Annotated in this window: 34 protein-coding genes, 1 pseudogene and 1 riboswitch (1 of these 36 cut by a window edge); of the genes and pseudogenes, 20 read left to right on the top strand and 15 right to left on the bottom strand. The window is 72.0% G+C overall.

Going from position 1 to position 45,460, the window contains the following annotated elements; genetic code table 11:
- Nucleotides 1-155 precede the first annotated feature (155 nt).
- The 6 genes and pseudogenes from I4J89_RS51385 to I4J89_RS02700 form a co-directional block, all read right to left on the bottom strand.
- Nucleotides 156-4,247 carry an NACHT and WD repeat domain-containing protein gene (locus I4J89_RS51385; RefSeq protein WP_196412170.1) on the bottom strand — a complete coding sequence of 1,364 codons (4,092 nt, stop codon included), beginning with the start codon at nt 4,245-4,247 and terminating at the stop codon, nt 156-158.
- Nucleotides 4,248-4,444: 197 nt separating this feature from the next.
- Nucleotides 4,445-5,221 carry a class I SAM-dependent methyltransferase gene (locus tag I4J89_RS02720; RefSeq protein ID WP_196412169.1) on the bottom strand — a complete coding sequence of 259 codons (777 nt, stop codon included), beginning with the start codon at nt 5,219-5,221 and terminating at the stop codon, nt 4,445-4,447.
- 42 nt (nt 5,222-5,263) lie between these two features.
- The gene (locus I4J89_RS02715; RefSeq protein ID WP_196412168.1) at nt 5,264-6,451 is read right to left on the bottom strand and encodes a CynX/NimT family MFS transporter; all 1,188 of its coding nucleotides are present in this window, start codon (nt 6,449-6,451) and stop codon (nt 5,264-5,266) included.
- Between the two features lie 71 nt (nt 6,452-6,522).
- On the bottom strand, nt 6,523-7,362 hold the full coding sequence (locus I4J89_RS02710; protein ID WP_196412167.1) for a siderophore-interacting protein: 840 nt from the start codon (nt 7,360-7,362) through the stop codon (nt 6,523-6,525).
- An 863-nt stretch (nt 7,363-8,225) separates the two neighbouring features.
- Nucleotides 8,226-8,771: pseudogene (locus I4J89_RS49225) on the bottom strand (hypothetical protein); the annotation flags it as partial.
- A gap of 413 nt (nt 8,772-9,184) precedes the next feature.
- Nucleotides 9,185-9,946: a glycerophosphodiester phosphodiesterase family protein gene (locus I4J89_RS02700; protein WP_196412165.1), complete on the bottom strand. Its 762-nt coding sequence runs from the start codon at nt 9,944-9,946 to the stop codon at nt 9,185-9,187.
- A gap of 176 nt (nt 9,947-10,122) precedes the next feature.
- On the opposite strand from I4J89_RS02700, the gene I4J89_RS02695 reads away from it, so the two are divergent.
- The 15 genes from I4J89_RS02695 (at nt 10,123) to I4J89_RS51380 (ending at nt 29,637) form a co-directional block, all read left to right on the top strand.
- Nucleotides 10,123-11,604, top strand: coding sequence for a GMC family oxidoreductase (locus tag I4J89_RS02695; protein WP_196412164.1), 1,482 nt, complete (start codon nt 10,123-10,125; stop codon nt 11,602-11,604).
- A gap of 4 nt (nt 11,605-11,608) precedes the next feature.
- The gene (locus I4J89_RS02690) at nt 11,609-12,643 is read left to right on the top strand and encodes a quaternary amine ABC transporter ATP-binding protein (RefSeq protein ID WP_196412163.1); all 1,035 of its coding nucleotides are present in this window, start codon (nt 11,609-11,611) and stop codon (nt 12,641-12,643) included.
- A 116-nt stretch (nt 12,644-12,759) separates the two neighbouring features.
- Nucleotides 12,760-14,568 carry an ABC transporter permease gene (locus I4J89_RS02685; RefSeq protein ID WP_230858183.1) on the top strand — a complete coding sequence of 603 codons (1,809 nt, stop codon included), beginning with the start codon at nt 12,760-12,762 and terminating at the stop codon, nt 14,566-14,568.
- Complete coding sequence (locus tag I4J89_RS02680; protein WP_196412162.1) at nt 14,565-15,515, top strand: ABC transporter substrate-binding protein; 951 nt, start codon at nt 14,565-14,567, stop codon at nt 15,513-15,515. Before I4J89_RS02685 ends, I4J89_RS02680 begins: the two co-directional genes overlap by 4 nt.
- A 3-nt stretch (nt 15,516-15,518) precedes the next feature.
- On the top strand, nt 15,519-17,855 hold the full coding sequence (locus tag I4J89_RS02675; RefSeq protein WP_196412161.1) for a GcvT family protein: 2,337 nt from the start codon (nt 15,519-15,521) through the stop codon (nt 17,853-17,855).
- A 14-nt stretch (nt 17,856-17,869) separates the two neighbouring features.
- A complete protein-coding gene (solA, locus tag I4J89_RS02670) occupies nt 17,870-19,051 on the top strand; it encodes an N-methyl-L-tryptophan oxidase (RefSeq protein WP_196412160.1) in 1,182 nt (393 codons plus the stop codon).
- Between the two features lie 6 nt (nt 19,052-19,057).
- A complete protein-coding gene (locus I4J89_RS02665) occupies nt 19,058-20,167 on the top strand; it encodes an aromatic ring-hydroxylating oxygenase subunit alpha (protein WP_196412159.1) in 1,110 nt (369 codons plus the stop codon).
- An 83-nt stretch (nt 20,168-20,250) separates the two neighbouring features.
- The gene (locus I4J89_RS02660) at nt 20,251-21,015 is read left to right on the top strand and encodes an L-type lectin-domain containing protein (RefSeq protein WP_196412158.1); all 765 of its coding nucleotides are present in this window, start codon (nt 20,251-20,253) and stop codon (nt 21,013-21,015) included.
- A 130-nt stretch (nt 21,016-21,145) separates the two neighbouring features.
- Entirely contained in the window at nt 21,146-21,973 is an 828-nt protein-coding gene (locus I4J89_RS02655) for a glycosyltransferase family 2 protein (RefSeq protein WP_196412157.1), read from the top strand.
- Nucleotides 21,970-23,061, top strand: coding sequence for a glycosyltransferase family 4 protein (locus I4J89_RS02650; protein WP_196412156.1), 1,092 nt, complete (start codon nt 21,970-21,972; stop codon nt 23,059-23,061). Before I4J89_RS02655 ends, I4J89_RS02650 begins: the two co-directional genes overlap by 4 nt.
- Nucleotides 23,058-25,004: a hypothetical protein gene (locus I4J89_RS02645; RefSeq protein WP_196412155.1), complete on the top strand. Its 1,947-nt coding sequence runs from the start codon at nt 23,058-23,060 to the stop codon at nt 25,002-25,004. The genes I4J89_RS02650 and I4J89_RS02645 overlap by 4 nt, the downstream gene beginning before the upstream one ends.
- A complete protein-coding gene (locus tag I4J89_RS02640) occupies nt 25,004-25,861 on the top strand; it encodes a hypothetical protein (RefSeq protein ID WP_196412154.1) in 858 nt (285 codons plus the stop codon). The genes I4J89_RS02645 and I4J89_RS02640 overlap by 1 nt, the downstream gene beginning before the upstream one ends.
- Complete coding sequence (locus I4J89_RS02635; RefSeq protein WP_196412153.1) at nt 25,855-27,213, top strand: lipopolysaccharide biosynthesis protein; 1,359 nt, start codon at nt 25,855-25,857, stop codon at nt 27,211-27,213. Before I4J89_RS02640 ends, I4J89_RS02635 begins: the two co-directional genes overlap by 7 nt.
- Nucleotides 27,210-28,454 carry a glycosyltransferase family 4 protein gene (locus tag I4J89_RS02630; protein ID WP_196412152.1) on the top strand — a complete coding sequence of 415 codons (1,245 nt, stop codon included), beginning with the start codon at nt 27,210-27,212 and terminating at the stop codon, nt 28,452-28,454. Before I4J89_RS02635 ends, I4J89_RS02630 begins: the two co-directional genes overlap by 4 nt.
- On the top strand, nt 28,426-29,637 hold the full coding sequence (locus I4J89_RS51380) for a glycosyltransferase (RefSeq protein WP_309238159.1): 1,212 nt from the start codon (nt 28,426-28,428) through the stop codon (nt 29,635-29,637). Before I4J89_RS02630 ends, I4J89_RS51380 begins: the two co-directional genes overlap by 29 nt.
- Here the strand turns inward: I4J89_RS51380 and I4J89_RS02620 are convergent.
- From I4J89_RS02620 to I4J89_RS02605, 4 genes are all read right to left on the bottom strand, one after another.
- Nucleotides 29,577-31,082 carry a cellulase family glycosylhydrolase gene (locus I4J89_RS02620; RefSeq protein ID WP_309238158.1) on the bottom strand — a complete coding sequence of 502 codons (1,506 nt, stop codon included), beginning with the start codon at nt 31,080-31,082 and terminating at the stop codon, nt 29,577-29,579. The two genes, I4J89_RS51380 and I4J89_RS02620, sit on opposite strands and share 61 nt — an antisense overlap.
- A 198-nt stretch (nt 31,083-31,280) precedes the next feature.
- The gene (locus I4J89_RS02615) at nt 31,281-32,933 is read right to left on the bottom strand and encodes a precorrin-2 C(20)-methyltransferase (protein WP_196412149.1); all 1,653 of its coding nucleotides are present in this window, start codon (nt 32,931-32,933) and stop codon (nt 31,281-31,283) included.
- Nucleotides 32,934-32,936: 3 nt separating this feature from the next.
- Nucleotides 32,937-33,554, bottom strand: a complete 618-nt coding sequence (locus I4J89_RS02610; RefSeq protein WP_196412148.1) for a precorrin-8X methylmutase — start codon at nt 33,552-33,554, stop codon at nt 32,937-32,939.
- Nucleotides 33,554-34,819: a ferredoxin-like domain-containing protein gene (locus I4J89_RS02605; protein ID WP_196412147.1), complete on the bottom strand. Its 1,266-nt coding sequence runs from the start codon at nt 34,817-34,819 to the stop codon at nt 33,554-33,556. The genes I4J89_RS02610 and I4J89_RS02605 overlap by 1 nt, the downstream gene beginning before the upstream one ends.
- Before the next feature lie 78 nt (nt 34,820-34,897).
- A riboswitch (cobalamin riboswitch) is annotated at nt 34,898-35,038 on the top strand.
- A 74-nt stretch (nt 35,039-35,112) separates the two neighbouring features.
- Here I4J89_RS02605 and cobN point away from each other — a divergent pair.
- Nucleotides 35,113-38,742: a cobaltochelatase subunit CobN gene (gene cobN, locus I4J89_RS02600; protein ID WP_196412146.1), complete on the top strand. Its 3,630-nt coding sequence runs from the start codon at nt 35,113-35,115 to the stop codon at nt 38,740-38,742.
- Between the two features lie 3 nt (nt 38,743-38,745).
- On the opposite strand, the gene I4J89_RS02595 is transcribed toward cobN, so the two are convergent.
- The gene (locus I4J89_RS02595) at nt 38,746-39,198 is read right to left on the bottom strand and encodes a carboxymuconolactone decarboxylase family protein (RefSeq protein ID WP_196412145.1); all 453 of its coding nucleotides are present in this window, start codon (nt 39,196-39,198) and stop codon (nt 38,746-38,748) included.
- 93 nt (nt 39,199-39,291) lie between these two features.
- On the opposite strand from I4J89_RS02595, the gene I4J89_RS02590 reads away from it, so the two are divergent.
- Entirely contained in the window at nt 39,292-40,158 is an 867-nt protein-coding gene (locus tag I4J89_RS02590) for a sigma-70 family RNA polymerase sigma factor (protein WP_196412144.1), read from the top strand.
- Between the two features lie 42 nt (nt 40,159-40,200).
- A complete protein-coding gene (locus I4J89_RS02585) occupies nt 40,201-40,698 on the top strand; it encodes a GNAT family N-acetyltransferase (protein ID WP_196412143.1) in 498 nt (165 codons plus the stop codon).
- Here I4J89_RS02585 and cobF read toward each other — a convergent pair.
- Both cobF and dinB read right to left on the bottom strand, forming a co-directional pair.
- Nucleotides 40,671-41,441 carry a precorrin-6A synthase (deacetylating) gene (cobF, locus tag I4J89_RS02580; protein WP_196412142.1) on the bottom strand — a complete coding sequence of 257 codons (771 nt, stop codon included), beginning with the start codon at nt 41,439-41,441 and terminating at the stop codon, nt 40,671-40,673. The genes I4J89_RS02585 and cobF overlap by 28 nt on opposite strands.
- 50 nt (nt 41,442-41,491) lie before the next feature.
- Nucleotides 41,492-42,667, bottom strand: coding sequence for a DNA polymerase IV (dinB, locus tag I4J89_RS02575; protein WP_196412141.1), 1,176 nt, complete (start codon nt 42,665-42,667; stop codon nt 41,492-41,494).
- Between the two features lie 119 nt (nt 42,668-42,786).
- Here dinB and I4J89_RS02570 point away from each other — a divergent pair, with 119 nt between their 5' ends.
- The gene (locus I4J89_RS02570; RefSeq protein ID WP_196412140.1) at nt 42,787-43,152 is read left to right on the top strand and encodes an Hsp20/alpha crystallin family protein; all 366 of its coding nucleotides are present in this window, start codon (nt 42,787-42,789) and stop codon (nt 43,150-43,152) included.
- Between the two features lie 172 nt (nt 43,153-43,324).
- Here the strand turns inward: I4J89_RS02570 and I4J89_RS51375 are convergent, their stop codons facing one another.
- Both I4J89_RS51375 and I4J89_RS02560 read right to left on the bottom strand, forming a co-directional pair.
- Nucleotides 43,325-43,954 carry a carbohydrate-binding protein gene (locus tag I4J89_RS51375; RefSeq protein WP_196412139.1) on the bottom strand — a complete coding sequence of 210 codons (630 nt, stop codon included), beginning with the start codon at nt 43,952-43,954 and terminating at the stop codon, nt 43,325-43,327.
- 13 nt (nt 43,955-43,967) lie between these two features.
- Entirely contained in the window at nt 43,968-44,885 is a 918-nt protein-coding gene (locus I4J89_RS02560; RefSeq protein ID WP_196412138.1) for a TIGR03619 family F420-dependent LLM class oxidoreductase, read from the bottom strand.
- Nucleotides 44,886-45,039: 154 nt separating this feature from the next.
- On the opposite strand from I4J89_RS02560, the gene I4J89_RS02555 reads away from it, so the two are divergent.
- Nucleotides 45,040-45,460 carry the 5' portion of a TIGR03618 family F420-dependent PPOX class oxidoreductase gene (locus I4J89_RS02555; RefSeq protein ID WP_196412137.1) on the top strand. The gene runs 17 nt beyond the window's last position, so 421 of the gene's 438 nt are visible here — the first part of the coding sequence; it begins with the start codon at nt 45,040-45,042; the stop codon falls past the right edge of the window.

Raw genomic sequence — 45,460 nt, 5'->3', positions numbered from 1 at the left:
CCCCCCGCCCCCCGCCCGGCCCCCCCCCCCCCCGCCCCCCCCCCCCCCGGGGGGCCCCCCCCCGGCACCCGGCTCGACGGCGGACCGCCGCTCACCGCCCTGCACGGTCGCTACCTGGTCGAAGGAGGCCTGGTGGTGACGGCGGTGTGGGTGGTTCAGCGGCACAGCGGTGAGACCGGGCCGCCGTCGGTACGGCTGAGCGGCACCGCGATCGCGCAGAGCCGGCGTACCGCCACCGCGGGATCCAGCGACCACACCCCGACCTGAGTATCGGTCCCACCGCTCGCCAGAAGCGCGCTGTCCGGCGAGAAGGCGAGCGAGGCCACCGTGGCGGCATGTCCCTGGAGGATCGCCGTCATCTCGTGGCCGCGGGCGTCCCACAGGCGGATCGGGCCGCCGATGGTGGTGGCCGCCAGGGTCCCGCCGTCCGGGGAGAAGGCCACTCGATCGACCTGGCTCGGCTGGGCCTGCGACCGCCAGCGGGACCCGGCACCGTCGCCGGTGCGGACGTCGATCACCCGGCCGGTCCCGGCGATCGCCATCGATTGCCCGTCCGGTGTCACGGCGAGGTCCAGAACCTGCTGGCCGCCGAGAGCGTGCACGCCGGTCGAGCCCAGATCCGTCGTTCGCCAGGACCGCAGTTCGGAACGGACGCTCTTCTCCTCAGGGTCGCCGATGGTGACCGCGGTGTGCACGGTGGCCCCGTCGGCGGAGAAGGTGACCGCATACGCGGTGTCCTCGCCGAGCGCGATGCTGCCGCGGAAGCGCCGTTCCCGGACGTCGTAGAGCTCCACACTGGACGCCACGGTGCCCGGATCGTCGCCGGTGTCCGGCCCGATCGAGACCGCGAGGAGTTCGCCGTCGCGCGAGACGGCCAGGTCCTTCGGCTCGGCGCCGAGCTTCGCCGAAGCCTGACGCCGGCCCTGCTCGTCCCAGATCTCCAGGGTGCCGGCCAGGGTCGCCACGCCGAGCACACCACCGCCCGCGTAGACCAGCCCGCTGATCATCCCGGCCGGCCGGAACGAGATGACCGATTCCCGGGTGGTGGTGTCCCAGACGCGTACCTTGCCGTCCGTGCCGCCCGCGGCGAATCGCCGGCCGTCCGGGGAGAACGCGACGTCGTAGACCGAGCCGTCGGTGTTCAGGGTGTTCGTCACCCGCCGGTAGACCACGGTCGGAGCGTCCGGCGCGGTGACCACGACGACCTGGCCGTTCCCCGAAGCCGCGCCGGTGCCGAAGGCCGCCTGTCCGGTGCTCAGTGAACCCGTGACGTCACTGGTGAGCGACAACAACCGGGCGGTGCGCCGGATCCCGCCGGTGATCACCATGCCATCCGGCGTGACGGTGATCGGCCGTGGTGGGGGCGTCGCGGCCGTCTCCGCCGTGAGCTCCCGGATCCGCCGGCCGGAGGGCACTTCCCAGTGGAACAGCCGCCCTTCGTTGCCGGCCGTGAGCTCGTTGGTGACCAGTGTCCCGTCCGGCGCGAACGCCGCATGCAGCGCACCGGGGGCGGTCATCGCCAGGCCGCCGTCGCCGAGCCGCCAGACCTGTGCGTCCCCGTCGTGCCCGGTCTCCGCGACGAACCGTCCGTCGGGACTCACCGCGACGTCGTAACCGCTTGTCGGCCCGGCCGGGATCGCCTTGGTCCGCTCGCCGGTCTCCGCGTCCCAGACACCCAGCTGCGCCCTGTCCACGGCCCAGGTGGCCACCAGGGTGGTCGTGCCCGGAATCCAGGCGGCCGCACCGTACGCCGGGAGGTCGCGCAGCAGCCGTCCGGTGCCGGCGTCCCACACCTTCACGCCCGGGTTCATCAGCGCGCCGGTGGCCAGGAACCGGCCGTCCGTCGAGAACGCCACGGTGTTCACCGACAGCCGCTTCGGATAGGCCAGCGGCTTCCCAATCGGGGTGAAGGTGGTCGCGTCCCAGAGCTGAGTGGTCCCGTCGCTGCCGCCCACCGCGATCCGCGTCCCGTCCGGGCTGACCGCCGCGGACCAGCCGCCCGGTCCGGTGCCGAGGCGACCCGCGAAACGCGCCTGCTGGGCGGAGAGCAGGGCACCGCGTGCCTCCACGGTCTGCCCGGCCTGCCACGCGTCGAGTGCTTTGCGCACCGCGGTGCTCTCGTCGTCCTCGAGCACGCCCAGCGCCTCGGCCGCCAGCTGCCGGGAGACCGCCGCCCGCCGGTTCGCCTCCGCGTCCTCGCGCTGGTCCAGCGCGAACACCCCGCCACCCACCGCCAGCAGTAACGCCACGGCCAGCCCGGCGGCCAGCCGCCGCAACCGCCGGGTGCTCCGGCGCCGGGTCTCCTCCTCGTGCTCCGCCGCCGCCCACCCCGCCGCCAGGTACTCACCGACCACCGGCGGTACGCCGTCCCCGCCCGGCACCCGCTCCCGGGCCGCGAGCAGCCGTGAGCCACGAGGCAGCAGGTCCGGGTCCCGGCCGGAACGCTCCCAGTCCCGGGCCGCCTCGGTCACCTGCTGCCGCAGGAGCAGATCCTCGCGGGCCTCGGCCAGCCAGCCCGCCAGCCGGGGCCAGCTGGTCAGCAGCGCCTCGTGGCTGATCTCCACGGTCTCCGCGCCGACCGTGACCAGCCGGGCCTTCACCAGGCGGCGCAGCACCCGCGAGTCGGTGGCGGCCCGCTCGCCCCGGCGGCGCACGACCGTACCGCTGGCCGTCACGGTGACCAGCGCGAGCAGGGCCTGCCGCAGCCGGTCCCGATCCTCGTCCGGGAGCTCCAGATAGATCCGCTCGGCGGTCTCCGCGACGGCGTGCCGGATCCCGCCGGTCGCCCGGTACGCCTCGACCGTGAGCCGGGCACCTTCCCGCCGATCCCAGGTGGCTCGCAGGGCGTGGGCCAGCAGCGGCAGCGCTCCCGGCTCGTAACCGTCCCGGCCGCCGGCGTCCAGGTCTCGCAGCAGCAGGTCGGGCAGGCCCGGCTCGACGCTGAGGCCGGTCTGTTCGGCGGGCTCCACGACGGCCCGGCGGATCGCCTCGGCGTCCAGCGGCCCGAGGACGACGTGCCCGGCGGCCAGCACCTTGGCCAGCGGGGGCAGCTCGGCGCAGGCCGGGTAGAAGTCCGAGCGGACCGCGATCACCACGAGCGCCGGTGCCAGGTCGGTCAGCGCGGCCGCGTAGGCGAGCCGCTCGGCCGGGTCCGGGCACTGGGTGAAGAGCTCCTCGAACTGGTCGACGACGATCACCGGGCGGCGGCCCTCGGCGGTGGCCTTCGCGGCCAGTTCGGTCAGCCGCCGCCGCCCGCCGCCGTCCACTTCGGCCACCGACCGCAACCGCTGTTCCAGGTCCGCGAGTGGGCGTACCCCCGGGGTGGTCAGAACCCACGGCCAGGCCGCCGCCTCGGTGCCCAGCGTGCCCCCGGCGATGCCGGGTAGCAGACCCGCCCGGACCAGCGAGGACTTCCCGGCGCCGGAAACCCCGGTGATCACCAGCGGCGGCCCGCCGACGGCCTGCTCGGCCAGCCGCCCGAGCAACTCGGCCACCTGTTGCTCGCGACCCCGGAACCAGGGCGCGTCCTCGGGCTGGAAGCTGGCCAGCCCCGGGTACGGCGGAACCGCGCCCGGCGGCACGTCGGCCGGCATCAGGTCACCGGGCGGCAGCTGTTCCCGGGCGAGAGCGATCAGGTGGCGCCGGACCTCGGCCAGCTGCTGATGCAGGGACCGGCTCTGCGTGGCGAGCTGCTGCCGCAGGCCGTCCACGCTCTGCCGCACGTCGGCGAGCATCCAGTGCAGCTCGCCGACATCCGTGCCCAGCTCCTGGAACGCCGCCTCCAGGATGTGCCGCAACTCCTCGTCGGTGATCGCGGCCTCGGAGATCGCCGTGCCGACCGCGTCCACCTCGCGCAGCACCCGCGAGATCTCCTCGTGCAGGGCACGCCCTTGCTCGTCGGCGGCGGCCAGCCGGGGGAGCAGATCGGCCGCGATCGCTTCGCGCCACTGTTCCTCGGTCGCGTCCGGTTGGCTCTCCCGCAGCTTGCGGGCGGCGCCGGCCAGGGTGTCGGAGAGGAAGTTGCTGCCCACCCCGCCGAGCTGGTCCAGCGCGGAGGAGAACTCCGCGGGCGCGCCGAGCCCGGCGCCGGCGATCGGCGCGACGACCGAGGCGGTGAGAAAGGCGAAGATCGCGTACGGGCCGGCCGACCGCACCCGTGTCCGGGTGCGCCGGCCGGCGTCCCGTACCCAGGCGCGCACGCCCGCGCGGGCTCGTTCGGCCGCGGGGCTGGTGTCCGGTTCGCGCACGGTCGCCATCCTTCATGGACATCGATACGCTTCGGCGTCCCATGATGGCACTGCGGTGCGAGCCGGCGATTCAATTCATCGGTACGCCGAATCGGCAGTCCCGCCGAGCCGCGCGAGGTGAGCACCGGTCCGGGCCCCAGCGCGCCCGCCGGGCCCATGCAGGTGGTCGCGCCCGACCCTCCGAGCCCCGCGCCGGGTCAGCGGGTGCCGCGGACGGCCCAGGCGGCGGCGGTCAGCGCGATGGAGCCGTCGGTGCGGGCCGGGAGGCGGCAACGCAGCAGCTCACGGAGGGCTTCGCGGTCCGGGCCGGTACGGGTGGCGACGTAGCCGGGAGCGGGACCCTGACCGCCCAGGAACGGCTCCCAGTAGTCGTCGAAGTCGGCGAACACGGTGGGGATCACGATCCGGTGGGTCGATACGGCGTGCAGTCCCGCCGCGGACCAGAGCTCCGTCAGCGCATCATCCCGGCACAGGTCGAAGCGGAGACTCTCGGCGAGCTCGGCGGCGGCCGGGTCGAGTTCGGCGGCCGCCGACCAGAAGTGGCCCATCATTTCCATCCCGCCCGCGTAGTCCCAGACGTAGGCGGCCACCACCCCACCCGGAGCGGCGACCCGGGCGAACTCCCGGACCGCCACCTCCGGCCGGTTGACGAAGTTGAGCGCCAGACCGCTGACCACCGCGTCGAAGCCGCCTCCGGCCAGCGGCAGCGCGGCGGCGTCGCCCGCGCAACACCGCAGCCCGCCCGCGCGGGCGGAGGCGAGGAAACCGGTGGAGCGGTCGACACCGACCAGCCGGGCCGGCTGGGCGGTGCCGGCGATCCGGGCGCTCAGGGCTCCGGTCCCGCATCCGACGTCGAGCCAGCGCCGGTCCGGCGGCACGTCAAGCCAGGACACGAAGGCCTCGGCGACCCGCCGGCTCCACCTTCCGACATACGCCTCGTACGCGTTGCCGGACTCCCAGACCGTCCGCACCATTGCCGCACCCTACGCCGCGAGCGGAGAGATCGGCCGGCGGAATCAGACCTGGCGGTCCCGGCCGGCGGCCACGCCGGCGATGATCTGCGGGACCATCAGCACGGTCATCAGCGCGAGCGGCACGCGCCACCCGCCGGTCGCGTCGTGCAGCGCGCCGATCAGGATGAGACCCGGGATGGCGATCAGGTAGCCGACGCCCTGGGCGAACCCGGAGAGCCGGACCACCGTCGCCGGATTGCGGCCGCGCAGCGTGATCATCGTCAGGACCAGCGGGAACGCTGTGTTGGCGACACCCAGGAAGATCGCCCAGAGCCAGGGGGCGGCGGCCGGCGCGGCCCATAGGCCGGCCCATCCGGCGATGCCGAACAGGCCCAGGACCATCGCGATGAGGCTCTGGCCGCGCAACCGGCCGGCGAGCGCGGAGAGCAGGAACGACAGCGGAATGCCGAGGAACGAGGTGACGGCGAACAGCACGCCGGCCAGCTCGGCCGAGATGCCGGCGTCGCGGTAGATCTGCGGCAGCCAGCCGATGATCACGTACGCCGAGGTCGACTGCACGCCGAAGTAGCAGACCAGTGCCCAGGCGACGGGGTGCCGGCTCACCCGTACTGGAGGCAGGTTTTGATCCTGGGCGGTGCTCTTGGCCGGGATCCGGGAGATCAGCAGCCACGGCGGGAGCGCGACGAGCGCGGCCAGCGTCCAGCAGGCCAGGCCGAGCCGCCAGTCGCCGAAGGTGTTGGTCAGCGGCACGGTCGCGGCGGCGGCCGTGGCCGCGCCCACGCTGAGCGCCACCGTGTAGAGGCCGGTGACGGTGCCGACCTGGTCCGGGAACTGGTCCTTGACGACCGACGGCAGCAGCACGTTGACAAGCGCGATCCCGGCCATCGCCACCGCACTGAGCAGCAGGAACAGCACCGGTCCGCCGGCGAAGGGCCGGACCGCCAGGCCGGCGCTGAGCAGCAGCAGGCCGCCGAGGATGACCGGCGCGGCGCCGAAGCGGCCGGCCAGGCGGGGCGCGGCCAGGCCGATCGAGGCGAAACAGAGCACCGGTACGGACGTCAGCAGTCCCGCCATGGTCCCGCTCATGCCGAGCCCGGCGCGGATCTCGGTCAGCACCGGTCCGATGCTGGTGACGGCGAGTCGCAGGTTCACCGCCGCGAGCAGGATCGCGACGAGCGTGAGGAGTTGTCCCTGCCGGCGGCTGACCGCCTGTTCTTCCCGGAGCACCACGGCCCCATCATGGTCCGGTGGCAGGCCGGACGCCCGGCGAGGTGTGTACGGTCACACCCGGCCTTCGCTACTTACACCGTGGCGGTGACTTCCTGCTCACGCTCGACCTGCTCGTTCCACTCGCGCTTGCTGGACTGCCAGCCGTCCTCGTTCATGCCGCGCCGCCAGTAGCCGGAGATGGAGAGCTGATCCATCGTCAGCCCCCGGTCCAGCCGCAGGTGACCGCGGAGGTCACGGACGAACGTGGCCTCGCCGTGCACGAAGGCTTGCACCCGGCCCTCCGGGAAGGCCATGCCGCGCACCGCGTCGCAGAGCAGCTGGCCGACCGGCCGGGCGCCCCGGTGCAGCCAGGTGATCTCCGCGTTGCCCGCGGTCTCCAGCTTCTGCTCCTCGGCCGGTCCCTCGACCTCGATGAACGCCTTCACCGGCGCGCCGTCCGGCATGCCCTCCAGCGCGGCGGCGATGGCCGGCAGGGCGCTCTCGTCGCCGGCCAGCAGATGCCACCCGGCGTCCGGGCTGGGGGCGTAACCGCCGCCGGGGCCCATGAACCGGAAGGGGTCACCGGGCTTGGCCCGCGCCGCCCACGGCCCGGCGATGCCGGAGTCGCCGTGCACCACGAAGTCGACCCACATCTCCGGGATCTCGGGCAGCCATCTGCGCACCGTGTACGTCCGGACGGTGGGCCACGTCTCGCGCGGCATCGACTCGCGGATGACGCCCATGTCGAAGGGTGCCGGATAGTCGACGCCGGGCCGGGGGAAGTGCACCTTGATGTAGTGGTCGGTGAACTGCCCGGCCTCGATCCGGGCCAGAGCGTCACCACCGACCACCACACGGACCATGTGCGGGGTCAGCTGCTCGACCCGGGTGACCACTCCCTCGTGGCACGGACGCGCCGGTCGGTTCGCCATAACTGCACCTCACTGCCAAGGGGGACGATCAGCAGGTAAGGCTACCCTTCATCTCGCCGATCAACCGTGCCGCGACAGGTATTTCGAGGTTTCCAGGCGAGGCTTGACACGACGACGGGCAGGACCTCTGCGGAGGTCCTGCCCGTCTGTGCGGGGTGGTGGCGGGGTCAGCGCCAGGTGCGGGGACGGCTGCGGGCGAAGGCGACCGCGATCAGAGCGACCAGCAGGAGCACCGCGCCACCGCCGACCCAGGCGATGTTGTTGCTGATCAGGGCGATCGGTCCACCCTGCTCGGCGGGCGGCTCGGCCACGGTCTTGTCCTCGGTGGCCGGGTCGTACTGGTAGTCGTCGGGGGCACCGTCGTCGCCGGCGGCGAGAGCCGGACCGTCGGTCTCCTCGGTCTCGGTCGGCTGCGGCTTGGCGGCCTTCTTGGTGCTCTTCGGCGTGACGGTCTCCTCGGATTCCGTCGACTCCGCGTTGTTCTGCTCGTTCCCGGTGGTGCCCGGGTTCTCGTTCTCGTTCTGGTTCGGCGACTCGGTCGAGGACTCGTTCTCCGAGGTCGAGGTGCCCTCGTCGTCGCGGGTCTCGGGGGCCTTCGTCGTCGAGTTGGTGCGCGGGGTGGCGGGCTTGGTGGTCGTCTTGGTGGTGGCGTTCGGCTTCGGCGCGGCCGGGCTGGTGGCGGTGGGCTTCGACGGCGCCGGCGTCACGCCGCCGCTGTTGGTGTCGTTGCCTCCGCCGGTGTTGCCGCCGCCGCCGTTGTTGTTACCGCCGCCGGTGTTGCCGCCGCCGCCGTTGTTGTTACCGCCGCCGGTGTTGCCGCCGCCGCCCGTGTTGCCGCCGCCGCCGTTGTTGTTGCCGGCGGCGCGGACGGTGATGCGGACGGAGTCGATCGCCGGGGTCTGGTTGGCGCGCTCCATCATCGGGATCCGGTGCGAACCGTCACCGGCCCACGATGAGCACTGAGCGGTGCCCTCCTGAGGCAGACCGGGCACCTGGATGGTGACCGTGTCCGGGGTGGCACTGCCCTGGCGGTCCTCGGTGGCGACGAAGAAGGCCGACACCGGCGCGGGGTCGGGCGCCTCGTTGGTGCTGGCCAGCATCCGGCAGGCACTGTGGAAGTGGCCGCGGACCAGGCCGTTCTGCAGGACGCTGCTCTCCACGTAGTAGCCGCCCTGGCCGGCCGCGAGGAACCGGTCGCGGATCAGGTTGCGGGTGCTGACCCGGAGGGTGAACGGGGTGCCGACCGTGACGCTGCGGGGGGCCTCGGCGATCAGCAGCGTCGGGTTGTTGGCGGCCGCGCCGACCTCACCGAACTCGGTGGAGACGCACCGGTTGCCCTTCTGGAAGCCGTCGTGCCGCTCCAGCTGGCTGTCGATGCACGTGTCGGTGAGGATCGTCAGGTTGTTGCCGACCACCTTGCCGGCGCCGCTCTCGGTGGCCGCCTTCGTGGAGGCGGTGTCGTCAGCCTGAGCGAACTGCGTGAATCCGATGACACCGCCGACGGCGATGAGAACTGCTCCGGCGGCCAGGATCCGGGTGCGTCGGTGACCCGAGCTTCGCATGACGTGACCTTCTTTTCCCCGAATTCCAGGACTTCGGCCACCCCTGCGGCGCCGACGCCCAGACGTTAAGAGCACCTCTCACAGAAATCAATTCCAGGCTGTGAATTAACTGATTCTTGTCCGGAACTTAAGGAAGAAATATGGGTCCGACCTTGAACCCCCGGCATCATCCGTTCGGATGATGTCCGCGGTTCACGTGATCATGGTCCTACAACGCCGACCTGGGACGTTAGCCGACGGGCTGCCGAGGCGGTAGTTCCCTACGCCGGCCAGAGCCCGCGCGCGGCGAAAATGTCCCGGAGCACGTCGACGCGGTCGGTCATTATGCCGTCGACGCCCATATCGAGGAGCTTATTCATTTCATTCGGATCGTCTATCGTCCAGACGTGCACCGCTAGACCCAGCCGGTGCAGATAGGCGAGAAATCGCGGAGTCAGCACGGTTATCCGGCGATGCCGTACCGGGATCTGGGCGGCGACCACCGACGAGGGCAGGCGCAGGGGCAGGCCGGCGGTCGAGGCGATCCGGAGCCGGGCGATGCCGCGCATGCCGAGCGAGGTCGCGACCCGCGGGCCCGCCAGCGCGCGTACCCGGTTCAGCCGGGAGTCGCTGAACGAGGCGAGCAGCACCCGGTCCTCGGCGGCGGTACGGCGTACCGCATCGACGGCCGGCCCGACGACCCGGTCGTCCTTCACGTCGACGTTGAACCGGATTTCCGGCCAGGCGTCCAGGACCTCGTCGAGGCGGGGCACGGCGGCCGCCCCGCCGACCCGTACGGTCGACAGGTCCGCCCAGGTGAGGCTCGCCACCCGGCCGGGTCGCCCGGCGACCCGGTCCAGCCGCGGATCGTGGATCACGACCGGTACGCCGTCCGCGGTCGCGTGCACGTCGGTCTCCACGTACCGGTAACCGAGTTTGATCGCCCGCTCGAAGGCCGCCGCGGTGTTCTCGTCACCGGCCGCGGCTCCGCCCCGGTGCGCGAAGGCCAGCGGTCCCGGGGCGTCGAGGTACGGATGATCCACGCCAGCAGTATGCCGGGGCGATCGTGTCGGCCGGGGAGCCGTGACCCGGCCGGATTGTTGCGCAGAAGTAAAAGACACCTTCTGCCATTGACCACCGCCACTGAGCTGAAGATCCTGTTTCGCAGAGCGCAAACTCCGCCGGAAGGTGGCGCAAACTGGAAACGATCGATTACGACGTGGTGATCGTCGGCGGGGGTACGGCCGGTTCGGTCGTGGCGTCGCGGCTCTCGGCCGACCCCGGGCTCCGGGTCTGCCTGATCGAGGGTGGGCCGTCCGACGTCGGTGACCAGCGCATCCTCCGGCTCCGCAACTGGCTGAACCTGCTGGAGACCGGATTCGATTACGACTATCCGATCGTCGAGCAGCCGCGCGGGAATTCACATGTCCGGCATTCGCGGGCGCGGGTACTGGGCGGGTGTTCGTCGCACAACACCATGATCAGCTTTTTGCCACCGGCCGAAGATTTCACCGATTGGGTGACAGCCGGAGCGGCCGGCTGGTCGTACGACGAGATGATGCCTTACTGGAAGCGCCTGGCGATCAATATCAGTCCGGTGGCCGAGCGGGACCGCAACCCGCTGACCGCCGACTTCGTCGCGGCGTGCCATGCCGCGCTCGGGGTGCCGGTGCACGAGGATTTCAACGCGGGCCCGTTCGTGGACGGCACCGGGTTCTTCCCGGTCGGGTACCACCCGGAGACCGGGATCCGGTCGTCCGCCTCGGTCGCCTACCTGCACCCGCATCTGGGCCGGCCCAACCTGACGATCCGGACCGAGACGTGGGCGTACCACCTGGATCCCGAGCGTGGGGTCACCGTCCGGGACGACGAGGGGGACAAACTGATCCGGGCCCGCCGGGAGTACGTGCTCTGCGCCGGCGCGATCGACACCCCGCGACTGCTGCTGCTCTCCGGCATCGGCCCGGCCGCGGACCTGGAGCGACTCGGCATACCGGTCCGCCAGGACCTGCCGGGCGTCGGCGAGCACCTGCTCGATCACCCGGAGTCGCTGATCCTCTGGGAGGCGAGCCGGCCGATCCCGCCGATGTCGGCGATGGACTCGGACGCCGGCCTGTTCGTCCGCCGGGACCCGGCCGCCACCCGCCCGGACCTGATGTTCCACCTCTACCAGATCCCGTTCACGGTCAACACCGAGCGGCTCGGCTACGACGTGCCGGCGCACGGCTTCGGGATGACCCCCAACGTGCCGCGACCACGCAGCGTCGGCCGGCTGACGCTGGCCGGCGCCGACCCGGCACTCAAGCCGCTGCTGGACTTCCGTTACTTCACCGACCCCGGCGGGTACGACGAGCGGACGATCGTGGACGGCCTGCGGCTGGCCCGTGAGGTGGCGGCCACCGAGCCGTTCGCCTCGTGGATCGCCCGGGAGATCGCGCCGGGCCCGCGTCTGCATACCGACGAGGAGCTCTCGGCGTACGGGCGGGCGGTGCACCACACCGTCTTCCACCCGGCCGGCACCTGCCGGATGGGCGCGCCGGACGACCCGGGCACAGTGGTCGATCCGGAACTGCGGCTGGCCGGCTTCCCCAACGTACGGATCGCCGACGCCTCGATCTTCCCGACGATGACCTCGGTGAACCCGATGGTCGCGGTGCTGATGATCGGAGAGCGCGCCGCTGACCTGATCGGGCGGGGATGACGCGGTGACCCCGGCGATCACGGTGACAAACCTGTGGAAGGTGTTCGGGCCACGGGCAGACCGGGTCGTCGGCACCCCGCTGGCCGGTCTGTCCCGGGCCGAGCTGCGGGAGCGTACCGGGTGTCTGGTGGCGGTGCGGGACGTCAGCTTCGAGGTGCGGCCGGGCGAGGTCTTCGTGGTGATGGGCCTGTCCGGCAGCGGCAAGTCCACCCTGGTCCGCTGCCTGACCCGGTTGATCGAGCCGACCAGCGGGGAGGTGTGCCTGGACGGCGAACCGGTCCGCGCGATGTCCGCGAAACGGCTGCGCGAGCTGCGCCGGCACCGGGTGGCGATGGTGTTCCAGCACTTCGGCCTGCTGCCGCACCGGCAGGTCCTGGACAACGTGGCGTACGGGCTGGAGATCCAGGGGGTGGGGCGGGCCGAACGGCATCGCCGGGCCGCCCAGATGCTGGCCCTGGTCGGGCTCACCGGGCACGAGCACCAGTTACCGGAGCAGCTCTCCGGCGGGATGCAGCAGCGGGTCGGGCTGGCCCGGGCGCTGGCCACCGATCCCGAGGTGCTGCTCTTCGACGAGCCGTTCAGCGCGCTCGACCCGCTGATCCGCCGGGACATGCAGACCGAGGTGCGGCGCCTGCACGCCGAGGTCGGCAAGACGCTTGTCTTCATCACCCACGACCTCACCGAGGCGCTCAGCCTGGGCGACCGGATCGCCGTGCTGCGCGACGGCGAGCTGGTGCAGGTCGGCGCGCCGGAGGACCTGGTCGGGGCGCCGGCGGACGGGTACGTGGCGGACTTCGTCCGTGACGTCCCGCGCGCCGACGTGCTCACCCTGCGCTGGGTGACCCGGCCGGCGGCGGACGGCGAGGAGTGCGACGACGTACCACTTCCGCAGGACACGGTGATCCGTGACGCGGTGCCGCGAGTGCTGAGATCCGGCCGCCCGGTGCCGGTGGTCGACGGCGACCGGCGGGTCGGTGTGGTCGACGCCGAACAGCTGCTCCCCGCTCTGCTGGGCCACCGCCGGCAGGTACCTACGTGACCGCGACCATGACCCGCCCCGAGCTCCGGCCCGGCGGCCCCCCTGCGGGCCGGACCGGCGGCGGAGATCGGTGGGGAGTCCGGGGACCGTGGTCGACTCGTACCATATTTGCGATCTTGGTCGTCGCGGCTGCCGGCGCCTATCTCGGCTTTCGTTCGACGCCGGCCGCGGATTCGGCGGATGCCGCCGCGTTCCGGTTCTTCGACTCGGTCCGGGAGTGGGTGGACGCGAACCGGGACAGTCATCCGCTCTTCCTCTTCGGCGTGAACTACCTGCGGCTCGGTGTGCGGCTGCTGGTGGAGGCGGTGAGCGCGGCGCTGACCGGGCTCGGCTTCGCCGGGCTGGTCGCGGTGGCCGGCGCGGTGTCGCTGGTGCTCGCCGGATGGCGGGCCGCGCTGCTGGCGGTCGCCGGTTTCCTGAGTTTCGCGGTGCTGGGGCTGTGGACCGAGAGCGTGGACACGCTGGCCCTGACGCTGGCGGCGGTGCTGCTGTCGGTGCTGATCGGGGTGCCGCTCGGCATCCTCGCCGCGCGGGTCCGCTGGATCGGCTCGGCGCTGCGCCCGGTGCTCGACGTCATGCAGATCCTGCCCACCTTCGCCTACCTGGCGCCGATGACGCTGCTCTTCCTGATCGGCTCGCCGGCCGCGGTGATCGCGACGCTGATCTACGCCGTGCCGGTGACCATCCGGATCACTCAGCTCGGGATCGCCGGGGTGGCGCCGGTGACGGTGGAGGCGGCGGCCGCGCAGGGCTCGACCCGGTGGCAGCTGCTGACCAAGGTACGGCTGCCGATGGCCCGCCCGGTGCTGGTCCTCGCGGTCAACCAGACGATCATGGTGGCCCTCTCCATGGTGGTGGTGACCGCGCTGATCGACGCGCCGGGCCTGGGCCAGAACATCGTGCGGGCGCTCGAGCGGGTGAACGTCGGCGCGGCCTTCGACGCCGGCCTGGCCATCGTGATCATGGCGGTGGTGCTGGACCGGGTGACCACGGCCGCGTCCCGCCGGCGCCCGCTGCCCTGGCGGCTGGCCGTGCCGGTGCTCGCGGCCGCGGCGCTGGTCGTGCTGCTGCCGATCGGTGACCGGGTGCCCGCCCTCTCCTTCGCGGCCCCGGTCAACCGGCTCACCGCCTGGGTGGAGCTGCACTGGTACGCCGGCACCGAATGGCTGAAGAACACGGTCACCGGTTACCTGCTCAATCCCCTGGAGAACCTGCTCGTGACCACCCCGTGGTGGCTGTTCGTGCTGTTCGTGCTCGGGTTCGGCCTGCTGATCGCGGGGTGGCGGGCGGCACTGGTCGCCGCGGCGGCGGCCGTCGGGGTGGCCGCGCTGGGGCTCTGGGTGCACGCCATGCAGACCCTGGCCACGGTTCTGGTGGCCACCGCGCTGACCCTGCTCGGCGGGGTGTGGGCCGGTATCTCCTGTGCCCGGCACGACCGGCTGGCCACGGCGGTCCGGCCACTGCTGGACGCGGCACAGACCATGCCGTCCTTCGTCTACCTGCTGCCGGCGGTCGCGCTCTTCGGCGCGAGCCGGTTCACCGCGATCGTCGCGGCCGTCATCTTCGCCGTCCCGCCGGTGGTCCGGCTGGTCGAACGGGGTATCCGGGACGTGCCGCCGACGGTGGTGGAGGCCGCGCTCTCGGCCGGGTCGACGCCGCGGCAGCTGCTCTGGAAGGTGCAGTTGCCGATGGCCCGGGGCGGTCTGCTGCTCGCCGCCAACCAGGGGATCGTCATGGTGCTGGGAATGGTCGTCGTCGGCGGCCTGGTCGGCGCCGGCGCTCTCGGATATGACGTGGTCGCAGGTTTCTCCCAGCGCGAGGACTTCGGCCGGGGTCTGGCCGCGGGCTTCGCGATCGTGCTGCTCGGCGTCCTGCTGGACCGGCTCACCCAAGGGTTTCATCGTTCGAAGGGACCTTCCTCATGAGAATCTCGTACGTCGCGGTCGTCTGCCTTCTCCTCACGGCGGGCTGCCAGGGCGCCACCTCGGACTCCGGCGATCCGGCGCCGAGCGCCGGCAGCAAGGGCACGGTCAACCTGGCGATCAACCCCTGGGTGGGGTACGAGTCGAACGCCGCGGTGATCGAGTACCTGCTGGAGAAGAAGCTCGGGTACACCGTCGAGACGAAGAACCTCAAGGAGGAGATCTCCTGGCAGGGCTTCGAGACCGGCGAGGTCGACGCGATCGTGGAGAACTGGGGTCACGACGACCTGAAGAAGACCTACATCGAGGAGAAGAAGGTCGCGGTCGACGCCGGCCCGACCGGCAACACCGGCATCATCGGCTGGTACGTCCCGCAGTGGATGGCCGACCAGTACCCGGACATCACCGACTGGAAGAACCTGAACAAGTACGCCGGCCTGTTCAAGACCTCCGAGTCCGGCGGCAAGGGCCAGCTCCTCGACGGCGACCCGTCGTACGTCACCAACGACGAGGCGCTGGTGGCCAACCTGAAGCTGAACTACAAGGTGGTCTACTCCGGCAGCGAGGCCGCCCTGATCAAGGCCGCCCAGCAGGCCACCGCGCAGAAGAAGCCGCTGCTCTTCTACTTCTACGAGCCGCAGTGGCTGTTCGCGAAGGAGAAGTACGTCCGGGTGAAGCTGCCGGAGTACACCGCCGGGTGTGACGCCGACCCGAAGAAGGTGGCCTGCGACTACCCCGAATACGTCCTCGACAAGATCGTCAGCAAGAAGTTCGCCGACACCGGTGGGGCCGCGTACCAGCTGGTGAAGAACTTCAAGTGGACCAACGACGATCAGAACCTGGTCTCCGACTACCTGACCAACCAGGGCATGACCCCGGAGCGGGCGGCCGAGAAGTGGGTGACCGAGCACGAGGCCACCTGGAAACCGTGGATCCCGGCCGGGAACTGACCGGTGCCCGGACCCAAGGTCGTGATCATCGGCGCGGGGGTGGTCGGCTGCGCCCTCGCCGATGAGCTGACCGGGCGCGGGTGGACCGACGTGACGGTGCTGGAGCAGGGGCCGCTCTTCGTCACCGGCGGCTCCAGCTCGCACGCGCCCGGCCTGGTCTTCCAGACCAACCCGTCGCGGACCATGGCCCGGATGGCCCGGTACACCGTGGAGAAGTACACCGAGCTGGCGTGCTTCTCGGCGGTGGGGAGTCTGGAGGTGGCGACCACCTCGGCACGTCTCGCCGAGTTGCACCGGCGGTTCGGGTTCGGTCAGTCGTGGGGGATCCCATCGTCGGTGCTCGACGCCGACGAGTGCGTCTCGTTGTTTCCCCTGCTCGACAAGTCGATCGTTCTGGGTGGGCTGCACGTGGCTTCCGACGGTCTCGTCTCGGCGGTGAAAGCCGCCGAGGTGCAGGCCGGACGCGCGATCACGAACGGCGCCCAATTCATCGGAAATATGCGGGTAACTGAGATCTTGTCGGATCGAGGCCGCGTCACCGGCGTACGCACGCCGGACGAGACCTACCCCGCGGACATCGTGGTGAGCTGCGCCGGCTTCTGGGGACCGGAGATCGGCAAGCTCGCCGGCGTGCCGATCCCACTGCTGCCGATGGCCCACCAGTACGTCCGGACCACCTCGGCCGGTGCCACCGACGACCTGCCGATCCTGCGCCACCAGGATCGCGACCTGTACTTCCGGGCACACGGCGACTGCCTGGGCATCGGCTCCTACCTGCACGAACCGATGCCGGTCGACCTCGCCGAACTGCCCGGCGACGCGCACCCGTCGATGCTGCCGTTCACCCCGGACGCCTTCAAACAATCCTGGTCGGCGGCGACCGAGCTGCTTCCCGCGCTGCGCGGTACGGCCCTGGACGACGCCTTCAACGGCGTCTTCTCCTTCACCGTGGACGGCTTCCCGCTGCTCGGCGAGGCCCGCGACCTGCGCGGCTTCTGGGTCGCCGAGGCGATCTGGGTGACCCACTCGGCCGGCGCCGCGAAAGCCGTCGCCGAGTGGCTGGTGGACGGCCGGCCCGGCATCGACCTGCACGAGTGCGACCTCAACCGCTTCGACCCGGCCCAACTCGCCCCCGGCTACGTACGCAAACGCGCGATCCGCAGCTTCGTCGAGGTCTACGACATCATCCATCCGCTGGACCCGCCCGCGGTGCGCAACCTGCGGGTCAGCCCCTTCCACTCCCGGCAGGTCGCGCTCGGCGCGACGTTCGGCGAGGCGATGGGCTGGGAGCGGCCCCTCTGGTACGCGACGAACCCGCCACCCGAGGAGCTCCGGCCGCGCGACGAGTGGTCCGCCCGGCACTGGTCCCCGATCGCCGAGACCGAGGCCCGGCTCACCCGGCGCCGGGTCGCCCTCTACGACATGACCCCGCTCACCCGGCTCGAGGTGATCGGCCCGGTCTCCTTCCTCAACGGCCTGACCAGCGGCGACGTCGACCGCCCGGTGGGCACCGTGGTCTACACCCTGCTGCTCGACGAGGCCGGCGGCGTGCGCAGCGACATCACCGTGGCCCGGCTCGCCGAGGACCGCTTCCAGGTCGGCGTGAACGGCCCGCTCGACCTGGACTGGCTGCTGCGGCACGCGCCCGCCGGGGTCTCGGTCCGCGACGTCACCGGCGGCACCTGCGGGGTCGGGGTCTGGGGACCGCGCGCCCGTGAGCTGGTCGCCCCGCTCACCGACGTGGACGTCTCGGCCGAGGCCTTCAAGTACTTCCAGGTCCGGCAGGGCTACCTGGGCATGGTCCCGGTCACCATGCTGCGCCTGTCCTACGTCGGCGAGCTGGGCTGGGAGATCTACACCGAGGCCGAGTACGGGCCGCGGCTCTGGGACACGCTCTGGGAGGCCGGTCCGGAGCTGGGCCTGATCGCTGCGGGCCGGCTCGCCTTCAACAGCCTGCGGCTGGAGAAGGGGTACCGAGCCTGGGGAGTCGACATGACCGCCGAGGACGATCCGTTCCAGGCCGGGGTGGGCTTCGCGGTGCGCCCGGAGGCCCGGCCGGCGGCGCCGCCGGACCGGCGGCTCACCTGCCTGACGATGGTGGACACCGGGGACATGCCGATGGGGCGCGAGCCGGTGTACGCCGGCGGCTTCGCGGTGGGCCATGTGACGAGTGCGGCGTACGGCTACACGGTCGGCGGCCCGATCGCGTACGCCTGGCTGCCCGCCGCGCTGTCCGTCCCGGGGACACAGGTGGAGATCGGATACTTCGACCGGCGGCTGCTCGCCACGGTGGCCACCGAACCGCTCTTCGACCCGAAACACGAGCGCCTGCGGCGCTAGCGAAGGAGTCCGACGTGCCCGGATATGACGTGATCGTTGCCGGCTTGGGCGGCATGGGCAGTGCCGCGGTCCATCACCTGGCCGCCCGCGGGCACCGGGTGCTGGGTCTGGAGCGGTTCGGTCCCGGTCACGATCGCGGAGCGAGTCACGGCGGCTCCCGGATCACCCGGCAGTCCTACTTCGAGGGCGCGGAGTACGTGCCGCTGCTGCTCCGGGCCTACGAGTTGTACGACCGGTTGGCGGCGGACTCCGGCCGGGACGTGATCACGCTGACCGGCGGGGTGATGGTGGGGCGGCCGGAGAGCCGTACCGTCTCGGGTGCCCTGGCCAGCGCCCGGCAGTGGGGACTGGAGCACGAGATGCTGGACGCGGCTGAGCTGCGCCGGCGCTTCCCGACGATGGCACCCACCCCGGACGAGGTGGCGCTCTACGAGGCGAAGGCCGGGTTCGTCCGGCCCGAGCGAACCGTGCTCGCCCAGCTCGATCTGGCCACCAAGCACGGCGCCGACCTGCGTTTTCACGAGCCGATGGAGTCCTGGGAGCCGGCTGCCGGAGGCGGGGTCCGGGTACGCACGGCGTCCGGCGAGTACACCGCCGGCCAGCTCGTGATCACTCCCGGGCCGTGGGCGCCCCGCCTGCTGGCCGACCTCGGGGTGCGGTTCCGGATCGAGCGGCAGGTCCAGCACTGGTTCCGTCCGCGCGGCGACCTCGATGCGTTCCTGCCGGACCGGCACCCGATCTACATCTGGGAACCGGCCGAGGGCAGCCAGATGTACGGCTTCCCGGCGATCGACGGCCCGGACGGCGGAGCGAAGATCGCGTTCTTCCGGCGGGGCACCGAGACCACCCCGGAGGCTCTGGACACCTCGGTGCACCCGGCCGAGATCGACGAGATGGCCCGTGGCGCCGGGCGGATCCTGCCCGACCTGCCCGGGGAGTGGCTGCGCGGCGAGCCCTGCATGTACAGCACCACACCCGACGAGCACTTCGTGATCAGCCGCCACCCCGCGCACGAGGCGGTCACCGTGGCCTGCGGGTTCTCCGGGCACGGATTCAAGTTCGTGCCGGTGGTCGGCGAGATCCTGGCCGACCTGGCGACCACCGGAACCACCGCCCACCCGATCGACCTGTTCCACCCCCAGCTGCGCCTACCCGCAGCGGAAAACAGAAGGAAAACCGTCGTTGAAGCGGAGTGATGCCCCATGACGTCGTCACTGCTGCCCACCCTCCCCGGCCGCTACTACACCGACCCCGCGCTCTTCGCCCGTGAGCAAGAGCTGATCTTCGAACGCATGTGGTTCTGCGCCGCCCGGGGCGCGGACCTCGCCGCTCCCGGCGCGTTTCGCACGGTGACCGTCGGGCGGGAGAACGTCCTGGTCAGCCGGGGTCGCGACGGCGGCGCACGAGCGTTCCTGAACGTCTGCCGGCATCGCGGGGCGCAGCTCTGCGCGGAGGAGTCCGGCTCGGTGCGCCGCAACTTCCGGTGCACGTACCACGCGTGGGCGTACGACCTGGACGGCCGGCTGGTGGCCGCGCCCAACCTGGTGAAGATGCCGGACGTGGACCGGGACGAGTACGGCCTGCACCGGGTGCACGTCCGGGAGTGGCTCGGATACGTCTGGGTCTGCCTCGCCGACGAGCCGCCGCCGTTCGAGCGGGACGTGATGGGTGCCTGCGTGGAACGGCTCGGTGACCTCGACGCGATCGAGCGATACCGGCTCGCCTCGCTGACGGTGGGCCGGCGGATCCGCTACGACGTACGGGCCAACTGGAAGCTGATCGTCGAGAACTTCATGGAGTGCTACCACTGCTCGACCATCCATCCCGAGCTGGTGCACGTGCTGCCCGAGTTCGCCGGCGGGTACGCGGCGCAGTACTACGTCGGGCACGGCGCCGAGTTCGGCCCGGACGTCGACGGGTTCACCGTGGACGGCAGCGGCGGCCTGGCCACCATCGAGACGATCAGCGACGAGCAGGACCGCCGGTACTACGCGATCACGATCAAGCCGCAGGTCTTCGTCAACCTGGTCCCGGATCACGTGATCCTGCACCGGATGTTCCCGCTCGCCGCGGACCGCACGATCGTCGAGTGCGACTGGTTGTTCCGGCCGGACGTGGTGGCCTCCGGAGCCGATCTGCGGCCCTCGGTGGAGCTTTTTCACCGGGTGAATCAGCAGGACTTCGACGCCTGCGAGCGCTGCCAGCCCGGGATGGCGTCGCGCGCGTACGCGGCCGGCGGCGTCCTGGTGCCCAGCGAGCACCACATCGCCACATTCCACCAGTGGGTGCGGGAAACCATCGGGGGTAAATAACCGCGACTCGGTCACGCGGCTCCGTGGTCTGTCCTACCTTTGCCAGGTCTTAGTAGGGCAAACCCACTGAAACGGAGCATGTCGTGCGTTCCTCCAGAATCGCGCGGGGCGGCCTCCTGGCTTCCGCCCTGCTCTCCATACTGGCCGGGGTACACGCCGGAGGCGCTTCGGCCACCGACGGCGCCGCCCTGACCGTCCGGCCGATCGACGCCGGGTACGCGGAGAATCTCGCCCTCAACGGCACCGCCATGGTGACGTCGGACCGCGGCGACAACCGGGTCATCCGGCTGACCAACGGCAGTTACAAAGAGGCGGGATCGGCCTGGTCCACCCAGCGGGTCGACCTGACCGAGTCCTTCGAGACGTCGTTCAGGGCGTACCTGCACCACGGCAAGCCGGGCGCGGACGGTATCGCCTTCCTGGCACAGGGCGCCGGACCGCGCGCGCTCGGCGGCTGGGGCGGTGGCCTCGGCTACCGCGGCATTCGCGACAGCGTCGCGGTGGAGTTCGACACCTACCAGAACACGCCGGATCCGAGCAGCAACCACCTCGCCGTGGTGCTCCGCGGCAACCCGGACCACCACTCCGCCATGGCCGAGTCGTCCATCCCGCTGCTCGGCAAGCCGTTCCAGGCCCGGGTGCGGTACGACGCCGCCGCCCACAACCTCAAGGTGTACGTCCGTTCGCTGACGGCCGGCGCTGCCGAGGAACTGCTGCTGGACCAGACCGTGGACCTGGCCGAGGGCGCCGGAACCGAGAGCGGCTGGATCGGTTTCACCGCGGCCACCGGCGAGGTCACCTCGCGCCAGGACGTCTACGACTGGACGATCGACGCGCCGCTGGCGTGAGCGACGGCGCCGCCTCGGCGCCGGCCGTCCGTTCGTCCCCCTCCGGGATCTGTCCCGCGCTTTCCGACATCCGCACCCACGCCTCCGGCCCGGACCGGGCCGGCTCCACCCCGCCCGATCGGAGACTGACATGCCCACGGTCGACCGTGTGCTTCCCGGCGAGACCGATACCGCGCGGATCATCGCCCAGCCGCCGGTCCAGCCCGGACCGAAAGAACCCACGGTCAGCGTCATCGTTCCGGCGCTGAACGAGGCCCAGAACCTCCCGCACGTCTTCGCGCGACTGCCTCAGGTCGACGAGATCGTGCTGGTCGACGGCGGCTCCACGGACGACACCGTGGCCGTCGCCCGCCGGCTGCGCCCGGACATCCGGGTGATCCGGCAGAACCGGCGCGGCAAGGGCAACGCCCTGGCCTGCGGGTTCGCCGAGGCGACCGGCGACATCATCGTCATGATCGACGCCGACGGGTCCACCGACCCGCTCGAGATCCCCAGCTTCGTCGAGGCCCTGCGCTCCGGCGCCGACTTCGCCAAGGGCTCGCGCTTCCGCCCGGCCGGAGGCAGCGCCGACATCACCCGGCTGCGCCGGGCCGGCAACAAGTGCCTGAGCATGCTGGTCAACCTGCTCTTCGGGACCCGCTACAGCGACCTCTGCTACGGCTACAACGCGTTCTGGAAGCGGCACCTCGACGTCTTCGACCTGGACAGCACCTCACCGGCGCCGGACAGCACGGACGGGCGGCTCTGGGGCGACGGCTTCGAGATCGAGACCCTGCTGAACCTGCGCGCCGCCCAGGCCGAGCTGACCATCGTCGAGGTGTCGTCCTTCGAGCACAACCGGATCCACGGGGTGAGCAACCTCAACGCGTTCACCGACGGCATGCGCGTGCTGCGCACCATCGCCCGCGAGTGGCGTCCGCGCCGGGCCCGGCGGGTCGCGGAACGGCAGGTGCGATGAGGGTCGGTGTCGTCGCGAACGCCTACCACCCCGACGTCGGCGGGGTGGAGACCCACGTACGGCGCCTGGTCGCCGGCCTCACCGCGGCCGGCGACGAGGTCGAGGTGATCACCCAGCACGCGAGCCGGTCGGTGGAGACCGTCGAGAGTGTTCTGGTTCGCCGCTTCCCGCTCACCGTGCCGGCCCGCAACTTCCGGCTCTCCGTGCCGCTCTGGCGCTGGCTGCGGGCGCATGCCGGGGAGTACGACGTCCTGCACGCCCACAGTTACCACGCCCTCGTCGCGCTCTGTGCCGCGCTGGGCAACCGGGCTCCGCTGGTCTTCACCCCGCACTACCACGGCACCGGGCACAGCCTGTTCCGGGCCGCGCTGCACCCGCTCTACCGGCCGATCGGGCGGTCCATCATGGCCCGGGCCGGCGCGGTCATCTGCGTCACCGCCGCCGAGCGCGAGCTGGTGTTACGCGACTTCCCCGAGGTCGGCGAGCGTGCCGTGGTCATCCCGAACGGCACCGACCCGCGGCCGTCCGACCCGCCCCCACCGTCCCCGGTACGCCGGATCCTCTGCGTCGGGCGGCTGGAACAGTACAAGCGGGTCGACCGGGTGATCCGGGCGATGGCCCACCTCGGACCCGACCACCGGCTCGACGTGGTCGGCACCGGACCGGCCGCCGCGCAGTGGCGGCAGCTGGCCGCCCGCCTCGGGCTGGCCGGACAGGTGGTGTTCCACGGCCGGCTGGATGACGCCGCCTTCGACGCCTGCCTGGCGCAGGCGGCCGCGGCGGTCTCCGCCTCCGCGCACGAGGCGTTCGGCATGGCCGTCGCCGACGCGCTGGCGGCCGGCCTGCCGACCGTCGCCGCACCGATCCCGGCCCATCGCGAGGTGGCCCGGCTCGCCGGCGACGGTACCTGGCTGCGCTTCACCGACCCGGAGGACGAGATCGCCCTGGCGGCGGCCCTGAGCGAGGCCGCGGCGGCTGGGCGGGCCCGTCCCGCCACGCTGCCGAGCTGGGACGACGTGGTCGGCGCGACCCGGGCCATCTACGCCGCGGTAACCGGGAGCCCGGTGTCGGAGGCCGTCAGTCGATGACTGCCACGACGGCCGGGCCCGCCACCGGTCGGCTGCCCGGGCGGCGTACCGGATCGGCACGGCGGCCCTGGATCGAGGCGGCCGGCTGCGCGCTCACGCTCGCCGCCGCCGCGGCGGCCGGGGCCGCCGCTCTGGTGACCGCCTACCGGCGCGCCGAGTGGGGGGAGAGCGGCCAGTTCGCCTGGTTCTGGGCCGGCATGCTGATCTTCACCGTGCCGGCTGCTTTCTGGGCGGTACGCCGTACCTCCGGTACCCACCTGCGCCTCGCCGTGCTGGTCGGCTACGCGTTCTTCACCTACCTGCCGAAACTGCTGCGCAACCCGACCGGCCCGCTCTACCACGACGAGTACGCGCACTGGGGCCAGAGCCACGACATCGTCCTGGACGGCCTGCTCTTCCAGCAGAACGCGATCGTCCGGGTGATCGGCGACTATCCGGGTCTGCACGCCACCGTCGCCTCGCTTGCCACGCTCACCGGTCTCACCGTCTGGCAGGCCGCGCTCCTCGTCCTGGTGCTCGCCCACGTGCTCGTCGTCCTCGGCGTCGCGGTGCTCGCCGGGCAGCTCTGGCCGGACCCGCGGATCGGTGCGGCGGCCGCCATCGTCTACAGCCTGAACAGCTCGTTTCTCTTCTTCGACACCCAGCTCGGCTACGAGTCGCTGGCGATCGCCGTGCTGATCTGGGCGCTTGTCGCCGGGCTGCGCGCGATCCGGGCCACCACGGCGGGCGCGCGCGCCCGCTGGGTGGCCCTGTTGCTGGTGCTCGCCGTCGCGATCACGGCCACCCACCACCTCACCGCGCTCTGGCTGACCGGCATCCTCAGCCTGCTCGCGCTGGCCTGCACGGCCGGCTCGATCCGGTCCCGTTCCGATCGCGGTCTGGCTGTCGCGACACGCGTCGCCTGGGCGTCGGCGAGCGGTTCGGCGGTCGTCGTGGCGGTCTGGATGACCGTCGTCTCGCCACGGACCGGCACCTATCTCGAACCGTACCTGGGCCGGGCCCTGGACCAGTTCAGCGGGCTCGCGGGCGGTGGCTCCGGCGGCCGGACGCTGTTCAGCCAGTCGATCGCGCCCTGGTGGGAGCAGAAGGCGGCGTTCGTGGCACCGGGCTGCGCGCTGCTCTTCATGACCGGCGCGGTCATCCTCTGGTGGCGTCGCCGGCACCACGCCGAACCCGTCACCCGCGCTGCCTCCACCGCGATGCTGCTGCTCGGAGCCATGTACTTCCCGGCGACACTGCTCATCCTCACTCCGTCCGGGGCGGAGGGCGCACGACGCTCCTGGGCCTTCAGCTACCTCGGCATCGCCGTGGTGGTGGCCCCGTTGATCATCGCATTGCTGGACCGGGCGCGCCGCCGGATCGCCACTTCCGTCCCGGTGGGTGTCGCCCTGCTGGCCTCGTGCGCGCTGATGCTGGTCGGCAACAACGCGGCGGGGATGAACCCGTCGTACCGGTTCCCCGGGCCGCCGGTTTTCGGTTCGGACACCCGGGCGGCGACCCCCGAGGTGCTGGCGGCGGCCGCGTGGCTGCGCGAGACCCAGGGGCGGGAGGCCCGGCTGGTCGCGGACCGTTACTCCGGCCTGATCCTCGGCTCGTACGGCGAGCAGGAGCCGACCACCGGATCGGCCACCTTCCCGGCTTACGACCTGTACCGGGCACAGCCGGGCGAGCCGATTCCCGCCGCGTTGCTGCACCAGCTGCGGAGCTGGCGCTTCGAGTTCCTCGTCGTCGACCGGCGGATGGCCGAGCAGGTCCCGGACATCAAGATCTACTTCGAGACGAACGAGCCGATCCCGCACGACGGCAAGCCCGCCTTCACCCGGGCCCAGCTCACCAAGTTCGACCACCTGCCCTGGCTGATCAAGATGTACGACGGTCCGCACATCGCGATCTACCGGTTCGATTTCGACAGCCTCGGCCGGCCGGCCCGCGGGAGTGTGTGATGACTGTCCTGCTGGTGCTCGTCGCGTACGCCGGTCTGGCCGGCGTCCTCCCGGCCGCGGGCCGGCCCTGGATCGCGCTCCCACTCTGCCTGATCGCGCTGGTCGCCGTCGGCGAGCTCGCGCTGCGCGCCGTCGCCGGGCCCCGGCCCGAGAACGGTGCCCGCCTTCCGGCCGCCCGGATCGGGTTCGCCGGGATAGCCGGGCTGGTCACGCTTCCGCTTGTCGCCCTCGCGCTGCACGCGGCCGGCGCGCCGGTCCGGCCCGCACCGCTGGTGGCCGGCGGCGTGGTGGCGGCCACGCTGCTGGGCGCGGGCGTCCACGTGCGCGAACGTTTCACCCGGTCCGATCCGGATCAGCCGGTGGGAACCGCCGGCCTGCCCGCACAGCGCGGCCCGGACCGCTCACCACGGCCCGGCCTCGCGGGAACGGCCCGGACCGCCGCGGCCGTGATAGTTCCGGCCCTGCTGGCGATCGTCGCCGGCGGCTTCGCGGTACGCGCCTACCTGACCGCACCGCGTCCCGCCCAGCCCGGCTACCTCAGCGTGGCGCTCGCCGGCTGGGCCACCACGATCGAACACCCGGTCGCCGTGCCGGCGCGCGGCCTGACCGTTCCGGTACGCGTGACCAGCTCCGGCCTCGCCACCGTCACGACCGTCCTGCGGCTGCGTGTCGGTGGCCAGGTGCTGCGATCCGTTCCGGTCACGGTGGCCGCGAACACGGCCCAGCAGACGTCCGTGCGGATTCCCGCGCTGCCCGCCGACGGCTGCCTGCGAGCGGTGAGCATCAGCGTCGGCCGGATGAGCACCGGCTTCTACGCCCGCGCGGCGGCCGGGGTGCCGGGACGCGCGGCGTGCTGATCACCGCTGCCCGGCGGCTGGCCAGGGACTCGCTGGCCCGTAACAGCCTGCTCATCATGGCCACCACGGTGGTCAACGGAGGGCTGGGCTACGGCTACTGGATGCTTGCCGCCCGCGCGGTGCCGTCCTGGCAGATCGGTACGGCGACCGCCCTGATCTCGGCCGCGATAGCGGTCAGCATGGTCGCGAACCTGGGCGTCTCGCACATGTTCATCCAGCGGCTTCCGGGCTGCCGGACCGGGGACTGGTCGCGGATCGTCAGCGGCGGGCTTATTTTCGGCGTGGCGGCCACCGCGGCCGCGGCCACCGCCGGGGCACTCGTCGCACCCGCGGTCGCCGGCAACTTCGCCTTCCTGTCCGGGTTCACCGGACTCGCCGCACTGATCTGCGCCTCGGTGGCGATCACTCTCACCACGCTGCTGGACAGCGTCTACGTCGCGCATCGGGCGGGACAGGGCATGCTCGTACGCAATCTCGCCCTGGCCGTTGGCAAGATCGTCGCCCTGGTCGCCGTGCTCGCCTCGGGTGCGCACTCGGCCGGCGCCGTACTGGTCTCCTGGACGCTGCCGATCCTGCTGGTCAGCGCGGTGACGATGGGTACCGGCCTGGGCCGGCTGCGGCCCGGCGCGCGGCTGCGCGCCGCCGGCGTCACCGCCGAGCTGCCGCATCTGCGCGCCGCCCTGGCCGGACACCACCTGATCAACCTGACCCAGGCCGGCCCGGCCGTGCTGCTCCCGGTGCTGGTGACGGCACGGCTCGGCGCGGACGCCAACGCGCACTTCTACCTGGCCTGGATGACCGCGGCGATGCTCTTCATGGTCTCGCCGGCGGTCGCCTCCGCGCTGTACGCCGAGCGCGCCAACGCCGCCCGGGTGAGCATGGCCCGCGCCTCGGCCGTGGTCGGTGCGGTCGTCGGCGGACCGGCCGTGGTGCTGCTGATCGGCGGGGACCACATCCTCGGCCTGTTCAGCGCCGGGTACGCCGACAGCGGCGGCCTCCTGCTCAAGATGCTGGTGATCGCCGCTATCCCGGACGCGGTCACCAACCTGGCGGTCGCGCACTGGCGTTCCCGTGGCGAGTTCCGCCGCTGCCGCCGGCTCAACGCGGTCCGTGCCGTCACCTGCCTGAGCCTGAGCTGGCTGCTGCTGCCCGCCGCCGGGGTGGCCGGCGCCGGCATCGCCTGGCTGGCCGGCCAGACCGCGAGCGCCCTGCTGGTCGCCCTGCTCACCCTCGCCCGGTCCCGCCCGGCCGACGCTGAGAGTCCTTCCGGCGGCCCGGGACCAGCGGTGGAAGTCAGCCGGACCAAGTGGCACCGAGCCGGCGCCGAGCCGGCGACCCGGAGGATCCGATGAAAATCCTGCATCTGTCCAACCTCTACGCCCCGGTCATCGGCGGCCTGGAACGCAGCATCGCCACCAGCGGCGAGGAGATGGTGCGGCGCGGCCACGAGGTCACCGTGCTCACCCTGGCGACACCCGCGGCGTCGCACGACGAGGAGATCAACGGGGTACGCGTACTCCGCGTCCGCAGCGTCGCCAACACCCTGCTGCCCCGGCTGAACAAGGACCCCGGCAAACCGTTCCACCCCACGTTCCCCGACCCGCTGACCACCGCCGCCATCGCCCGGGTGCTCCGCACGAACCGGTTCGACCTGGTGCACAGCCACGACTGGCTGATGTACAGCTACCTGCCGCTGCACTCCGGCCACCGCGGGCTGCCGCACGTGCACACCGCTCACGACTTCGGGCTGACGTGCGTACGCAAGACGTTCTCCCGCGACGGCCGCCACTGTGCCGGCCCGAGCCTGGCCCGCTGCCTGCCCTGCGCGTCGACCCAGTACGGCCGCCCGCGCTCGGCGGTGCTCACCGCCGGCCTGCGGGCGCACCGGCATCGCGGCATCGACTGCCTCACCGCGATCTCGTCGTCCGTCGCCACCGCCCTGAACCTGGCCCGGCTCCCCGGCGAGCTGCCGGTCCAGGTGCTCTCCAGCCTGGTCCCGGACGGGCTCGACGAGCTGGCCCGGACCACGCCCCGGCCGGACTGGCTGCCGGAGCGGCCCTACCTGCTCTTCGTCGGACAGCTCGGCCCGCACAAGGGCATCGACGTGCTCTTCACCGCGTACCGGCGGCTGGTGTCCGGGTGGACCGGCCCCGGCCCGGCACCCGCGCTGGTCTGTCTCGGCACGCCGCGGCCGGACACCCCGCCGATCCCGCCCGGCGTGCTGGTCCGGCACGACGTGCCGCACGCCCAGGTGATGGCCGCCTGGCGTGGTGCCGCGGCCGGCGTGGTCCCGTCGCTGCTGGAGGGCATGGGCCAGGTCGCGGTCGAGGCGATGCTGGCCGGCGCCCCGCTTGTCGCCTCCGCCTCCGGCGGGCTGCTCGACGTGGTCCAGGACGGCGTGAACGGCCTGTCCGTCCCGCCGGGCGATCCGGACGGTCTGCATACCGCGCTGCTGCGCGTACTCACCGACCACGACCTGGCCGCGCGGCTGCGTGCGGCCGGTCACCAGCGCGGGCTCGACTTCACCGCGGCCCGCGTCGTCCCCCAGATCGAGGAGGTCTACCGTGCCTGTATCGCATCCGCGCAACGCTGACGTTCGAGTCCTAGTGGTCGGATCCGGATGGCGATTCCTCTCCGGGATCAGCTATTACACCTGCCGGCTCAGCAACGCGCTCTCCGAACGCTTCGAGGTGGGCACGATCCTGATGCGCCGGCTGCTGCCGGCGCGGCTCTACCCCGGGCGTGAGCGGGTCGGTCACTCTCTCGCCGACCTGCGCTACGCCGACGGGGTACGCGTACACGACGGCATCGACTGGTGGGCGGTGCCGAGCCTGGCCCGGGCCGTGGCGTTCCTGCGCGAGTTCCGGCCGGACGTCCTGGTGCTCCAGTGGTGGACCGGGGCCGTGCTGCACTCCTACCTGGTGTTGTGCCTGGCCGCCCGGTCACTGGGGATCAAGGTGGTGGTCGAGTTCCACGAGGTGCAGGACACCGGGGAGGCGCGGCACCAGTGGGCCGCTCGCTATGTGCGGGCGTGCATCCGGCCGCTGCTGCGGCGTACCGACGGGGTGGTGGTGCACTCCCGGTTCGACCAGGCGGCCTTGACGGAGGCATACGCCCTGGGCGGGGTACCGACTGAGGTGGCGCTGCACGGGCCGTTCGACCACCACGAGCCGGCGGCGCGGCGGCCGGGATCGGACGGGATCCGCCGGCTGCTGTTCTTCGGGACGATCCGGCCGTACAAGGGGCTCGAGGACCTGGTCGAGGCGTTCGCCGCGCTGGGACCCGGTTACCACCTCACGGTGGTGGGGGAGACCTGGGAGGGCTGGACCCGGCCGGGCGAACTGATCACCGACTCGCCGGTGCGGGACCGGATCACGTTCGTCAACCGGTACGTCGCGGACGTCGAGGTCAACGAGTACTTCGCCGCGGCGGACGTGGTGGTGCTGCCGTACCGGCGCAGCTCGGCCAGCGGGCCGCTGCACATCGCGATGAGCCACGGCCTGCCGGTGGTGGTGACCGCGGTCGGTGGCCTGGTCGAGGCCGCCGAGGGGTACAGCGGCACGGTCTTCGTGCCGCCGGGCTCACCGGGCGAACTGCAGGCCGGCATCGAGCGTGCCGCCGGTCTGGCCGGCCGGCGGCACGCCGATCCTTCTTCCTGGGAGCGCACGGTCGCCGCATACGACCGCCTGCTGAACCGGATCGGGGTACCGATCCGTCAGGAGAGAACCACGTCGTCGAACCAGACGGTGCCCTTGTTGTCGCCCGACTTGAGGTGAAGCTGGACGCTGGCCGCACCGGCCGGCGCCACCGCGTCGACGGTGAGCCTGGTCCAGCCGCTCGTACCCTTCGCGACCTGCTTGGACGAGTGCTGGCCCAGCCACTTGTCGTTGCTGTCGAACCAGCTCAGCGCGATCTCGTTGGTGCCGGTCACACCGGCACCACGGGCCCACGCCTCGGCGTGCCAGGACTGTCCGCCCTGAACCGGCCGGAGCGGCGAGATACGCACCGACGGCACCCCGCCGCCGGTCCGGCCGGTCCCGCTGAACCGCACCGAGAACGTGCCGGTCCGCGCCGCGTCCTTGGCCCGCACGGCCGTACCGTGCTCGGCCAGGTACGGCCGCCACGGTGAGTCACCCGCGCTCGCCTCGAACCCCAGGTCCAGAACGCTGTTCGACAGCGCCCGGCCGGCCCACGCGGTGCGCACCACGGAGGCGCCGAACTTGGCGGTGCCGTCCACCCGGTGCAGGCCGAACTTGTACTGGGCCGGCGCCTTGGAGACCTGCGAGTTGGACGGGATCGCACCGGAGGCGAAGTCGTTGAGAGTCCACGGCGCCACCGAGTCCACCCCGGCGACCCGCGCCGCCTCGAACACCCGAGCCAGGAACGCGCCCTGTTCGCCCTCGCTGCCGGACGCGGTGCTCAGACCGGTCTCACCGATCACGATCGGAGCCGGGGCGACCGCCGACTGCGCCTTGCGGATCTCGGCCAGCGAGCGTTCCGAGTTGCCGTAGAAGTGGAAGTCGTAGTAGTCCAGCGGGGTGCCGGCCAGCTGCGACTTGATCCGGGCCAGGCCGGAGGCGCCGCTCTGGCCGTCGGTCGACAGGGTCAGCGGCATGCCGGGAACCGCCGCGCGTACCGCCGGGATCAGCTTCCGGACCCACGCGACGGCGGCCGCGTCGGCCGGCGGGATCTCGTTCTTCAGCTCGACGGAGAGCACCCGCGGGTCGTCCGCGTATGGTGCCAGCAGCGTCTTCGCCCAGGTGGCGCTGCCGTTGGCGTCGCCGTAGCCGGCCCACCAGTCGAAGAGCGTCAGTTTGACGGTCAGGCCGTGCGAGTCGGCGATGCTGATGAACTTGCGGAGCCGGTCGGCGTACTCGGCCGTCGGCTTCGGGAAGCCGAACGACTGCGGGAACACGATGACCCGCACGTTGTCGGCGCCGAGCGCGGCGGCCTTCGCCAGGTCCGCGTCGATCTTGGTGGAGTTGAACGACGTCCACATCGCCGACCAGCCCGCGTTCGACGGGTAGTAGTTGATGGTCTTCGCCGTCAGTACGGCGTCCAGCCGGCTCTGCCGGGTCGCCACGAGGCCACCCTGCACGGTACCGACCGCGGATTTCGCCGCGGTGGTCGTGGTGCGGGGCTTGACGCCGGTGTTCTTCCTAGGCGCGGCCAGGCTTTCGGCGGCCGGCAGGGAAACGGCGAGAAGCAGCGAAGACGCCACGATCGCTGCACGTTTGCGAGCGGTATGCACGGGGGTCGACCCTTCACAAAGGTTGCAGATCCAAGTGGCCCTCCATTCGGCTCGGTGGCCCGTCGCTGTCAGGGGTTCGGTCGATGCAGTGCGGTTGCGGCCCGGGAGCGGACGGGGTCACCCGCTTCATTCCTGAAGCGGTGGCCGATGTTCCGCGCCCGGGACGGCTCAGCCGGGGTAGTGACGGGGTGTGTAGACCGCGGTCGTGCCGTCGCCCCGGGTGACCGCCCGGGTCTGCGACGAGCCGATGATGAGCAGGCAGCGCATGTCGATGCTGGCCGGATCGAGCGCGGCGAGAGTGGTGACCCGGACCGACTCGGCCGGACCGCCGACGTCCCGGCCGACCACCACCGGCGTCCGTCCCGCGCGGTGCCGGCGCAGCAGCTCGAGGGCCCGGACCAGCTGCTCGGTGCGGGTCTTCGACGCCGGGTTGTAGATCGCGATCACCAGGTCGGCGGTGGCCGCCGCCTCCAGCCGGGCCTCGATCGCCGACCACGGCTTGAGCCGGTCGGAGAGCGACAGGATGCAGAAGTCGTGCCCGAGCGGAGCACCGGCCCGGCTCGCCACCGCCTGCGCCGCGGTCAGCCCCGGGACGATCCGGATCGGCACGTCCTTCCACCGGGTGTCCTCGGCGACCTCGAGCACCGCCGCGGCCATCGCGAAGACACCGGGATCGCCGGACGACACCACCGCCACCCGGCGCCCGCGTTTCGCCAGGTCCAGCGCGAACGCCGCCCGCTCGGCCTCGACCCGGTTGTCCGAGGAGTGCCGGCGCTGCCGGGGGTTCGGCGGAACCCGGTCGACATAGGGCCCGTAGCCGATCAGATCGTCCGCCGCGGCGAGCGCCGCCTGCGCCTCCGGGGTCAGCCAGTCCCGGGAACCGGGGCCCAGCCCGACCACTGTCACGCTGCCGAGCCCGGTCTCCGGGTGATCGGCGGCCAGGACGGCGGTGTTCGCCCCTTCCAGGCTGATCATGTCGGTCGCCGCTTCGGAGCGCATCGCGGCGAGCCGCTTGGTGCTCACGAACTCGGTGCTGTGATCCGGCTGGGTCTCCTGCGCCGGGAGCGTGCCGCCGGAGAAAGCGGTGGCGGCCGGGCTGGGCAGCAGGGCCAGCGAGAAGTACGGCACCGTCTCCGGGTCGACGTCGCGCAGCGGGGCGGAGCGTTCCCGGTCGGTGGTGGCCCGCTCCACGTACCACGCGTCGTCGAGCCGGCCGGCCCGGTCCAGCGCGTCCCGGACACCCTCGAAGGTCCGGCCCAGCTTCATCACGGCGGCCGAGTCGGTGTCCGCGAGCCGGGACGCCAGGTCGTCGGGGGCGAGCGTGCCGGGGAGCACGGTGAGCACCTCGTCGCGCTCCATCAGCGGGCGGCCGAGCACGGCGGAGGCGGCACTGACCGAGGTGACGCCGGGGACGACCGTCGTCTCGTACCGGTCGGCGAGGCGCTTGTGCATGTGCATGTATGAGCCGTAGAAGAACGGGTCACCCTCGGCGAGCACGACCACGTCCCGGCCGGCGTCCAGGTGCGCGGCGAGGCGGGCCGCGGACTCGGCGTAGAACTCGTCGATCGCACCCTGGTAACCGCCCGGGTGATCGGTCGTCTCGGTGGTCACCGGGTAGATCAACGGCTCCTCGATCTGCCCCTCGCGCAGGTAGCCGGCCGCGATCGCCCGGGCGTTGCTGCGCCCGTGCCGCGCCGCGTGGTACGCCACCACGTCGGCCCCTTCGATCAGCCGGGCCGCCTTCACCGTGACCAGGTCGGGGTCGCCGGGACCGAGCCCGACGCCGTAGAGCCGGCCGGGCTGAACCGTATCGTTCGTCATAACCTATTCCGCTTCCGAGGCGAGGGCGTTCACAGCGGCCGCGGTGATGGCGCTGCCACCCCGGCGGCCGCGCACGATCAGATATTCCAAGCCGGACTCGGCGAGTGCCTCCTTGGACTCGGCCGCGCCGATGAAACCGACCGGGATGCCGAGCACGGCGGCCGGCCGGGGCGCACCCGCCGCGACCATCTCCAGCAGCCGGAACAGGGCGGTCGGCGCGTTGCCGATGGCCACCACGGCACCGCCCAGGCGGTCACCCCAGAGATCGAGGGCGGCGGCGCTGCGCGTGTTGCCGATCCGCTGCGCGAGGTCGGGCACGGCCGGGTCGCGCAGCGTGCAGATCACGTCGTTGGCGGCTGGCAGCCGGCTGCGGGTCACCCCGGAGGCCACCATCTCGGCGTCGCAGAGGATCGGGGCGCCGTCCAGCAGCGCCTTGCGGGCCGCGGTCACCACACCCGGGCTGAACCGCACGTCCGCCACCAGATCGACCATGCCGCAGGCGTGGATCATCCGGACCACCACCCGGGACACGTCCGCGGGCAGCCCGGCGAGGTCCGCCTCGGCCCGGATCGTGGCGAACGACCGCCGATAGATCTCAGCGCCGTCGCGCACGTACTCCATCAGGCACTCCTCGCCGCTGCCACCATGTCCCCCAGATCCCGTTCCGCCGCGTCCCGCGCGGCCTCCACCGGCTCCCGGCCTGCCGGAAGGCGGTCCACCCGGTAGCCGGTGCCGGTCGCCTCGACCCGGACGTGCCGGCCGGCCGGGCTGCCGCAGGCTCGCCCGCAACCCACCCAGTGCACGGGGAGGCCGTCGACGAAGCGGGACGCCGCGGCGGCGTCGGCGCGGACGTCGGCCAGCGACCTCGCGCAGCCGGGCCGGCCCGCGCACGAGGTCACTCCGACCCACGGCGAGTCTGCCGTGACCGGCAGCCCCGACGCGATCAGGCGATCGGCCCACTCTGCTGCCGCGGCGTGTGCCAGATCGGTCACGATCACCCCACGCCAGGGCGTGACGACGAGCCGATCGGCCCCTTCCAAAACCCTCATCGGTACGCCGCTGAGCTGCCCCAACGGCACCAGAGCGCCGACCGCGGCCAGCCCGTCCGGCTGCTCCAGGACACCGAGCAGGTCACCCGGCTCGAACGTCTCGACCGGCGCCGCGGCCTCGACGGCGGTCTGCACCAGGCCCGTCGCGGCGGCCACCCGGGCGGAGACCCGGGCCGGGCCGTCGGCCAGCTCGCGCAGCCGCCACGCCGCTGGGCCGTCACCGCGCTGCGCCTCGCGCTCGCCCAGGAACGCGTGCGCGGCCGCGATCAGCGTCGGCACGACCTGCTCGAATCCGACTCGCAGCCCGGTGTCGTGTCCGGCGAACCGGATGGCGTAGCGCTCGCCGGCCGGCGCCCCGGGCGCGGTGCGGCTCTCGGAGCTGTCGCCGGCCGGCACCGCGGCCACGTCGGCGGCGAGCGGGACGTGGCCGACCGCGAAGAGGAACTTGCCGGGCAGGCGGGACAGCGCCGGGTCGTCGCAGATGGCGGCGTCCAACCGAGGCACCAGAGCGCGGAGCGGCGATCCTGGTCGCGGCGGGGAGGCGATGTTCCGTACCGAATCGTGGGTTGTGGAAGGCAGCAGCCCGGCCGTGCGCAAGCCGGCCGCCAAGGTCTCCGCGTGCTCGGCTCGCACGCCTCTGATCTGCACATTCGCCCGGGAGGTCAGCTCCAGGCGGCCGTCGCCGAACCGCTCGGTGAGCTCGCGCAGCGAGCGCAGCCGAACGCCGGTCAGCATGCCCCCGGGCAGCCGGACGCGCGCCAGCAGCCCGTCGGCCGCGGCATGCAGCCGCAGCGCGCCGGGGCAGGCGTCGACATCGGCGGATCGGGGGGAAGTCACGGCCTCGGATACTACGGGCGGGCACCGACAGATTCGCATCCGTGGGTCGGCAGCGTCACAGAGCCGGGCCCGCCTTGACTCCGGACACCGGCTACCGGAAAGGTGGTGACCCTACGAGCGGCGACGCCGCGGAGGAAGCCGGTGTGAATCCGGCGCGGTCCCGCCACTGTCACCGAGGACTTTCTCGGGAGCCAGGAACTCCGGTCGCCGTGGATCCTGACTACCCGGTCTGCCTTTGGGTTTGCCTGGGTTTTCCGCTGCGGGGCCGGTCGAGCCCCCGAGGGGGAGCGCGCGTGTTTCTGCTGCTGTCGACGTCCGACACCGACCTGCTCAGTGCCCGGGCCAGCGGCTCGTCCTGGCGTCTGGCGAACCCGGCCCGGACCGAGGTCAACGATCTGCCCGCCCTGCTCGACGGCATCGACCTCGTGGTGGTGCGCATCCTCGGTGGGCGCCGGGCCTGGGAGGAGGGCCTGGACACGCTGCTCGCCGGAGACGTGCCGGTGGTGGTGCTCGGTGGCGAGCAGGCCCCGGACGCCGAGTTGATGAAGCTCTCCACGGTTCCGGCCGGTGTCGCGGCGGACGCGCATTCCTACCTGGCGCAGGGCGGTGCGGAGAACCTCGCCTCGCTGCACGACTTCCTCTCCGACACGGTGCTGCTGACCGGCAACGGCTTCGCGCCCGCGGTCTCCGCACCGCAGTGGGGTGTGCTGCCCCGGCCGGAGTTCGAGGCCGAGGCGACCGTCGCGGTGCTCTACTACCGCGCGCACCACATGGCGGGGAACACCGCGTTCGTCGAGACGCTCTGCCGGGCGATCGAGGCGAAGGGTGCCCGGGCGCTGCCGATCTTCACGGCGTCGTTGCGTACCGCGCCGCCGGAGCTTCTCACCGAGCTCCGCAAGGCGGACGCCCTGGTGGTGACGGTGCTGGCCGCCGGTGGGACGCGGCCGGCGACCGCTTCGGCCGGCGGTGACGACGAGGCGTGGGACGTCGGCGTGCTCGCCGACCTGGACGTGCCGATCCTCCAGGGGCTGTGCCTGACCAGCTCGCGGGCCGCGTGGGAGGCGAGTGACGACGGGCTGTCGCCGCTGGACGCGGCGACGCAGGTGGCGATCCCGGAGTTCGACGGGCGGATCATCACGGTGCCGTTCTCGTTCAAGGAGATCGACCCGGAGGGGCTGTCGGTCTACGTGGCCGACGAGGAGCGGGCCTCGCGGGTGGCCGGGATCGCGGTGGCGCACGCACGGCTGCGGCACACACCGCCGGCTTCCCGCCGGATCGCGGTGATGCTCTCCGCCTATCCGACCAAGCATTCGCGGATCGGCAACGCGGTCGGCCTGGACACCCCCGCCTCGACCGTCGCTCTGCTGGCCGCGCTCGCCGACGGTGGCTATCGGATCGGTGACTTCGGTTCCTATGACGGCGACGGGCTGATCCACGCGCTGATCGCGGCCGGCGGGCAGGATCCGGACTGGCTCACCGAGGAGCAGCTGGCCGAGAACACCGTACGCATCTCGGGCATTTCTTATAAATCGTGGTTTGACACTCTTCCGGCCGACTTCCGGGAGAGCGTGGAGCAGCACTGGGGGCCGTCGCCCGGCGAGCTCTACGTGGACGACGGTGACATCGTGCTCGCCGCGCTCCAGGACGAGAACATCGTGGTCATGGTGCAGCCGCCGCGCGGGTTCGGCGCCAACCCGGTGGCCATCTACCACGACCCGGACCTGCCGCCCTCGCACCACTATCTGGCCGCCTATCGGTGGCTCGCCGACGACTTCGGCGCGCACGCGGTGGTGCACGTGGGCAAGCACGGCAACCTGGAGTGGCTGCCGGGCAAGAACGTGGGCATGTCGGCGTCCGACGGGACCGATGCGGCGCTCGGCGACCTGCCGCTGATCTACCCGTTCCTGGTCAACGACCCGGGCGAAGGAACCCAGGCGAAGCGCCGGGCGCACGCCACCCTGGTCGACCACCTCATCCCGCCGATGGCGCGCGCCGAGTCGTACGGGGACATCGCCCGCCTCGAGCAACTGCTCGACGAGCACGCCAACATCGCGGCGCTGGACCCGGCGAAACTGCCGGCCATCCGGGCGCAGATCTGGACGCTGATCCAGGCCGCGAAGATGGACCACGACCTCGGCCAGGCTCAACGGCCGGGTGACGAGGAGTTCGACGACTTCATCATGCACATCGACGGATGGCTGTGTGAGGTCAAGGACGTGCAGATCCGTGACGGCCTGCACGTGCTCGGAGCCGCGCCGACCGGGGAGGCGCGCGTCAACCTGGTGCTGGCGATGCTGCGGGCGCGGCAGATGTGGGCCGGGCAGGTGGCCGCGCTGCCGGGGTTGCGGGAGGCGCTCGGTCTGGCCGAGGACGCGTCGACAGCGGAGACGGACGCCGTTGAAGCCCAGGCGCGCGCACTGGTCGCGGCGATGGAGGAGCGCGGCTGGCCGGCCGAGGTCCCGGCCGACCTGCTGACCCATTCCGCCGGCCTCGCGCCGGCCCGGCAGGCCGATTCCGCCGGCCTTGCGCCGGCCGCGTCCGCCCCTTCGGACATTTCGAATTTGTCGGATAAAGCGGAAGTAATCCGCGTGCTGGAATTCGCCGCACGCGAGGTCGTCCCCCGTCTGGCCCGGACCACCGACGAGCTGACCAACGTGCTGCACGCCCTCGACGGCGGCTACGTCCCGGCCGGCCCCAGCGGCTCCCCGCTCCGCGGCCTGATCAACGTGCTGCCCACCGGCCGCAACTTCTACTCGGTCGACCCGAAGGCCATCCCCAGCGCCCTGGCCTGGGAGACCGGCCAGGCCATGGCCGAGTCGCTGCTCGCCCGCTACCGCGCCGACCACGGCGACTGGCCGCGGTCGGTCGGCCTCTCCGCCTGGGGCACCAGCGCCATGCGGACCGCCGGCGACGACATCGCCGAGATCCTCGCCCTGATCGGCGTCCGGCCGATCTGGGACCCCGCCTCCCGGCGGGTCACCGGCCTGGAGCCGATCTCCCGCGAGGAGCTGGGCCGCCCCCGCATCGACGTGACGGTTCGCATCTCCGGCTTCTTCCGGGACGCGTTCCCGCATGTCGTGGCGATGCTCGACGACGCCTTCCGGATGGTCGCCGAGCTCGACGAGCCGGACAATCTGGTCCGCGAGCACGCGCTGCGCGACCAGGCCGGGCACGGCGACTGGCGACGAGCCACCATGCGGATCTTCGGGTCGCGGCCGGGTGCGTACGGTGCGGGCATCCTGCCACTGATCGACAGCCGGAACTGGCGGGACGACGCCGACCTGGCCGAGGTGTACGCGGTGTGGGGCGGGTTCGCCTACGGTCGGAACCTGGACGGGGTGCCGGCGCGCGGGGACATGGAGAACGCGTACCGGCGGATCGACATCGCGGCCAAGAACATCGACACCCGCGAGCACGACATCGCCGACTCCGACGACTACTTCCAGTACCACGGCGGTATGATCGCCACGGTGCGCGCGCTGACCGGGAAGGCGCCGGCCGCGTACGTCGGTGACTCCACCAACCCGGACCAGGCACGCACCCGCAGCCTGACCGAGGAGACGGCCCGGATCTTCCGGGCCCGGGTGGTGAACCCCCGCTGGATCGCCGCCATGCGGCGGCACGGCTACAAGGGCGCGTTCGAGCTGGCCGCGACGGTGGACTACCTGTTCGGGTACGACGCCACCGCCGGCGTCGTCACCGACTGGATGTACGAGCAGCTGGCCGCGAGTTACCTGCTGGACCCGGAGAACCAGGAGTTCATGAGGCAGTCGAACCCCTGGGCACTGCACGGGATCGCCGAGCGCCTGCTGGAGGCCGCCGACCGCAAGCTCTGGGACTCCCCGGAGCCGGCGACGCTGGCGGCGCTCCAGCAGCTCTTCCTGGAGACCGAGGGCGACCTGGAGGACGGCCCGGCCCGATAGTGCTCAGCCCCAGGTCTGCGGCGCCATCTGCCGGGTGGTCGCGTTGATCCGGTTGAAGAAGTTGGTGGTGGCGATCCACAACACGAGCGCCCCCAGCTGGGGCTCCGTGTAGTGCTTCGCCGCCGCGTCCCAGATCTCGTCCGGTACGGCGTCGGCCCGGTCGGCGAGCCTGGTCGCCGCTTCGGCCAGTGCCAGGGCGGCCCGCTCGGCGTCGGTGAAGTACGACGTCTCCCGCCAGGCCGCCACGGCGAAGAGGCGGTCGTCGGTCTCGCCGTTCTTCCGGGCGCTGCGGGCACCCGAGTCGACGCAGACGCTGCAGCCGTTGATCTGGCTGGCCCGCAGGTGGACCAGCTCGAGCGTCGCGGCCGGCACACCGGCCGAGTGGGACTCCTTGTAGAGCGTGTTGATCGCCTTCATCAGCTCGGGTGAGGCCGGGGTGGTCGTGCGAGGCTGCATTTTCATTCTCCTGTCACATCGCCGCGGTTTCGTACGTCGGCGGTGTGACGGGCCCGATCGGGGCGATGTGACGGATGTGGTGGAGGCCACAAGATGGCTGACGAGGTGCTGGCCGAACGCTTCCAGGCGAACCGGCCGCGGTTGCGTGCGGTGGCGTACCGGATGCTCGGCTCGCTGAGCGAGGCGGACGACGCGGTGCAGGAGGCATGGCTGCGGCTGAGCCGCTCCGACCCGGACTCGGTGGACAACCTGGCCGCCTGGCTGACCACCGTGGTCGGCCGGATCTGCCTGGACATGCTCCGCTCCCGGGTGGCCCGCCGGGAGGAGCCGGAGGCCCCGGAGGCGGTCGCGGCCGGCCCCGGACCGGAGGGCGAGGCCCTGCTCGCCGACTCGGTCGGTCTGGCCCTGCTGGTCGTCCTGGAGACGCTCACCCCGACGGAGCGGCTGGCGTTCGTACTGCACGACATGTTCGCCGTCTCGTTCGAGGACATCGCGGTGGTGGTGGGGCGCAGTCCGGCCGCCGCGCGGCAGCTGGCCAGCCGGGCGCGGCGCCGGGTACGGGGTGGCGCCCCGAGCGATCCGGCCGGCGTGGGGCCGGAAGCCGTACGCAAGCAGGCGATCGTCTCGGCGTTCCTGGCGGCGTCCCGGGGCGGTGACATGGCGGCGCTGCTCACCATGCTGGACCCGGACGTGGTGGTCCGGGGCGACGAGACCGCCGCGAGGATGGCCGACCGGGGTGAGACGCGCGGTGCCGAGGTGGTGGCGCGGTTCTTCGCCGGGCGGGCCCAGGGCGCGCTGCCGGCGTACATCGACGATCTGCCTGGCGCCGTGGTGATCGTCGGCGGGACGACCCGGCTGACTCTCACCTTCACCATCGCCGGCGACCGGATCACCGGTATCGACACCGTCGCCGACCCGGACGAGCTGGCTCGCATGGACGTGGTGCTCGCCGCCGCCTGAAATCGGTTGCCCGGGGTCGGCCGGGCCGGGAAGGCTGAGCGGATGATCGTTCAGCGGGAGACGCCTGCCCAGGCGGCCGAGATTCACGCCGTGACGCTTGCCGCCTTCGGGCAGCCCACCGAGGCGGACCTGGTCGACCAGTTGCGGGCGGACGAGGGCTGGATCCCCGAGCTGTCCATGGTGGCCGTCGAGGACGGCGCCGTGATCGGGCACGTCGTCTGCACCCGCGCCCGGCTGGACGGCGCTGCCGTGCTGGGGCTCGGACCGCTCAGCGTGCACCCGGATCACCACCGGCGCGGCGTCGGCTCGGCCCTGATGCACGCGGTGCTCGGCGCCGCCGACGCGCTGGGCGAGCCACTGGTGGTGCTGCTCGGCGATCCGCGCTACTACGTCCGGTTCGGGTTCCGCCTCGCCTCCGAGTACGGGATCAGCCACCAGGTGAGCGAGTGGGCGCCGCACTTCCAGGCGCGCACTCTGACCACCTACCGGCCCGAGTTGCGTGGCGACTTCGTCTACTCGGAGCCGTTCAACCGGCTCTGACCGCGCCGGAGCAGATAGGTGTCCATGATCCAGCCGTGCTGCTCCCGCGCCGCGGTACGCCGTTCGACGATCTCGTCGCCCACCTCGGCCACCGTGCCCGCCCCGAGCAGCTCGTCCTCGGTGCTCACGTAGGCACCCCAGTAGATCTCGGCCTCCGGGTACCTGGTGAACGCCTGCTGCGCGTCGAGCATCACGACCACGTCGTCCACCCCGTCCGGCCAGCCCTCGGCGAGACGCCGCCCGGTGGTGACCTGGAACGGCTGCCCGACCCGGTTCAGCCCGATCCGGTGCTTGGCGGCGAGCGCCGAGACGCTGCTGATTCCGGGGATCACCTCGTACTCGAAGGTGGTCGCACCGCGGCCGAGGATCTCCTCCAGGATGGCGATGGTCGAGTCGTAGAGCGACGGGTCACCCCAGACGAGGATCGATCCGATCTCGTCGTCCTTGAGGTGCTCGGTGATCAGCTCCTCGACGACAAGCGACCGGCGGTGCCGCCAGTCGGCGATCGTGCCGGTGTAGTCGGCCGGTGTGCGATCCCGGTCCGGGTCGCGGCCCTCCACGATCCGCCTGCGCGGCTGCGAATAGGCCCTGATCAGCCGTTCCCGCAGGTCGACGAGGCTCTGCTTGGCCTCGCCCTTGTCCAGGAGGAAGAACACGTCGGTCCGGCCGATCGCCTTGGCCGCCTGAAGGGTCAGATGGTCCGGGTCGCCCGCGCCGATCCCGACTACATAGATCTTCCGCACGCTTGAAGTCTGCCTGGTCGGGCTGTGGCGGCCACGCCCGGGTGCGGTCGTCAGTCGGCGAGGATCGGGACCGACGGGTGCAGGTCGCGGCCGATCATGTCGGCCCGGCGCAGCGCCCCGGCGCCGAATCGGTCGCGGATCCGGTCGACCGCAGCGTCCAGGCCGTCGTCGCCGGGGTCGTCGAAGGGGAACGCCAGCTGCACGTTGCCGTCGCTGTCCAGGTTGCTGACCGCGACGCCGACCAGAGTCAGGCCGCGCTCCTCGATCAGCGGCCGGTTCTCCCGGAGCAGCTCCTCCGCGGTCCGCAGGATCGCGCCGGTCTGCATGGTGGCCTTGAGCAGGCTGCGTGATCGGGTGGCCCGGCTGAAGTCGCCGAACCGCAGCCGCACGGTGATCGTCCGCCCGGCCCGGCGCGCCCGGCGCATCCGGTGCGTGACCCGGTCGACCAGAGCGGCGAGGGTGGCCTCGACCTCGCTGAACGGTCGCTCGCGGCGGCCCAGGGCGCACTGCGCGCCGATCGAGCCGCGCCGGTGACCGGTCCGCACCCGGCGCGGGTCGCGGTTGTGGGCGAGCGCGTGCAGATGCCGGCCGGCGCCCGGGCCGAGCATGGCGACGAGAGCCGCCTCGCCGATGCGCGCGACGTGGCCGACCGTGTGGATCTGCCGGTCGCGCAGTTTCGCCGCGGTGACCGGGCCGACGCCCCAGAGCTTCTCGACCGGCAGCGGATGCAGGAAGGCCAGCTCCTCGCCGGGCGGCACGACGAGCAACCCGTCCGGCTTGCCGACGCCGCTGGCCACCTTGGCCAGGAACTTGGTGCCGGCCACGCCGACCGTGATGGGCAGCCCCACGCGCTCGCGGACCTCGGCACGCAGCCGCCGGGCGATCTCGACGGGGCTGCCACGGATCTTGCCGAGGCCGTCGACGTCGAGAAACGCCTCGTCGATGGAGAGCGGCTCGACGATCGGCGTGGTGTCGTCGAAGACCGCGAAGACCTGCTTGCTCGCCGCCGAATACGCCGACATCCGGGGCGGCACGACGACCGCGTGCGGGCAGAGCGCCCGGGCCTGACCCAGGCTCATCGGCGTGCGAACCCCGAACGCCTTCGCCTCATAGCTGGCGGCCAGCACGACGCCACCGCCGACCAGCACCGGCCGGCCGCGCAGCGCCGGATCGTCGCGCTGCTCGACCGATGCGTAGAACGAGTCGAGATCGGCATGCAGGACCACATCCGGCAGCTTAGTACATGCGTTCGAAGACCGGGGTCACATTCTTCCGGGGGAATCGCGTCCCACAATTCCCGGTTCTCACACTCGGGTACCCAAGCTCAAGTCATGAGGAGCCACCCATGTTGCTCAGTTCTCCGACCTTCCGGGATCTCGAGCGTCTGACCGCCCGCGTCTTCGCCACCCGCGAAGCCGGCGCCCGCCTCGACGCCTACCGCGAGGACGACACGTTCTTCATCGACATCAACCTGCCGGGCGTCGACCCAGCCTCGATCGACATCACCCTCGACGGCGAGGCGCTGACCGTCCGTGCCGAACGCAAGCGCACCGAGCCCGAGGGCCGGATGGACGGGTTCAGCCGCCAGGTGGCGCTCTCCGAGAAGCTGGACACCGACCGGCTCGAGGCCCGTTACGACAACGGCGTGCTGATCCTCCAGATCCCGGTCCTGGAGCGCGAGCCGCGCACGATCGAGCTGGCCACGGCCTAGACACCCGGTCCTGGTCAAGGTCCGCTTGCCGGTCACGCTCATCCGGGGTACGCGTGACCGGCGTCCCGCCGAAGCCGACCCGTCCCCGCTGTCCCGGCGCTAGCTGAGCTGTCCCTCGCGGCCCCAGCGCGACCGCCGGGAAACAGCAGCACCGGGCCGCTGGCGCGGCCTCTCAGTGCTCGAACTGGAGCCAGTTCAGATTGACGAACTCGCTGTCATCGGTGGTCGTGAACGTGACGAAGACCGTATGCACGCCGGTCACCGGCTCCAGCACCGCCGCAACGGTCTGCCAGTTCTGCCAGCCACCCGTGTTGATCACGGTGACCTCACCCACCGGCGGTGCGTCCCTGCTGTCCAGGCGGAACTGCACCCGGCCGGAGACGCCGGCCTGCGAGGACATCCGTACCTTGGCCTTGACGGCCGGCACCTCGCCGAAGTCGAAGTTGTCGAACCGCAGGTGATCGTGCCGGGTGATCCAGCCGACGTTCTTCCCGCCGCCCTCGTCCTGGGTGTCCTCGGCCTCGATGCCGGCCAGCTCGGTCGCCGACTCGGCCTGCAACACCGGATAGTCGACCGGCTTAGGCGAAGGTGACGGTGAGGGGGCCTCGGTGCTCGGCGCCGGAGCAGCGGCCGAGGAGGAGGCGGCGACCGCTGGCGGCGCGGAGATCGCGGCCGGGGTGTCCTGCCATCGGCCGATCAGGTAGCCGAGCAGCACCAGGCCGACGCCGCCGAGGCCGGTGAGCGCCCGGCGGCGATTCGTCCACGAACGGGTCCGGTACACGGTCGGAGATCGCTGGTCCACCGGACCAGGGTAATCAGTCGATCTCCGAGCCGTCCGGTGCCAGGGCGGTGAGGATCTGTTCGCCGAGGGCTGCCGCCTCCGCCGGGTCCGCGTCCGGCCCGCCGATCCGCGGATCCCAGTTCGGCTCGTAGAACAGCTCGGTGGCGCCCGCTTCGGCGTACCGTGCGGCTCCGGCGCGGATCTGCGCCCAGTCTCCGGACAGCGGAACCGCCTCGTCCCGGCGCCCGGCTCGCACCACGCCTCGCACCACGATCCGCATCGCGTCCGGGTCGCGACCCGCCTCCTCGGCCGCCTCGCGAACGATCCGGGCCCCGCGGGCGATGTCCTCCAGGCTTGCTTGACTGCTGCTCACCCAGCCCGCCGCCAGCCGTCCGGCCCGCCGCAACGCGATCTCGGCGGCCCCGCCGAGCAGCACCGGGGGTCCACCCGCCTGCACCGGCGCCGGCGCCATCCGGCTCGGCGGAACCCGGTAGAACCGGCCGTCGAACGAGGCCTCCTCGCCGGAGAAGTGCGCGGCCAGCGCCGCCAGATACTCCTCGGTGCGCGGTCCCCGCGGGTTCGGGTCCGAGCCGGTCGCCACGAACTCCGGCTCCGACCAGCCGGTACCCAGCCCCAGGTCGAATCGCCCGCCGGAGAGCCGGTCCAGGCTGCTCACCTGCTTGGCCAGATAGGCCGGCGCGACATACGGCAGATTGATCACCGAGACGCCGACCCGGATCCGCTCGGTGGCCGCCGCCGCCCAGGTCAACGCGACGATCGGGTCCAGGACGCTGCGATAGGGCGGCGCGAGGTCCTGGCCGCGCCCCACCAGCAGCCGCTGAAACGCCCACAGCCCGTGATAACCGCACTCCTCGGCCCGGCGGGCGATCCGGGTCAGCGTCTCCGGCTCAGCCCACGCCCCCGACACCGGACAACCGAAACTGATCAGCATGAAAGAAACCTATCCGGTACGAGTCAGCCGACAGTCCCGCCGAGCCCCGCGAGCCGGCCACGACTCCAGGCCGCCCGGCGACCGCCGGGCCCATGAAGACGGTCGCGCTTCTCGGCCCGGCGAACTTGTCACACCCGGCGCGTAGGGTCGTGGCATGAGTTCGCTCGAGGACGCTTGGGAGCTGAGCCGGGGCGAGACCGGCCTGGCCATCGTGTCGACGATCCGGGCTGATCAGACCGTGCAGTCGACGCTGGTGAATACCGGGCTGATCGCCCATCCGGCGGACGGGACGCCGGTGCTGGCGTTCGTCGCGCTGGGTGCGGTCAAGCTGCGCAACCTGCGGGACCGGCCACAGCTCGCGGTGGCGTTCCGCAACGGCTGGCAGTATGCGACGGTCGAGGGCACGGCGCTGCTGGCCGGGCCGGACGACCCACAGCCATGGCTGGATCGCGAGCGGCTGCGGCTGCTGCTGCGGGAGATCTTCACAGCGGCCGGCGGCACCCACGACGACTGGGACACCTACGACCGGACGATGGTCGAGCAGCGCCGCACAGCCGTGCTCGTCACCCCGACCC

It is taken from the genome of Actinoplanes aureus (assembly GCF_015704865.1).
GTDB classification, from domain to species: domain Bacteria; phylum Actinomycetota; class Actinomycetes; order Mycobacteriales; family Micromonosporaceae; genus Actinoplanes; species Actinoplanes aureus.
This window is presented reverse-complemented; position numbering and strand designations above follow the sequence as displayed.

Coding starts and splice junctions, on each gene's coding strand:
- I4J89_RS02560 (WP_196412138.1), bottom strand. CDS start 44,885: ATGCTGATCAGTTTCGGTTGTCCGGTGTCGGGGGCGTGGGCTGAGCCG.
- I4J89_RS02570 (WP_196412140.1), top strand. CDS start 42,787: ATGTTGCTCAGTTCTCCGACCTTCCGGGATCTCGAGCGTCTGACCGCC.
- I4J89_RS02710 (WP_196412167.1), bottom strand. CDS start 7,362: ATGGCGAACCGACCGGCGCGTCCGTGCCACGAGGGAGTGGTCACCCGG.
- I4J89_RS02615 (WP_196412149.1), bottom strand. CDS start 32,933: ATGACGAACGATACGGTTCAGCCCGGCCGGCTCTACGGCGTCGGGCTC.
- I4J89_RS02655 (WP_196412157.1), top strand. CDS start 21,146: ATGCCCACGGTCGACCGTGTGCTTCCCGGCGAGACCGATACCGCGCGG.
- I4J89_RS02640 (WP_196412154.1), top strand. CDS start 25,004: ATGACTGTCCTGCTGGTGCTCGTCGCGTACGCCGGTCTGGCCGGCGTC.
- I4J89_RS02720 (WP_196412169.1), bottom strand. CDS start 5,221: ATGGTGCGGACGGTCTGGGAGTCCGGCAACGCGTACGAGGCGTATGTC.
- I4J89_RS02650 (WP_196412156.1), top strand. CDS start 21,970: ATGAGGGTCGGTGTCGTCGCGAACGCCTACCACCCCGACGTCGGCGGG.
- I4J89_RS02585 (WP_196412143.1), top strand. CDS start 40,201: ATGATCGTTCAGCGGGAGACGCCTGCCCAGGCGGCCGAGATTCACGCC.
- I4J89_RS02645 (WP_196412155.1), top strand. CDS start 23,058: ATGACTGCCACGACGGCCGGGCCCGCCACCGGTCGGCTGCCCGGGCGG.
- I4J89_RS02610 (WP_196412148.1), bottom strand. CDS start 33,554: ATGGAGTACGTGCGCGACGGCGCTGAGATCTATCGGCGGTCGTTCGCC.
- I4J89_RS02680 (WP_196412162.1), top strand. CDS start 14,565: ATGAGAATCTCGTACGTCGCGGTCGTCTGCCTTCTCCTCACGGCGGGC.
- I4J89_RS02630 (WP_196412152.1), top strand. CDS start 27,210: ATGAAAATCCTGCATCTGTCCAACCTCTACGCCCCGGTCATCGGCGGC.
- I4J89_RS02665 (WP_196412159.1), top strand. CDS start 19,058: ATGACGTCGTCACTGCTGCCCACCCTCCCCGGCCGCTACTACACCGAC.
- I4J89_RS02595 (WP_196412145.1), bottom strand. CDS start 39,198: ATGCAGCCTCGCACGACCACCCCGGCCTCACCCGAGCTGATGAAGGCG.
- I4J89_RS02590 (WP_196412144.1), top strand. CDS start 39,292: ATGGCTGACGAGGTGCTGGCCGAACGCTTCCAGGCGAACCGGCCGCGG.